Raw genomic sequence first — 53,514 nt, 5'->3', positions numbered from 1 at the left:
CCGCGAAGGCCGGGCTCAACCGCTGCATCCTCGACGCGGGTTGGGCGCAGTTCCTCGGGATCCTGGCGAACAAGGCTGAGAGTGCCGGTCGCCTCGTGGTCCCGGTGGACGCGCGCAATACCTCCCGCACGTGCCCCGAATGCGGGCATGTCGCAAAGGAGAACCGCGTCACCCAGGAACGGTTCCAGTGCATGGCGTGCGGGTTCGCGGCGAACGCGGACCACGTCGGCGCGACGAACGTCCTCAACAGGGCCGGGCTGGTCCTCTGCGCGGCGGCTTAGCCACCGACGCAGGAAGCCCGCGCGTCTACGCGTAGGTGGAGTCACCCAAACACTCTGCCGCCGAGGGGGTGCCGGTGGCCTGAGGGCGGGGTTACTCTCCGGTCACCACCAGACGTGTCGCCGGAGGAAGGGTGGGCGCAGCGCATGGCGTACGACGCCGATGTGATCGTGATCGGGGCGGGCCTCGCCGGGCTCGTGGCCACCGCCGAACTGGCCGAGGCCGGGCGCCGGGTGATCCTTCTCGACCAGGAGCCCGAGCAGTCGCTGGGCGGCCAGGCGCACTGGTCCTTCGGCGGGCTCTTCTTCGTCAACTCGCCCGAGCAGCGCAGGCTGCGCATCCGGGACAGCCGTGAACTCGCCTGGCAGGACTGGCAGGGCGCCGCGGGCTTCGACCGGGACGAGGACCACTGGCCGCGCCGCTGGGCCGAGGCGTACGTCGACTTCGCCGCGGGCGAGAAGCGGTCCTGGCTGCGCGCGCAGGGGCTGAAGATCTTCCCCGTCGTCAACTGGGCCGAGCGCGGCGGCTACGACGCGCAGGGCCACGGCAACTCGGTGCCCCGCTTCCACGTCACCTGGGGCACCGGGCCCGGCATCGTCGAGCCCTTCGAGCGGCGGGTGCGGGCCGGGGTCGCGCGGGGCCGCGTCGAGCTGCGCTTCCGGCACCGCGTCACGGGCCTGGACCGTACGGGCGGCGCTCTCGACACCGTCACCGGCGAGGTCCTGGTCCCCAGCGACGTGGCGCGCGGCGAGTCGAGCAGCCGCGAGGTCCAGGGCTCCTTCGAGCTGCGCGCCCAAGCCGTGATCGTGACCTCGGGCGGCATCGGCGGCAACCACGACCTCGTACGCGCCCACTGGCCCGAACGGATGGGCGCCGCGCCGGAGAAGCTGCTCTCCGGGGTCCCCGCGCACGTCGACGGGCTGATGCTCGGCGTCGCGGAGCGCGCGGGCGGGCGGCTGATCAACCGCGACCGCATGTGGCACTACACCGAGGGCATCGAGAACTGGAACCCCGTCTGGCCCCTGCACGGCATCCGCATCCTCCCCGGCCCCTCCTCGCTCTGGCTGGACGCGACCGGAAAACGGCTGCCCGTACCCCTCTTCCCGGGGTTCGACACTCTGGGCACCCTGGAGCACATCATGCGAACGGGGTACGGCTACACCTGGTTCGTCCTCAGCCGGAAGATCATCGAGAAGGAGTTCGCGCTCTCCGGCTCCGAGCAGAACCCCGACCTGACCGGCCGTAACGTACGGGACGTGCTGGCACGGGGGCGGGGCGGCGCCCCGGGACCCGTACAGGCGTTCCTGGACCACGGAGTCGACTTCCTCGTCGAGCGCGACCTCGGCACGCTCGCCCGGCGGATGAACGAGCTGACCGGGGACAAGCTCATCGACCCCGACGCGCTGCGCCGCGAGGTGCTGGCCAGGGACCGCGAGATCCGCAACCCCTTCACCAAGGACCTCCAGGTCACGGCCATGCGCGGGGCGCGCGCCTTCCTCGGCGACCGCCTCATCCGCGTCGCCTCCCCGCACCGCCTGCTGGACCCGGCCGCGGGGCCGCTGATCGCGGTGCGGCTGAACATCCTCACCCGCAAGTCCCTCGGCGGGCTGGAGACCGACCTGTCCTCGCGCGTGCTGGCCGAGGGTGGCGATCCGGTGCCGGGTCTGTACGCGGCAGGGGAGGCCGCCGGGTTCGGCGGCGGGGGCGTGCACGGATACCGCTCGCTGGAGGGCACGTTCCTCGGCGGCTGCCTCTTCTCGGGGCGCGCGGCGGGGCGGGCCGCGGCCCAGGCGGTGGGCTGAGCGGGCCACGACGGGGCGGGCCATGGGCGACACTTCCGGCACGGGCGTGACCGTCGCGCACTTCTGGGCCGACCCCTCCTGCCCGTACACCTGGATCACCTCGCGCTGGCTGCGCGAGGTGACGCGCGTACGCCCGGTGCGGATCGTCTGGCACGTCATGAGCCTCACCCTCCTCAACGAGGGCGAGGAGGTGGACCCCGAGGGCGATCCGGAGGGGTATCTGCGGATGCCGGTACGGGTGTGCGCCGCCGTGCGCGAGCGGCACGGTAGCGAGGCGCTGGGCGCGTTCCTCGCCGCGTACGGCACCCGCGTCCACGAGGGCGGCGACTGGGACTGGGACGGCGTCCTCCCGGCCGCGCTCGCCGAGGCGGGGCTGCCGCGCGCACTGGCGGACGCCGCCTGGACGGAGACGTACGACGCCGCTCTCCGCGCCTCGCACGAGGCGGCCGTCGCGCTCGTCGGTACGGACGTCGGCACTCCGGTTCTCGGGACGGAGCGGCCCGGCGGCACCGGCATGACGGGGGTCTTCGGGCCGTGTGTCTCGCCCGTGCCGCGCGGGGAGGCTGCGGGCAGGCTCTGGGACGGGACGCTGCTGCTGGCGGGCGTACCGGAGTTCCACGAGCTGCGCCGGGCACCGGTGCCGCCGGAGTGACCTACGAGACGTGAGGAGCGCCCGATGGACGGCACGGAGAAGCCCCCCGGCGTGATGCCCCTGACCTTCGTCGTCGGCACGGGCCGCTCCGGGTCCACGGCGCTCTCGCGCGTGCTGCGGCTGCACCCGGATCTCCTCAGCCTCAACGAGCTGCTGGCGAGCACGATGCTCGCGGACACCCTCGGCGAACAGCCGGTGTCCGGGGCCGAGTTCTGGCAGTGGCTCACCCGGCCGACGCCCTTCTTCGACCGGATGATCCGCAGCGGCACCCCGCTGCCGGAGTTCCTCTACAACCGGCTGACCGGAGTCCGCTACTCCGCGGAGACGACCGGCATCCCCGCCCTCTGCCTCATGGTCCTCCCGCATCTGACGGACGACCCCGACGGGCTGCTCGACGCGCTGGAGCCCGAGGTCACGCGCTGGCCCGTCCGGCCGGGACCGCGGCACTGGGAGGCGCTGTTCACCACGCTGGGCGCGGGCGACCGTGCCGCCGTCGAGCGCTCCGGGTACTCGCTGAACCGGATCCCCGAGCTCCGCCGCGCCTTTCCGTACGCGCGCTTCGTGCATCTGTACCGCGACGGGCCCGACTGCGCCGTCTCCATGAGCCGCCACCCCGGATACCGGCTGATCACGCAGCTCCGCGAGCTGGCCGAGGTGTGCGGCGTCGACGACCTGACCCAGCTGACCGAGGAGCGGCTCGCGAAGGCGCCCCCGCACCTCACCGGGCTGCTCGCCGACCGCTTCGACCCCGCGCTGGTCCGCGACCGGGAGCTGTCCGTCACGCGGTTCGGCGCGCTGTGGTCCGAGCTGATCGCCGAGGGCGTGGGCCACCTCGACGCGGTCCCGGCGGACGCGCGTACGACGCTGGTGTACGAGGAGCTGCTCGCCGAGCCCCGGCGCGAACTCGCCCGGCTGGCCGCGTTCCTGGGCGTCGAGGCGCCGGGGGAGTGGCTGGAGGCCGGGGCCGGGACGCTGGACTCCTCGCGCGTCGGCACGGCCCTGCGCCTCCCGCCGGCCGAGCTGGCGGAGCTGCGCGCCGTCTGCGCCCCCGGCGAGCAGGCCCTGCGCAGAGCAACTGGAGACTAGCGTTCCTCGGACGCCGCCCGCTCCAGCTGGAACGCCTCGTTGCCCAGTCCGATACGGGCGTACTCCCGCGGGCGGCGGGCGCGCAGGTACAGGCCCACCGCCACCCCGGTCACGGCCGCCACGGCGACGACGCCCGGCAGCATCCAGGCCAGCGGCGAGCCGGGGTCGGCGCCGAGCAGCACGTCGAAGTCCTTGACCGCGTAGACGAAGACGACGGCCAGCGCCACCGTCGCCAGGCCCGAGCACACCAGCCGCCACGCCTGGGCGCGGGCGGCGCCGCGCCGTACGAAGAAGGCGATGACGGCGACCGAGGTGGCGGCCATCAGCAGGATCACGCCGAGCGCGCCCAGGTTGCCCATCCAGGTGAACAGGTGCAGCACCGGGGCCGTGGGGTCGCCCGCCTTCCCGTCGTCGCTGAGGAGGAAGGCGGCCACCACCACGACCGAGACGGCCGTCTGCACCAGCGAGCCGTACGCGGGCGCGCCGGTGCTGGCCGAGGCGCGGCCGACCTTACGGGGCAACAGGCCCTCGCGGCCCATGGCGAAGGCGTAGCGGGAGACCACGTTGTGGAAGGCGAGCATGCAGCCGAACGCGCCGGTGACGAAGAGGATGTGCAGCACGTCCGTGAACGCGGTCCCGAGCCGGGGCTCGGCGAGCGCGAAGATCAGCGCCGAGCTCTCCTCGCGCGCCTTCTCCACCACGTGGTCGGGGCCCGCGGCCACGCCGATCAGCCAGGCGGTCAGCGCGTAGAAGACGGCGATGATGCCGACGGCCAGGAACATCACGCGCCGCACCACGGTCTGCGGCTTGTCGGTCTCCTCCGCGTACACGGGCGCCTGTTCGAAGCCCAGGAACGCCGCCACGGTGAAGCAGAGCGCCGTGCCCAGCCCCGCTCCGGAGACCGAGCCGGGGTCGAACGCCTCCAGCGAGAGGCCCTGGCCGCCGGGGTCGGCGCCGTAGGCCACATCGATGATCAGGACGAACAGCACCTCCAGGATCAGCACCAGCCCGACGACCTTCACGTTCAGGTCGATCTTCAGCGCGCCGAGCGCGGCGGTCACCGCGAGCGCGGCCAGGGCTGGGATCCACCAGGCCACCGTGACGTCGAAGAACTTGTCCAGCAGCCCGGCGACCTCGAAGCCGAAGATCCCGTAGACACCGACCTGGAGCGCGCTGTACGCGACCAGCGCGACGTACGCGGCGGCCGAACCGGCGAGGCCGCCGAGGCCGCGCGAGATGTAGGCGTAGAAGGCGCCCGCGTTGTGCACATGGCGGCTCATCTCGGCGTAGCCGATGCCGAACAGCGCCATGATCGCGCCGAGGATGACGAAGAGCAGCGGCAGCCCCGTGATCCCCATGACGGCGTACGTCGTGGACATCACGCCCGCGACGGTCATCAGGGGAGCGGTGGCCGCGAGGACCGACATCAGCAGCCCCGCGGTGCCCAGGCGGCCCGCGCGCAGCGCCCGCTCCTGGCCCTTGTAGGTGCTGATCTCCTGCGTGCCGGTGGTGCCTTGGCCGACCGTGGACATGACGGGGGACGTCCTCTCCTGTGCTGACGGCGGGGCGGGGATGGCGCGGGCTCAGACGGCGCCGAGGGAGGCCCGGTGCGCGGCGCGGAACGCCTTGCGGGGATCGCGGCCCGTGTACGACCAGGGCTCCGGGGTGACGTAGGGGCCGATCCGCTGGAAGAGCGCGGCGGCCTCGGCCATGCGCCCCTCGTGGAACTTGGCGTGGGCGAGGAAGTTGAGGTCGTGCAGCCGCCGGGGCCCGTGGTCCTCGGCGCCCCACTCCAGCCACCAGTCGAACGCGGCCCGCACATGGCGCCGGGCCTGCCGGTTCCTCCAGTGGCCGGAACCGGTGGGGTCGGGGGCCGCCTCGCGCGCGGCGGCGAGGACCCGGTGCCGCTCGGCGTGGGCGACGACGGGGAGGAGGGCGAGCGGGGAGTCGGCCGGGGCGCTCTCGGCGGCCTCGACGGCGAACTCGTAGACGTCCGTGTCCCTTTCGGAAGCGGAGCCGGATTCGGCGAGGACCGCCGCCATCAGATGGTGCGCGTGGTGGTGCTCGGGGTGCCGGGCCCGTAATTCCTCGAAGGCGTAGCGGCAGTCGTCGGGGGAGCCTGGCGGGGACGTCGCGCGGAAGAGGAGGAGCAGCGCCAGCCAGGGCGTCGGGTCGGTGGGAGCGGCCTGCACGGCCGCGGCGATCGCGTCACGGGCCGCCTCGGGAGACCGCTTGCCGCGCGCCGCCCGTAAGGCCGTGGCGCAGGCGAGGAGGACGGCCGCGTCGGCGCTGTCCGGCTCCGTCAACCGCCACTCGCGGGCCCACGACTCCGCCGCCGGGGCCGCCGCCAGCACCGTGCACCGGTGGCCGCGCCGGTCCCGGTCCCCGCCGGTGGCGAGGAGCAGCCCGCGCGCCTCGGTCCAGTGGCCCTGCGCGAGGGCGTCGCGGGCCGTGCGTAAGGCCTCGTCGTCCAGCGCCGGGTCGATCCTGCGGCCCGTACCGAACCGGCGGAACGTGGAAGGAGGAGGGGGTGGAGGGGGTGGAGGTGTCATGGTCAGCGATCACCCAACCGGACCGGCAGGAACGCGTCAAGGGCGCTCAGGACCGCTTTTCGGCCCCATGGGGAACGCGCCCCGGACGGGGGGATGAGCTCCGTCCGGGGCGCGCCGCGAGGGAAGGTTCAGGCTGTGCCGGTGTGGGCTTCAGCCGGTCAGAAGGTCAGCTTCCAGCTGTTGATGTAGCCCTTGTCGGACGAGTAGACGTCCGTGACGCGCAGCTTCCAGGTGCCGGCCGCCTTCTCGGAGGACGCGTTGACCGTGTAGGTCGCCTTGACGTTGTCCGCCGAGTCGTAGGCGCTGGAGTTCTTCACCCGGTACGCCGTGCCGTCCGGTGCGACCAGGTCGATGCGCAGGTCGCCGCGGTAGGTGTGGACGATGTCGACGGTGGCCTTGAGGGTGCTCGGCGCGTTGCCGTCACGCGTGACGGCGATCGGCGACTCCACGGTGCCCGGGTCCGGGATCTGGTAGTCGTCCGTGTTCTCGTTCTCGCCGCCGGGCTCGCCCGGCCCCGGGCGGGAGCCGACGTTGACGGCGGCCCAGGCGTGGGCGACCGCCTCGTACTGCGCGCTGGTCTGGCCGAAGAGGTCGGCAGCGGCCTCCAGGGTGGCGCGGCGCGCGTCCGCGTAGTCGGTGTTGGAGCGCATCTTCTCGGCCAGGGCCTTGAACCAGATCTTCTCGGCGTTCTTGAGGCCGATGCCGGTGACCGGCTTGTTGTCGTACGTGGGCGAGTCGTACTGCACGCCGTTGATGACCTTGGCGCCGCTGCCCTCGCTCAGCAGGTAGAAGAAGTGGTTGGCGACGCCGGACGAGTAGTGCACGTCGACGTTGCCGATGCCCGCGTACCAGTTGTCCTTGGACGCGCCGTCCTTGCTGGGCTTGTCCATGTAGCGCAGCGGGGTGCCGTCGCCGTTGATGTCGATCTTCTCGCCGACCATGTAGTCGCCGACGTCGCTGGAGTTGTTGGCGTTGAACTCGACGGCCGCGGCGAAGATGTCCGAGGTCCCCTCGTTCAGGCCGCCGGACTCACCGCTGTAGACCAGCTTGGCGGTGTTGGAGGTGACGCCGTGGGTCATCTCGTGCGCGGCGACGTCGATCGAGGTGAGCGGCTTGCTGTTGCCCGTGCCGTCGCCGTAGGTCATGCAGAAGCAGGAGTCCTGCCAGAAGGCGTTCACGTAGTTGTTGCCGTAGTGGACGCGGGAGTACGCGCCGACGCCGTCGCCCCTGATGCCGGAGCGGCCGTGCACGTTCTTGTAGTAGTCCCAGGTGAGGGCCGCGCCGTAGTGCGCGTCGACGCCCGCGGTCTGGGCGTTGGACGGCGTGCCGTCGCCCCAGGTGTCGTCCGCGTCGGTGAAGAGCGTGCCGGTGCCGGACGTACCGCGGTTGAGGTTGTACGTCTTGTGGTTGCCGCGCGTGCCGTCGGTGAGCGAGTACTGGCTGCCGGAGCCCGTGGTACCTAGGTTCACCTTGCCGCTGTACTGGCTGTTGCCGGTGCCGTTGTGCACGCCCTGGTACGAGAAGAGCTTCTTGCCCGTCTTCGCGTCCGTGATGGTGTGCAGCTCGTTGGGCGTGCCGTCCTTCTGCTTGCCGCCCGCGACGGTCTCCCAGGCGAGGACGGGGGCGCTCTTGCCCGCGGCCCAGATCACCTTGCGGGCGTCCTTGGCGGCCTTCTTGACGGTGGGCGCCGCCTTGGCGGCCTTGGTCGTGGCGACCTCGATCGCGCCCTTGATGCCCCGGTCGACGCCCTCGATCTTCCCGCCCTTGGTCTCGTGGACGATCAGGTCGCCGCCGAGGATCGGCAGACCGTCGTACGTCCGCTCGTAGCGGGTGTGCACGGAGCCGTCGGCGTTCTTGACGACGTCACGCGGCTTGAGCTGTTCCTTGGAGCCGAGGTCGAGCGACTTCGCGGTCGCCGCGCGGGTGGTCGCGGCGTCCTGGAGCAGGTCGGCCCGCTGCGTGGGGGAGAGCTTGACGGGCAGCTCCCCGGAGTCGGGCTTGGCGGCGTCGGGCTGGGCGTTGTCGGGACTTGCGTTGGCGGTGCCGCTCTGCATGCCGACGCCCACCAGGGCGGCGACGGCGACGAGCGCACCGCCGACGGTGGCTCGTCTTCGAGGGTTGGAACGCATACGCACGCTGAACTCCTTCTGCGAGACAGGGCAGAACAGGTGGAGCTGGGTACGCGTGGGGGGACGGTGCGACGAACTGCCTCTGGCGCGGCGGGAGTGGGCCGTGGGGGTGCGGCGCCTCGGCGAGCTGAAGAATGGCACCGGCGGTTCCCCGTGTCATTAACCTGACAAGAACTTGGCCGGATTGCGTCCGTTTACACCGGCCCCGCGTTCGTTTAACGGACGGGCCCGGAGCGGCCAGGGCTGGCCCGAACGGCCCTCGCTCCTGGGCTCACGCGATGTCACGTTGCGGAGGGGAAATGGACACGGGGGGACGTAGGGGGGCGGGCATGGGCACGGGCAGGGCGCGGCGGCGAAGGGGAGGCCGACGAGGGGGAGGGCGGCGACGGCTGTGGCGGTGGCGGCGGAACCCGCTGCGCCGCCGGACGGACATCGCCGAGGCATGGGCGGTGCTCGCGGCCGTCGTCCTCATGGTGTGCGGCGGTACGGTCACGGGCCTGCTGGTCCACGACACGAGCGGGCGCCTCTTCGACGAGCGCCGGGCGAGCGCGACCGCCGTACGCGCGGTCCTGCTCCGCGATCCGCCGCCCGCGGCCCTGACGAGCGGCGGCAGCACCGAGAACACCGTGCCCGGCAAGGTCCGCTGGACGTCGGACGACGGCAGGCGGCACACCGACCGGGCCCGCGTACCGGCGGGGAAGCAGGCGGGGGACCGCGTCACCGTATGGACCGACGCGCGCGGCCGGATCGTCCGCGAACCGCCGAGCCGGGCCGAGTCGGTGACGGGCGCGGCGATGCTCGCCGCCGTGGCGGTGACCGTGTGGTGCCTCCTCGTTCTGACGGGCCTCGCGCTGGTCCGCGTCCGTTGGAACCGGAGGCGGCTGGCCGCCTGGGATCGCGAGTGGGCCGAAACGGGCCCCCGCTGGACGAGTGGCAGCGGCCAGACGTAGCCCCCCCCCGCCGGAGCATGGTTGCCCCCTGCTCTGGTTCCTGGGCAGGGGCTGCCCCGTGCTGTGCGTTGCAGGCTGCGGCTGCTTCGTGGCTGGTCGCGCAGTTCCCCGCGCCCCTGAGGCCTCAGGGGCGCGGGGAACTGCGCGAGCAACCACCCACAACCCGCAGCCTGCAATGAAGAGCACGGGGCAGCCCCTTCCCAGCCCTGAGATGACCGGTGCGGGCGAGGTGGGGCTATTCCTCCCCGGGGAGGGGGACGCGCCACAGGAGGCGGGTGCCGTGCGTCCCGCCGTCCTTGGCGAGGTTCGGCGCCGGCTCCACCAGGAGGGAGCCGCCGAGGAGTTCGGCGCGCGAGCGCATGTTGGCCAGGCCGCCCGTCTGGGGGCTGTCGCCGATGCCGATCCCGTCGTCCGCGACCTCCAGCTCGATGTCGTCGTCCACGGTGAGCGAGACCTCGACCTGGTGCGCGTGCGCGTGTCGTACCACGTTGCTGAGGGCCTCGCCGAGCACCGCGGTCACCTGCTCGGCGGCGCGCTGCGTGACGTTGGTGTCGACCGGCCCCTCCATCCGCAGCGCGGGCATGAAGCCGAGCGTGTCGGCCGAGTCGCTGACCGTCTTGGCCATGGTGCGGCGCAGGCTCGTTCCCGAGTCGCCGCGCCCCTCGCCCGAGGAGCGAAGCGCGAAGATGGTCGAGCGGATGATCCGGATCGTCTCGTCGAGGTCGTCCACCGCGCGCTCCACCCGCTCGGCCGCCTCCGGGCGGTCGATGAGACGGCCCGCGCTCTGCAGCGTCATCCCCGTCGCGAACAGCCGCTGGATCGCCAGGTCGTGCAGGTCGCGCGCGATACGGTCGCGGTCGTGCAGCAGCGCGAGCTGCTCGGACTCCGAGCGGTGCTGGGCCAGTTCGAGCGCGAGCGCCGCCTGGGCGGCGAAGTCCGAGATCAGCTCGACCTCGGTCTGGGTGAAGGGGCGCCGCCCCACCTGGCGGCTGAGCCGCAGCGCGCCCGGCGCCTGCTTCTGGGCCAGCAGCGGCACGGCCACGGTCGGGCCGTGGGTGCTCTGCAGGCCGGGGAAGGCGTGGGTGCGGGGGTCGCTCCTTATGTCGGAGGTGACGGCCGCCTCGCCGGTCTTCGCCGCGAGCCCCGGCAGCGTGTTCTCGAACGGAACGGCCAGGCCCGCGAGTTCCTTGGACAGCTCACCCACCGCCACGTCCACGCGCAGCGACTCCGCGCCGGGGTCGGGGAGCAGCACGCACGCCGAGTCGGCTTGCGCGACCTCCAGCGCGCGCCAGGCGATGAGCCGCAGGACCTCGCCGGAGGAGGCCCCGCTCAGCAGCGTACGAGTGATCATGCCGAGGGCTTCCAGCCACTGCTCGCGGCGCCTGCTGTCCGCGTACAGCCGCGCGTTGTCCACCGCGACACCGGCCGCGACGGCGAGGGTGGTGACGACCGCCTCGTCGTCCGCGTCGAAGTGCGCGCCGCCGCGCTTCTCCGTCAGATAGAGATTCCCGAACACCTCGTCGCGCACCCGGACGGGCACCCCGAGGAACGAGCGCATCGGCGGATGGTGCTCGGGGAAGCCCTGGCTCGCCGGGTGCTTGGTGAGGTCGGCGAGGCGCAGCGGCTCGGGGTTGCGGATCATCTCGCCGAGCACGCCGTGCCCCTCGGGGAGCGGGCCGATACGGGCCGCGGTCTCCTCGTCGATGCCCTCCGGGAGGAAGTCGCTGAGCCGGCCGCCCTCGCCGATGATGCCGAGCGCCCCGTACTCCGCGTTGGTCAGCGCCAGCGCCGCCTGCACGATGCGGCGCAGCACCTGCGCCAGATCCAGCTCCCGGCCGAGATTGAGCACGGCTTCGAGGAGACTGTGCATCCGGTCCTGCGTCGTCCGCACCGCGTCCAGCCGGTTCTGCAACTCCTCCAGCAGCTCGTCGAGCCGGAAATGAGGCAGTGCGCCCCCGTATATCCCTTGCTGGTTCTGGTCCGCAGAGTCCGTCATGCGACCTCCGTACGGCGGCACGGGCGTGGGCCCCGATTCCGCGCTCCCCGGGACCGCAGTGTACTTCGCAACCACCCCGCCGCCGCAGGGACTTCGCCGGAAATGGCACTGCTCCGGCTCGCCCCTCCGGGCCGGGCGCGCGGGGGCGTTCCCCGGAGCGGGACGCGGCGCATCCGGACACCCGCGCTCCGCCGAGGGTACCGAACGGCCCTTACGCGAAAGGGCTTCCATGGCGCACCCTGTGACCGCCGATCAGAGGAGGGCTTCAGTGCCGGATACCGACATCCGCGACGCTCACCGTGACCGCGATCCCGACCCCGATCCGGAAGTTCCCATTCGTGTCTTCCTGCTCGACGACCACGAAGTCGTCCGCAGAGGACTGCGGGACCTCCTGGAGGCGGAGCCCGACATGACGGTCGTCGGTGACGCCGCCGACGCGCGCCAGGCGCTGGCCCGCGCTCCAGCGCTGCGGCCCCAGGTCGCGGTGCTGGACGTGCGGCTCGGCGGTTCCGACCAGAACGGGGACCAGGCAGGGATCGAGGTGTGCCGCGAGCTGAAGGCACGGATGCCGGAGCTGGTCTGTCTGATGCTGACCTCCTTCGACGACGACGAGGCGCTCTTCGACGCGATCCTCGCGGGTGCGGCGGGCTATGTGCTCAAGCAGATCAAGGGCGCCGAGCTGCTGACCGCGATCCGTACGGTCGCCAGCGGCACCTCGCTGCTGGACCCGCAGGCCACAGCGCGCGTGATGTCCCGCATCCGTGCCCGCGAGCGGCAGTCGGCCCCGCCCGAGCTGGCCCGGCTCTCGCCGCGCGAGCGCGAGGTGCTGGAGCTGATCGGCGAGGGGCTGACCAACCGGCAGATAGGCGAGCGGCTCTTCCTGGCCGAGAAGACCGTGAAGAACCGCATCTCGTCGATCCTCTCCAAGCTCGGCGTGGGCCGCCGCGTCCAGGCGGCCGTGATCGCCGAACGGCTCCGGGAGGCGGAGGACTGAGACGGAGGCGGAGGACTGAGTCCGGGAAGCGTCTAGCAAGCGCTGTCTGGACGGGCCCTCCGCGGGTACGCTGCCACGCGTCCTCACCCAACGGCCAGGGAGAACGCATGCGGCGCGTCGCGCAGGTGATCAGGGTCCGCCCCGAGAAGCTCGACGAGTACCGGGAGTTGCACCGCGAGGTGCCCGAGCCGGTGCTCGCGCGGCTCCGCGCCAGCCGTATCGCCAACTACTCGATCCATCTCCTCGGCGACAGGCTCTTCAGCTACTTCGAGTACCACGGTGACGACCTGGACGCCGACCTCGCCGCCATCGCGGACGACCCGGCGACCCAGGAGTGGTGGAAGCTCACCGACCCCTGCCAGGAGCCCGTGCCCGAGGCGGCCGAGGGCGAGTGGTGGACGCCGCTGGAGCGGGTCTTCCTGATGGAGTGACCTCCGCCGGGCCTGAGAGCCGGGCTGGCCGGGCCGGGCCTACGAAGGGTCGTCGGGCCGCGGCGCGCCGCGCAGCCGCTCCATCTCGCGCCGGTCCCGCTTCGTGGGGCGCCCGGCGCCCCGGTCGCGCACCGGCACCACGAGGGCCTCCTCGCGCGGGGGCGGCGGCGGGCTGTTGTCCACGTAGCACTCGACGGCCACCGGGGCGCCCACCCGCTTCTTGATCAGGCGGCGGACGACGACGATCCGCTCGCGCCCCGCGTGCCGCAGCCGCACCTCGTCCCCGGCCTTCACGGGGTGCGCGGCCTTCACCCGGTCCCCGTTGACCCGCACGTGCCCGGCGCGGGCCGCCGTCGCGGCCTGCGAACGGGTCTTGGTCAGCCGCACGGACCAGATCCAGCTGTCCACCCGGACGCTGCCCGCGCCCTGCTCCGCGGGTGCCTCGTCTGCCGTCATGCCCCGACTTTACAGCGCGTCCGTGAGGCCCGAGGCGTGGAAGACCGCGCGGGCCGTCTCCTCCTCCACGCGCAGCGCGAGCCGCTCCAGCGCGCGGGAGCCCTGGACCAGGGTGCCGTGGCGGAGCGAGGCGCGGGCGCCCTCTTCGAGCAGCAGCCAGACGGCGGGCGCCGCCGTCAGGACCTGGACGTCCAGCTCCAGCCGGGTGCCCTCCTCGTCCCGCAGGACCACGGGGCGTACCGTCCCGCCCCGCAGCTCCGGCCAGTGCAGCGCCACCAGCCGGTCCGTACGCACCCGCCGCTCGCCCAGCACCCCGCGCGAGGCGAGCCAGCCCGCGCCCGCCGTGACCCGGGGCGGCACCAGCACCACGAACAGCAGCGCCGCGAGCGCCGCCCACAGGGCCCCGCGCTGCCAGGTGAGACGCCCGTAGAGGGAGTCCACCGCGACCAGCGTGCTCAGCAGGAGGGCCGTGCCCGCCGACACCCAGCGCACCTCGGCCGCCCAGCGCCCGTCCCGCGCCGGGCACGCGGGGGCGGCCGGTCCGTTGTGTCCCATACGCCGGACCTTACGGGCGAGCCGCGCACCCCGGCCCGGCGCTGACGGAGCGTTGACGGGATTCATCCAGGGGCGTCAAGACCGCGCGAAGACCCGCCCGGAAGACGCCAAGAACGCGCCAGCGAACGGTGCCCGGGGCCGCGCGCCGAGTCACGCTGAGCGCGTTCCACACACGGTGCCGCGCCACCGATCCGCGCCACCGTTCCGCATCACCCGCGCACCCGAGGAGACCGGTCGTATGTCAGCCCCAGCCCCGTCCGTCACCGAGCCGCCGGACCCAGTCACCGTCACCGGCGGCGCCACGGACGGCACGGGTGCGCGGCACAAGCTCACCGCGCTCACCGGGCTCGCCGCGCTCTCGCTCGATGCCATGGCGTCCGTCGCCTACGGGCCCGAGGCCGTCGTGCTCGTTCTCGCCGCCGCGGGTGCGCACGGGCTCGGCTTCACGCTGCCCGTCACTCTCGCCATCGCCCTGCTGCTGGCCGTGCTCGTCGCCTCGTACCGTCAGGTCATCGCGGCCTTCCCGGACGGCGGCGGCAGTTACGCGGTCGCCAAGGCGTACCTCGGCCGCCGTACGAGCCTGGTCGCCGCCGCCTCGCTCGTCCTCGACTACGTCCTCAACGTCGCCGTCGCCGTCACCGCCGGGGTCGCCGCGCTCACCTCCGCCTTCCCCGGGCTGTACGGGGAACGGGTCTGGCTCTGTCTCGGCGTGCTCGCGCTGCTCACCGGGGTCAATCTGCGCGGCGTCCTCGACTCGGCCCGCGTCTTCCTGCTGCCCGCGGTCGTGTTCGTGGCCTCGGTCCTGACCGTTATCGGCGTCGGTCTCTTCCGCGACGGGCCCGCGAGCACCGAGGCCGCCGACGGGCACGCCTCGGCGCTCTCCGGGGACGCCACGGCCGTCGGCGCGCTGCTGCTGCTCCGCGCCTTCGCCGCGGGCTGCTCGGCGCTCACCGGCGTCGAGGCCCTCGCCAACGCCGTGCCCGCCTTCCGGGCCCCCGCGGTCCGCCGCGCCCAGCGCGCCGAGGTCGCGCTGGGCGCGGTGCTCGGCGTCATGCTGATCGGGCTGTCGGTGCTGATCTCCCGGTTCGGGCTGCAGCCCGTGGAGGGCGTCACCGTCCTCGCGCAGCTCGCCGACGCCTCGCTCGGCCACGGGACCGGCTTCTACGTCGTGCAGTTCGCGACCATGGCGCTGCTCGCCCTCTCCGCGAACACCTCGTTCGGCGGGCTGCCCGTGCTGCTCAAGCTGCTCGCCCGCGACAACCATCTGCCGCACGTCTTCGGCCTCAAGGCCGACCGCCAGGTGCACCGGCACGGGGTGCTCGCGCTCGCCGCCGTGTCCGCGCTGCTCCTCGTCGCCTCCGGCGGCGACACCAACACCCTCGTGCCGCTCTTTGCCATCGGCGTCTTCATCGGCTTCACCCTCGCGCAGACCGGCATGGTGCTGCACTGGCGCCGCGAGCGTGGGCGCGGATGGCGTGGCAAGGCGGCGCTCAACGCCTTCGGTGCGCTGCTCACGGGCGTGAGCGCGGTCGTCGTCACCGCCACCAAGTTCCAGGAGGGCGCCTGGCTGATCGTCGCCGCGCTGCCGCTGCTCGTCGCCGTCTTCGCCGCGGTGCGGCGGGCGTACGCCAGGATCGGCGCGCAGCTGGAGCTGGGCCGCGTCCCCGAACCCCCGCGCCGCTCCCGGTCCCTGGTCGTCGTCCCCGTCTCCTCGCTCTCGCGGCTCACGAGCGAGGCCCTGACCGCCGCGCGCTCCCTCGGCGACGAGGTCCGCGCGGTGACCGTCTGCCACACCGACCCCGAGGACCGCGCCCACACCGAGGCCCTGCTGCGCGACTGGGCCCTGTGGGACCCCGGCGTCCCGCTCACCCTCGTCCACTCCGAGCACCGCGCCCTGGGCCGCCCCCTCGCCGGGTACGTCGCCGCGCTCGCCGCGCGTACGCCCGGGACCCGGGTCACCGTCCTCGTCCCGGAGGTCGAGCCCGCGCACATGTGGCAGCGCCTCCTCCACAACCAGCGCGGCGCCGTCGTCTCCCACGCCCTGCGCCGCGACACGGACGCGGTGGTCTGCCGCCTCCGCTTCCGCCTGACGCGCTGACGCCCTCCCGACGGGCATAGGGCGCCCGTTCCGTGGCACCTGTAGCGCCATGGGCCGGGCGAGGGCGGTGGCGCGGGGAGCGTCCGACGAAGCGCGAGGGACCGTCCGTGCCGCGCGCGCCGCCCTGGCGGGGCCGGGGCGCGAGCGCGATCTGTTCCTCCAGTCGCTCAAGGCCGCGCTCGCCGCCCTCGTCGCCTGGGCGGGCGCGCGCCTCGTGCTCGACAGCACGCTCGCGCTCATGGCGCCCTGGGTCGCGGTCGTCCTCGTCCAGTCGACCGTCTACCGCTCCCTCGCCTACGCGGCGCAGCAGACCCTGGCGATCCTCGTCGGCACGCTGCTGGCCACGCTGGTGATGCGGACGCTGGACGACCAGCTGGCGGCCATGGCCGTGGTCCTGCCCCTGACGCTGCTCCTCGGCAACTGGCCGCGGCTCGGCGCGCAGGGCATCTACGGTGCGACGTCCGCCCTCTTCACCCTCGCCTCGCCCGAGGTCACGCTGGTCAGTGCGGGCGAGCGTGCGGGTGCCGCGCTCGCGGGGGCCGTGGTCGGGGTCGGCGTCAACGCGTTCGTACGGCCGCCCGAGTACCTGCGCAGCACCCGCGAGGCCGTGCGCGGCGTGGTGTGCGAGGCCGAGGAGATCCTCACGGCCATCGCCGACGGCGTGGACGAGACCTGGCACCACGACCGGGCCCACCGCTGGTACGCGCGGTCCCGGCGCCTCCCCGCCCTGGTCCGCGGCGTGCGCTCGGCCCTCGAATGGAGCCAGGAGAGCCGCCGCTTCCACCCTGTACGGGCGCACCGGGACCGGATCGGGCGGCTGGAGGTCGTCTCGGCGGAGGTGCTGGTCACGCTCGACAAGCTGGCCGACCACCTCATCGACCTCGGGCGCGTGGTCGTGCAGACCCAGGAGGAGCGGCGCGACCGGGCGATCCCCGACTCCGGGGTCACAGGACCGTACGCCGAGCTGCTGCGCCAGGTCGCCGCCGGGCTCGGCGCCTACCGCCGTACCGTCGTCGAGGGCGACCCGGACGACGTGGACGCGGCACGCCGCGAACTCTCCGAGGCCGTGCACGCGTCCGAGGCCACCTACCGGCGGCTGCGCACCGAGCTGCCCCAGCGCATGACGGACGACCCGGAGGCCACCGCGCTCTTCGGCTCCTGGCTGCTGATCGCCCACCGCCTCACCACGCAGCTGCGCGAGCGGACGCTGCCCCCGGACGAGGGCGCGGAGGGGCGCTACGAGCGGGGGCGGGGGTCGGCGCGGCCGCGTTCGTAGCGTTCCTTGCGGGCGTAGCCGGTGAGGCCGCCGTCGGCGTCGAGGGTGAGTTCGTAGGAGCCCAGCAGGCTCATCGTGTCGGGCACCCTGCGCAGCTCGACGACCTCGACCTGGAGCGTCCAGCCGCCGCCCTCGCGCGGTGCGAACGAGATGACCGACTCGGGCTCCATCCCGGTGAGTTCGGCGAAGGTTGCGCAGCCCGTGCGGAGCAGCTCCGCCGTGTCCGCGCGTGACGTCTTCCCGCCCCCGCCCCCGCCCTTGGACCTGCCCCCGTTGCTCTGCCGCTCGCCGCTCATCCGTGTCCCTCCTCCGCGCTCGTACGGACCTGGCGGGTGCCCCGCTCCGTACGGAGTGAACCCGGGCGCGCGGGGTACCGCGGGAGGCAGCCGAACAGTGAGGAGGAACAGCGCCGATGACTTACGGAGAATTCCTGGTCCGCGTGCGGGAGCGGGCCTCCTGCACCGACCGGGAGGAGTCAGAGCGGATCACCGGGGCCGTCGCCGTGCTGCTCGGTACCCGGCTCCAGGCGAACTCCGCGCGCCATCTCGCCGCCCAGCTCCCCGGCGAGCTGACCGCGCCGCTCACCCGTGCCGGGGGCGGGGCGGAGACCTGGACGGAGGCCGAGTTCCTGGAACGGGTACGGGAGGCCACCGGAGCGGAGAGCGCGGAAGCCGCCAGGCAGCAGGCCGAGGCGGTCTGCTGCACGGTGCGGGACACCGTGACCGGCGGTGAACTGAACAAGCTCATCAGCCAGCTGCCCAGCGGCTACGCGCCGCTCTTCGGCCACCCCGAGCTGGCCTGAGCGGTACCTGAGAGGGCGAGGGGCACGGCCTGGGCCGTGCCCCTCACGCCATCTTCCGTATCTTCCGTTCAGTCCTCGCCGCGGAAGATGTGCGCCTCCGGATCGTTCTCGTCCGCCGGACGGTACGGCATGTAGTTCATCGGGCCGTCCGGGAGGCGCGGAGACGGCCTCCGCGTCGTGACGACGAGCACCCGGCCTCCGGGTGCCGTGGCCGTGCCCCGCGCGCGCTCACGGGGAGCGGTCCCGCGAGGAACGGTCGTCGTCGTATCGCTGTCCTGCACTTGGACTCACCTTCTCAACTCGCTGCCCCACGCCCGCCGTTGTGCGGACGTGGCGGCACTCTGCCGCGGTAGAAGTCGAAGAACCCCCGCTGCTACCTGCCTATCCGAAGGACATAAAGCGAGTCGAAACCGGCGTCCTCAGCAGTCCTTCAGCGCCGGGTGACCGTCCTCCCCGGAGCCAAACGCGCGCAGCACCGACAGCAGCTCGTGCGCGCGGTCGTGCGTACGGGCCGGGGTGAGACCGGCGCTCCGCTCCCGCGCCAGCCGCCGCCCCCCGGCCTCCAGGCACCAGGACCACCAGCGCTCGCACTCCGCGAACCCCACCCGGTCCGCCGCCACCACGGCGGGCCAGTCGCAGGCCCGCGCCTGCGCCGTCACTGCCGCGCCGCCCGCCACGGGGTCGACGGCGAGCACCGGCACCCCGGCGCGGAGCGCGAGGACCAGGCCGTGCGGCCGGTCCGTCACGACCGTGTCCAGCCGTCCCAGCAGCGACTGCACCTGGCCGGGGTGCGCGCACAGCCGCCAGTCGCCGCTGTCCAGGTGCGTGTCGAGCGGGAGCCGGGCGCAGTCCTGGGCGCCGAGCCAGCGCGTGAGGGCGTGGACGGCCTCGCGGCCGTGGCCGTGGCCGTGGCCGTGCTGTCCGTGCCGCCCCTGCCCGAGGATCAGCCCCACCACCGGGACCGGCGCCGTGCCGGGGGCCAGCGCCGCGAGGTCGAGCGGGGGCGCGGTGCCGGGTGCCTCGCGCGGCAGCACGGAGTGGAAGCGCGCCGCGGCGGGCGTACCGGCGTCCGGCACCGAGGTCCCCACCGCGATCCGCACGCACCCGGCGAACTGCCGGTGCAGCACCTCGACCTCGGGCCCCTGCAGCGGTCCGCACAGGAAGACGACATGGCTGTACGCCTCCGGGGCGGCGTCCGTCAGCCGCAGCGCGCCCGGCCGGAAGACGGGGCTCCACGCGGTGTCGTACGGCACCCCCGCGCGGTGCAGTACTTCCTGCACGCGGCGCAGGGCGAGCACGTCACCGGTCGTGACCTCGCCGTGCAGAAAGCTGAACCACCCACTGAGCAGAACCCTGTGCATGACTCTCTGCTACCCGGAATCCGGCTGTCCGCCGCGTCCGCGGTCGCGGCGGTGCCGTTTCGCCCTCCCCGCCCGGGTTACCCGGCGAGCTCCCCGCGGACCTTAGGAGCGGCCATGGCGTACAAGCCGGACGTGCTGGAGCTGCTGACCGGTGACCACCGCGAGGTGGAGCGGATCTTCGCCGCGTTCGAGGCGACCCGCGACCCGGGGCGGCGGCGGGAGCTGGTGGACCTGTTGGTGACCGAGCTGACGCGGCACTCCGCCGTCGAGGAGGAGCACCTCCACCCCGTGGTCCGCCGGGTGCTCCCCGACGGCGACCGGATCGCCGCACGCGCGCGGGCGGCGCACGCCGAGGCCGCGCTGACGATGCGCGCGCTGACGGCGCGCGCGCTCGACGGCGCCGATCCCGCCGACGCCTCGTTCGCGCGCGACGTCGGCACGCTGCTGCGCCAGGCCCAGGAGCACGCGGCCCAGCAGGAGCACGAGGTCTTCCCCCTGCTCCGCGCGGCCCTGACCGCCGGGGAACGCGTGGCGCTGGGCGCCGAGGCGGACCGCGCGGGGCGAACTGCCCCCGTGCGTACGCCGTTTGCGGGGACCCGAACGGGATACCCGGGACCTTCAGCGTGAAGGGTACGAAACCGAACTCTTCCGCATCATCCACAACGAAGGAGGGCCGTGCCCCATGACTGTCGCTCCGACAGCACAGCAAGGCGGCGGCACCGGCAATCTGTACGACGTGCTGGAGCTCGTCCTCGACCGGGGGCTGGTCATCGACGCCTTCGTCCGCGTCTCCCTGGTCGGCATCGAGATCCTGAAGATCGACGTCCGGGTCGTCGTGGCCAGCGTCGACACCTATCTCCGGTTCGCCGAGGCCGCCAACCGGCTCGACCTGGAGTCCGGCCGCAACAGGAGCCCGGGACTGCCCGAGATGGTGGGCGAACTCACCGAGTCCGGCGCGCGCGGCAAGACGAAGGGCGCGCTCAGCGGCGCCGCCCAGACCGTCTCCGACGCGTACCGCCAGGCCCGTGAGGAGGGCCAGCGCGAGGAGGAGACCTCCGGCCGTTCCCGGGGGAAGAAGGGAGCGGAATAGTGAGCACGTACGTCTACGGCATCACACGCGCCTCCGGCACCGAGCTCCCCGAGCAGCTGACCGGCGTGGGACAGCGCCGGGTCAGGGCCGTGGAGGAGTCCGGCCTCGCGGCGATCGTCAGCGACGCGCCCGAGGAGCTGACCCCCAAGCGCAAGGAACTCCTCGCCCACCAGGACGTGCTGGGCCACGCGGGCGCCGGGCGGACCGTGCTGCCCATGCGGTTCGGCAGCGTCTCCGACGACGACGGCGCCGTCTCCCAGGTCCTCGCCGAGCGCGCCGACCACTTCAGGGAGCGGCTCGACGCGCTGGAGAACACCGTCGAGTACAACGTCAAGGCCACCCATGACGAGGAGGCCGTGCTGCACCGCGTGCTGGCCGACGACCCGGCGCTGCGCGCCGCGAGCGAGGCCAACCGCGCCTCGGGCGGCGGCACCTACGACGAGCGGCTGCGCTTCGGCGAGCAGGTGGCCAACGCCGTCAAGGAGCGCGAGGCCGAGGACGCGCGCCTGCTGCACGAGACCCTCCAGCCGCTCGCCGACGACGTCAGCCCCGGGCCCGAGAGCACGGGATGGCTCGCCAACTACTCGTTCCTCGTGGACCGGGAGACGGTCGCGCGGTTCGTCAACACGCTCGACGAGTTCCAGAAGGCGCAGCCCCACCTGGAACTGCGCGTGAGCGGCCCGCTGCCGCCGTACAGCTTCGTCGGCTGACGGACCGGCAGCCATGGGACTGCTGAAGGAGCTGCTGCTGCTTCCCGCCGCGCCCGTACGCGGCACGGCGTGGGTGCTGCGGCAGGTGCAGGCGGAGGCCGAGCGCCAGTACCGCGACCCTGCCACCGTGCAGCGCGAACTCTCCCGCATCACCGAGCTGTTCGAGGCGGGCGAGATGGACGAAGAGGAATTCGACCGGCGCGAGGACGAGCTCCTCGCGCGCCTGAAGGACTGGGGACCACTGACGTGAACAACAGGCTCGTACTGGGACTGGCCGTGGGCGGCGGATACGTCCTCGGCCGTACGAAGAAGGCCAAGCTCGCCTTCGCGGTCGGGACCATGGTCGCCGGCCGGAAGATGAAGCTGAACCCGCGCGAGATCGGGCGGCTGGCCACCGATCTGCTGGAGAAGAACCCGCAGTTCAAGGAGTTGGGCGAGCAGCTGCGCGAGGACCTGCGCGGCGTCGGGGGCGCCGCAGCGGGCGCCCTGGTCGACCGCCAGATCAACAACCTCGCGGACCGCGTGCACACCCGCACCCTGGACGTGCGCGACCGCGTCACGCAGGCGGGCGAGCTGGCGTCGTCGACGGCCAAGGAGGGCGCCGACACGGCGAAGGACACGGCGAAGAGCACGAAGGACACGGCGAAGAGCTCGGCGGGCTCGGCGAAGAGCACCGCGAAGAGCGCCACGAACGGCGCGGCGAAGAGCACGACGAAGAGCACGACGAAGAGCACGACGAAGAGCTCGGCCGGGAACTCCGCGCGGAAGGCGGCCGGTACGGCCAAGAAGACGCCTGCCAAGGCGGGCGCGGCGAAGAAGGGCGGGCGCGGCGATGGCTGAGAACCGGAACGGAGCCGCGACGGACCGGCTCAGGTCCGAGTTCCAGGGCCTGATGACCGCGGAGGCCGAACGGCTGCTCGTGGGCCTCGGCCGCAAGCTGGGCTCGACCACCTCGAAGCTCAACGACGTGGCCGAGGGCCGCAGTCCGGGCTTCGCCAAGCTGGCGCTGGACAGCGGCCGTAAGGCCGTCGAGGGCAAGGGCCCCGTCCGCGGCGCCCTGGAGATCGGCGCCTCCCGCCTCAAGGACAAGGCGGTCGGCCTGGTCAAGGGCATGGCCGGGAAGGCGGGCAAGGGCGCGGGCGGCGGCAAGAAGCCGACGGTCATCATGGAGCAGGTCGACGTGGGCGTGCCCCTGCGCGAGGCGTACGAGCAGTGGACGCGCTACGAGGAGTTCAGCACCTTCGCGCGCGGCGTCCAGGACGTGGCCGTCGCGGACGAGACCACCTCCGACTGGAAGCTCAAGATCTTCTGGTCCACCCGGAGCTGGAAGGCCCGTATCACCGACGAGGCCGAGGAGGAGCGCATCGCGTGGACCTCCGAGGGCGCCAAGGGCACGACGAAGGGCGCCGTCACCTTCCACGCGCTCGGCGAGAACCTGACGCGGGTGCTGCTCGTCATCGAGTACTACCCCAAGGGCCTGTTCGAGAAGACGGGCAACATCTGGCGCGCCCAGGGCCGCCGGGCCCGCCTCGACCTCAAGCACTACGCCCGCCACGTCACGCTGCGCGGCGCGACGGAGGAGGAGCAGGAGCAGGACGAGCAGGACGAGCAGGAGCCCGAGGAGTCCGAGGAGGAGCCGGAGGAGACGTCGGCCGCCTCCGAGGACCAGGACGAGGAAGAGGACGAAGAGGCTGAAGAGGGCGAGGGCGAGGGCGAGGACGAGGAAGAAGAGGAGGAGCCCGAGGAGAGCCGCGCATGACGACCCCGAGCCGACTGCCCGAGCCGTACGAGCGCAACGGCTCCAACCTCGCGGACATCCTGGAGCGGGTGCTCGACAAGGGCGTGGTCATCGCGGGCGACATCCGCATCAACCTGCTCGACATCGAACTCCTCACCATCAAGCTCCGCCTCATCGTGGCCTCCGTCGACAAGGCGAAGGAGATGGGCATCGACTGGTGGGAGGAGGACCCCGCGCTCAGCTCCAGCGCCAGCCGCCGCGAGCTCTCCAAGGAGAACGAGCGGCTGCGGCACCGCGTCGAGGAACTGGAGGAGGCGAGCCCCCGTGAGCGGTGAACTCCGCTACGTCTACGCCGTCACCCGCCCGTTCGACGAGCCGCTCCCCGCCGCGCTGCGGGGAGTGGACGGCACCGTGCCGCACACGCTGCTGCACGACGGGCTGCTGGCGGTCCTCAGCCTGGTGCCCGAGGCCGACTTCGCCGAGGAACCGCTGCGCGCGCACCTGGAGGACCTGGACTGGCTCTCCGGCACCGCGCGCGCCCACCAGGACGTCGTCGACGCGCTGACCCGGCTCACCTGCCCGCTGCCGCTCCGCCTCGGCACCGTCTACCGCGACGACGAGGGCGTACGCCGCATGCTCGCCGACGGCCAGGAGCGGTTCCAGCGCACGCTGGACCGGCTGGAGGGGCGCGTGGAGTGGGGCGTGAAGGTGTACGTGGAACGCCCGGCGGAGCCGGAACCCGAGCCGTCGGCGGCGCCGGTGAGCGGGCGCGACTACCTGCGCCGCCGCAGGAACGAGGTCACCGCGCGCGAGAGCGCGCTGGAGGACGCCGAGCGGCTCGCGGACGCCCTGCACGCCGCACTCGCCCGCGAGGCCGAGGACGTACGGCTGCACCGGGCGCAGAACCCGAAGCTCTCCGGCGCCCCCGGGCGGAATCTGCTCAACGCCGCCTATCTCGTGCCCGGCGCGCGCAGCGAGGCGTTCCTGGAGCTGCTGGACCGGCTCGCGGCGCCCGAGCCGGACGTCCGCGTCGAGGTCACCGGGCCGTGGGCCCCGTACTCGTTCGCGGCGGAGAGCCCGGACGTCCCCGTGGACGCCCCCGCGGACGCTCCTGAAGACGGAGAGGCGCCGTCGTCCGACGTGCCGGAGCGCGCATGACCGCGCTCAGGCAGCGCGAGATCGCGCTGGTGGACCTGCTGGACAGGCTGATCGGCAGCGGAGTCGTCGTCACCGGCAGCCTCACGCTGAGCATCGCCGACGTCGATCTGGTCCGCGTCGATCTGCGCGCGCTCATCAGCTCCGTCAACGAGCGCGTCCCGTCGCCCTGGGAGGAGTGACCGCCGTGACCCGCCGCGTGAAGTTCGACCCCGACACCCTCGAACGCGACCTGGCGTCCCTGATCCTGACCGTCGTCGAGCTGCTGCGGCAGCTCATGGAGCGCCAGGCGCTGCGCCGCGTGGACACCGGCGAGCTGACGGAGGAGCAGGAGGAGCGCATCGGCATGACGCTGATGCTCCTGGAGGACCGGATGACGCTGCTCCGCACCCGCTTCGGCCTCGCCCCGGAGGACCTCAACCTGGACCTCGGGCCCCTCGGCCCTCTCCTGCCTCCCTCACACTCCTGAGCCCCGCCGTCGTACGCTGTCCGGGATCGCCCGGAGCAGGACTCGACGCGCGGAGAGGGACAGCGAAGTTCATGAGGGAGCTGGAGCCCGGCGAGCCCCGGATCATCGGGGAGTACCGACTGCTCGGATGCCTGGGCGAAGGCGGGATGGGCCGGGTCTACCTGGCCCGTTCGAGCCGGGGACGCACAGTCGCGGTGAAGGTCGTGCAGCCGGAGCTGGCGCGCGTGCCGGAGTTCCGGGAGCGGTTCCGCCGCGAGGTCGGCCTGGCGCAGCGGCTCACGGGGCAGTGGGCGGCGTCGGTCCTCGACTCCGACACCGAGTCCCCGGCCCCCTGGGCGGCGACCGAGTACGTGCCGGGGCCCTCGCTGCACTCGGTGGTCACCTCGGGCTTCGGCACGCTGCCCGCGGAGTCGCTGCGCGGGCTCGCCCACGGGCTGGGGCTCGCCCTGCACGAGGTGCACGGCATCGGGCTGGTGCACCGGGACGTGAAGCCCGGCAACGTGCTGGTGACGGTCGACGGCCCCCGCCTCATCGACTTCGGCATCGCCCGCGCCGTGGAGGCCACGTCCGGCGGTGACCTGACCCGTACCGGCACGGTCGTCGGATCGCCGGGGTTCATGTCGCCGGAGCAGGTCAGGGCCGAGCGGGTGGGGCCGGTCAGCGACATCTTCTCGCTCGGCTGCGTCCTCGCCTTCGCCGCGAGCGGTTCGTCGCCGTTCGGCAGCAGCGACATCGGCCAGGCCGGGCTGCTGTTCCGGGTGGTCGAGCACGAGCCCGACCTCTCGGCCGTACCGGGGGAGTGGCGTCCCCTGGTCGCCGCCTGCCTGGAGAAGGCGCCCGAACGGCGCCCCACGGTCGCCCAGATCGTCGAGTGGACGGCCCCGCGCCAGGGGCCCCACGGAGCGCCCGACGCGGGCCCGTGGCTGCCCGCGCCGGTACTGGCCGACCTCGGACGGCACGCCGCGCGCATGCTCGACAGCGAGTCCCCGGCGGGGGCCACGCTGCTGCCCGGCGCTCCGGCGGCCGCGGTGCCGCACGCGGTGCCGCACGCGGTGTCGGACGCCGCACCGACGACACCGCCCGTCGCACCGACCGCGCCGCCGTCGGCATCCCCGTCAGCGGCGCCCACCGCGCCACCCACCGGCGCGACCCCACCGCCCGCGTCGCCCCCGTCGCCCCCGCCGCGCGCGCAGGCCTCGGGGGGCAGGAGTGCCGCGTCGCTGCGGCAGCAGGCGTCGGCCGGACGGCCGGTCATCAGGGTCGCGAGCTGGAGGGACTCGACCAAGCGGTTCGCCGAACTCGCGCAGCTCGGCGAGCAACTCGGCTACGTCTACGACGCGTTCACCGTCGACTACTCCTCAGGCCCGACGCTCATCCTGCGCCACGCCTCCGGCCAGGAGTCGTCCAGGACGGTGGTCACCCCGTTCGAGCAGCTGCGGTCGCGGGTGACCGTCGACGGGATGGGCACGTATCTGCGGAGCCTGATCCTTGTCGCGCTCGGGACCTCGCAGTTGGCGGTGATGGCGTCGAAGGGGGTGTCGGTGGGCTCCTTGTTCGTCCTGGCGCTGACCCTGGGCATCGGCTACGTGGTGATGCGCGGCAACGAGCGCAAGCACCGTGCCCGGCTGGTCTCGTACGGCTACCGCCTCCTGCCCGACGCGTCGGGACGGCAGCGCTATCTGCCGCCCGCGCACGCCGGACCGGGCCCCGGTCCCGGCCCCGGCGGACGGGGCTGACCAGGCGCCGACCCGACGCCCGTCCGCCGGGGTTTCCCCGCCCGGTGCGCGGAAACCCCGGCAGGGTGCACTGACCGCGAGCCACGGCCACTGCCGTGGGGACGGAGGGTGAGCCCATGGACGCGCAAGCGATGAGCGCCGTGCTGGACCAGGCCGTGATGCGTCATCTGCTGGTCGGCGCCGTGCCGTTGGCGCTGGGCCTGGCCGTCGTCGTCGCGCTGGTCGGCGCGGTGTGGCTGGGCATCAGGATCCGGCGGCGCGAACCCACGCCGCCGACGCCCGGATCCCAGCCGCGGCTGCCCGACTCGGGACCGGTCGGCGACGTCGAGGAGCGCCGGGTGCCGGACGAGATGCCCCGCGACGGGCGGCGTCGGCTGCCGCACCAGGGAGTGCGCGACTACGGTTCCGCAACGGACGGTTCGTAGCACCGGGACCGCACCGTTGGACACCCGGGCGGATTGGCTCCTCCGACCACGGTGCGCCAGGCTGTGCGAACGCTGGGAAATCGCACTCGCGAAGAGCCTGGGAAGTCCTCGTATGTCCCGCTTGCTGGAGTCGGGCCCGCCCGGCTCCGGGGAGAGCGCTGTCGTCGGAGCGTCGGCCGAACACCGCCCACACGCAGGGAGTTTCGGGCCCGGCAGCGCTACGGCGCCGCGGTGAGGGCGACTTGTGCTCTGCGCGGACTTGATGAGTGAGCTGCCTCTTCCGGAAAACATGTGCAACGTGTGGAATATGCGCAGAGTAGCTCCGTGGACCAGCTCTGGTTCATCACACACATCAGGCTCACGGATCGAAGGAAGCTGATGGAGCACGGGGACAGGGCACAACCAGGTGAGACAACCACCGATCTCGGAGAAGCGGTCCGGACCGCGCGGGACAGGGCGCGGCTGAGCCAGCGCGTCCTCGCCGCGCGGTCCGGCGTCAGCCTGCGGACGCTCCGGGAGATCGAGCGCGGCCGCGTGCGGGTGCCGCGCGCGCGGTCCATGGAGCGGCTGGCGGCCACGCTCCAGGCGCCGGGACTCCTGGACCACGGCGCGCCGCGCACCGGCGGAACGCCTGGCTCCGGCGGGGCCGACGACCGCTTCCTGCTGCGGGTCCTCGGCCCGCTCGGCGCGGTCCGCGCGGGCATCCCGCTCAACGCGGGCACGCCGATGCAGCAGAACCTGCTCGGCCTTCTGGCGCTGCACGCCAACCAGAGCGTGACGCACGCCGAGATCGTCGAGACGCTCTGGGGCGAGCATCCGCCGGGCTCGTTCAATCAGCTCATCCATACGTACGTGTCCCGGCTGCGTGCCCTGCTGGCCAAGCACCAGGACACGCCGACCGGCTCCCCCCGTATCGAGCGCCGCCACCAGGGCTACGAACTGCGCGTCGAGACGGCGCAGTTGGACCTCCTCCAGTTCGCGGAGCTGGCCGCCGAGGCGGAGGCCGTGCGTGCCGCGGGCGACCCCGAGCACGAGGCGCGGCTCCTCGCGGACGCGCTCGGCATGTGGTCGGGGCCGGTGCTGGGCGGCTGCTCGGCGCGGCTGCGCGAGCATCCGCGCGCGATAGCCCTCGCCCAGCGGCAGGTCACGGCCGCGCTCCGGTTCGCCCAGCTCGCCGAGATCTCCGGCGACCACGAGCGCGCCGTCGACCAGCTCCGCCCGCTCGTACGCCGCCATCCGCTGCACGAGGGGTTGCACGCGCGCCTGATGCTGGCTCTGGCGGAGGGCGGGCGCCGTGTGGAAGCGCTGGACCTCTTCGGCCGGATCGACCGGACCTTGCGCGGCCAGTTCGGCATCGAGCCCGGCCCGGAGTTGCGCGCCGCGCAACTCGCCGTACTCCGGGGCAGCGCCTGAGTCGTGGTGCCGGGCAGGGGCTGCTCCTGCCGGCGCGTCGCGGACCGCGGGCGCGTCGTGGCCGGTCGCGCAGTTCCCCGCGCCCCTGATGGGGCACCCGGAAGCGCCCCTGAAGCGCCTCGAAGCTCGCCCCGAAGGGGCGGCTTCAGGGGCGCGGGGAACTGCGCGACCAGCCACCGCGCAGCCGCAGCCCGCTATGCATCGGGCAGGGGCAGTCCCTATCCGGCCAGCGGGAGAGGCGCAGGCGTCCACGCCGGGTGGTCCACGTAGCCCCGGGCGCCGCCCTCGTAATGGAGGGCGGGGTCGCCCGCCGCCAGATCGTGGCCGAGGGCGAGGCGGGTCACGAGGTCCGGGTTGGCGATGAAGTGGCGGGCGTACGAGACCGCGTCGGCGGTTCCGGCGCGGACGAGCGCGTTGCCGCTCTCCCGGCCGAAGCCGTGATTGGCGATCAGCGGACCGTCGTACAGCCGCCGGTAGCGCGCGAACGCGGCCTCGTCCGGGCCGGACAGCGGCGCCGGACCGCGCAGGTGCAGATACGCCAGGGGGCGCCCGGAGAGCGCGGTCACCACCTCGTCGTAGCGGGACAGCGCGGCCTCGTCCGGCATCCACGGATAGGCCTCCCCCGCACGGGGGTCGTCGTGCCGGGACCAGTACGGCGAGAGCCGTACGCCGACGCGCCGCGTGCCGTCGTCCCACGCGCCGCACACCGCGTCGACGACGTCCAGCAGGGGACGGCCCCCGTCGGGACCGTAGGCGTCCGTACGGGAGTTGAGGCGGGCGTTGAGGAAGCGGGCCAGCGGGTAGACGCCGTTGGCCGCGATCTCCACCCCGTCGAACCCGGCGCGGCGCGCCCGCGCGGCGGCCGTGGCGTACTCCTTCACGAACCCGGCGATCTCCGCGCCGGTCATCTCCCCGGGCGACGCGGACCCGGCGTGCCAGAGCTGGGCGACGATACGGCCGCCGAGCGCCCGTACGAGACCGGTGACCCGGCGCCAGGCCACCGTCTGCTCCTCCGTGAAGAGGCCCGGCACATGAGGGAAGGCGACGGCGCGCTCACTGACCCAGACCCCCTCGGAGACGATCAGCCCGGCGGTCGCGCGCTGGGCGTAGTAGGCGGCGTGCAGCTCGGTCGGCAGCAGGCCGGGATTGGTCGCGCGGGCTCTGGTCAGCGGGGCCATGACCACGCGGTTGGGCAGGCGCAGCGCGCCCAGGTCGAAGGGCTGGAGCAGTGGCTGATCCGGCATCGTTCCGTCTCCGTCGTGTGCGGGGCTGTCACGACGGAGACGGAACGCGCGGGGGAAAGGTGACCGGGAACGTGCCGGGACCGCCGGCGGGCCAGCCGTTCCCCGCCGCCCGCTCCGGCGTGGCGGTCATTTGCCGATCCCCAGCGTCATCCCGGTGATGATGCGCCGCGACAGCCACGCGTACATGATCAGCATCGGCGCCACGATCAGGCAGAGCCCCGCGAACATCCCGCCCCAGTCGGCGCCCTTGTACTGCTGCTCGCCGATGAAGCGGGCCAGGACGAGGGGCAGCGTGAAGTTGTCGTTGCTCTGCATCAGCGCGAGCGCGAAGAGCGTCTCGTTCCAGTTGTTGATGAGCTGGAGGATGAACGCGGTGATGAGCCCGGAGCGGGCGAGGGGCAGCACGATCTGCCAGAACGTACGGGACGGCGAGGCACCGTCGAGCGCCGCCGCCTCCTCCAGTTCGCCGGGGAGCGAGCGGAAGAAGCCGGTGAGGAGGAAGACGGTGAACGGCATCGCGATCCCGACGTAGACCAGGAAGAGCCCCGGCAGCGTGTCCACCATGCCGACCTCGCTCAGCATGAAGAACACGGGGATCAGCAGCACCTGGCCCGGCACTCCGAGGCCGAGGATGAAGAGCATCGTCAGCGGCCCCGCCATCCGGTTCAGCCGGCGGCTGAGCGCGTACGCGGCGGGCGCGGCCAGCGCGACGGACACGAGCGCCGCCGAGCCGCTGACCAGCACGCTGTTGAACGCGGCACGGCCGAAGCCGGAGTCGAAGGCCGTGGTGTAGTTCTCCAGCCGGAACGGGTCGGGCAGCCCCCAGGGGTCCGCGAAGATCTCCCGCGAGCCGCGCAGCGAGGTCAGCACCATCCACAGCAGCAGGAGCAGGCTCAGCGCGACGAAGAGCCAGATCAGCCCGATGCCGACGGCGCGCACGGGGTTCGGGCGCGCCCGGGCGCGCACCGGGGTCGTGGTTGCCACAGCTCAGCCTCCTCAGTACTCGACGGGGTCGCGGCGCATCAGCCGGCGCAGCAGGGCGGTGAAGACGGCCACCAGTACGAGGCTGGTGATGCCCGCCGCGCAGACCACCCCGAACTGTGGGATGTCCGTGCCGGTGAACGCGTTGCGGTAGATGTAGAGCGCGCTGGTCCAGGTCTCGATCGGCGGCCCGTTGGTGGTGAAGGTGCCGCCGAAGACGAGGACCAGCTCGAAGACCTTCACCGAGCTGATCGTCCACAGCACCGCGCAGACGGAGACCACGTCCCAGCTCAGCGGCAGCGTGATGTGCCAGAACTTGCGGAAGGACCCGGCGCCCGCCAGCTCCGCGTCCTCGTAGAGGTAGGCGGGGATGTTGTCGACGGCGGCCATGATGATGGCGACGTAGAAGCCGGTGGACGAGCACACCATCGTCGCCATGATCAGCAGGAAGACGTTGTCGCTGCCCAGCCACTTGGGCGGGTCGTCCACGCCGATCCAGGAGAGCGCGGTGTTGACCATCCCGCCCGGGTTGAAGAGGAAGCCCGCGAGGACGCCGAAGACCATGGCGTTCACGATGTGCGGGAAGAAGATCACCGCGCGGACGAACCGGCGGCCCGCCATCTCGCGCAGCACCATCGTCAGCGCGAAGGCCAGCACGAAGACGGCGAGCCCGACGAAGACCAGGATCTTGAAGGTGTTCAGCATCGACGTACGGAAGAACGGGTCGTCGATCAGCGCCCGGTAGCTGCCCAGGCCGTTCCACTCCATGGGGGAGTAGCCGTCCCACTTGTGGAAGCTGGTCCAGATGCCGAAGCCCAGCGGGCCGATGTAGAAGAGCGCGAGGAACGCCAGGGCCGGGCCCACGAACGGCCAGAACAGCCGCCGCCGCTTGATCGCGAGCGGCGTGTCCCGGGGCTGCGTGACCGCCGGGGGGCCGGTCTCCCGGCGCCCCGCCGTCAGGACGGCCATCAGCGGTGGGCCTTGGCGTAGGCCGTGTGCAGCTTCTTGATCTTCGCGACGAACTGGTCGGGGCTCGCCTTGCCGAAGAACAGCTCCTTGTAGGCGGGGTAGAAGACCTTGTCCGTCCAGTCGGTCACCGAGCCCGGCATCTGCTCGCGCGAGGGCGTCGACTCCATCTGCTCCTTGACGTCCTTGAGGATCGCGGGCGCCTCGATGTCGGGGCGCGGCGTGATGTTGCCCGCCTTGGAGGCGATGCCGGACAGCCGCTTCTTCGCGAGGAAGTAGGAGATGAACTTCTCGGCGGCGGCGGAGTTCTTGGCCTGCTTGGGCACCGCGAAGCCGAAGAGGCGTACGTCCGTGGCGTTCCGCTTACCGCCCTTGTCGGCGACGGCGGAGGGGAAGGGCGCGGCCTTCGGGTCGAAGCCCTTCCTCGCGAACTTCCCGGTCTCGGTCGGCAGCCAGGAGCCGTTGAGGTTGAACGCGGCCTTCCCCTCGGACCAGCGGTTCTGCTGCTCGGGGTACTTGCTGGCGTCGTAGCCCTTGAGCAGATAGCCCTTGTCGACCAGCTCACGGACCTTCTCGGCGGCCTCCTTGACGGCGGGGTCGTCCCAGCCCTTGCCGCTGTCGTCGGTGATGGCCTTCTTCATCACGCCGTCGCCGCCGATCCGGTCGGCGAGGTAGTCGAGCCACCAGCCGATGTAGACGGGCTGGTCGCCGTCGGCGGATATGCAGGCGCGGTCCTTCTTCTTGAGCTCCGCGCAGACGTCGAGGAGTTCGTCCCAGGTCTTCGGCGGCGCCTTCATGTCCTTGTCCGCGCCGTCGTACCAGAGGTTCACGGCGGTGACCTCGTACGGCACCAGCCACTTCCTGCCACCGTCCGGCTGCTTGCGGAGGTAGTCCATGTAGCTCATCTTGAGCTTCGAGGAGAGTTTGCCCTTCTCGCCGGTCGCGGGCCTGTCGAAGACCCCGGAGAGATCCTTGGCCCGGCCCGACCGTACGAGCGTGGGGTACAGCTTGTCGTCGGACTGGTCGACCAGGTCGGGGACCTTGCCGGTGGTGAGCGTCGGGGCGAGCTTCTCCATGACCGTGCGGCCCTGCCACTGGACGTCCACCTTGACGCCGGTGTCCTTGGTGAAGTCCTTGATCGCGGACTTGAGCACGGCCGCCTGGGGCTCGTTCTCGGTCCACATCGACCAGTACGTCAGGTTCTTGGACCCGGACCCGCCGTCGGAGCCGCAGCCGGTGAGCGAGGTGAGGACGGCGGCAGCAGCTGCGGCTGCCGCGACAGTGCGAAGTCCGGTGTGCTGCATGCGGTTTCCTTCCCGGGGACGTGCGGTCACGGACATTGATCTCGCCGTTCCGGCCCCTGGTCAAGGCACCTGAGCAGAAGTCCAGGAGCACGCGGAGCGAGTCCAAGTACGGGGACCGGATATCCGTTCGCGACGTCCCGCCGCGTTGCGTACTGTCGTACACATCATTCGGACAAAGAGCGAAAGGGCACGTCACATGGGAGAGGCCAGCGGGTCCGCCGTGGACGCGGAGCACGACAACCGCGAGCGGGACGGCCCGCCGCGTGCGACCGCGAAGGAGTGGGTGGGCCTCACCGTCCTCACGCTCCCCGTGCTGCTGATCTCCGTCGATCTGACCGTGCTCGGCTTCGCCGTGCCCGCGCTGAGCGAGGACCTCGCGCCGTCCAGCACCCAGCTGCTGTGGCTGGTGGACATCTACTCGTTCGTGCTCGCCGGACTGCTCGTCACCATGGGCACGCTCGGCGACCGGATCGGCCGCCGCAAGCTGCTGATGGTGGGCTGCGCGGGCTTCGGCGTCGCCTCGCTCCTCGCCGCCTACGCGCCGAGCGCCGCCGCGCTGATCGCGGCCCGCGTCCTGCTCGGCGTCGCGGGCGCGACGCTGATGCCCTCGACGCTCTCGCTGCTGCGCAACATGTTCCAGGACGACAAGCAGCGGCTGGTCGCGATCGCCGCCTGGGGCTCCGCCTTCAGCGCCGGATCCGCGCTCGGCCCGGTCCTCGGCGGCGTGCTGCTGGAGCACTTCTGGTGGGGCTCGGTCTTCCTGATCAACCTGCCGCTGGTCGCCGTGGCCCTGCTCGCGCTGCCGCTGCTGGTGCCCGAGACCCGCGACCCCGCGCCGGGGAAGTTCGACCTGCCGAGCGCCGGGCTGACGCTGCTCGCGGTCATCCCGTTCGTCTACGGGATCAAATCCTTCGCCCACGGGGACGAGCTGAAGGCCGTCCCGTTCGTGCTGGCGGGGCTCGCGTTCGGCGCCGTGTTCGTACGGCGGCAGCGGCGGCTCACGGACCCGCTGATCGACGTCTCGCTCTTCGCCATCCGCCGCTTCTCGGCCGCCATCGGCACCAACATCCTGGTCGTCTTCGTGATGGCCGGAGCCCTCTTCTTCCTCCCGCAGTACCTGCAGCTCTCCGAGGGCCTCACGCCGCTGCGCGGCGGGCTCCTGCTGCTGCCGGGCGCCGTCGCCGCCGTCGCCGCCGGGTTCTTCGCCGCCGCCGCGGCCCAGCGGGTCGGCGTCCAGCGGCTGATCTGCGGCGGTCTCGCGGTCATCGCGGTGGGGTACGGGTCCCTGACGCTGCTGCCGCTGGGGAACGGGGCCGCGGTGGTCACCGCCGCCTTCGTCCTCACCAGCCTGGGCGCCTCCACGGCGATGACGCTGACGAACAGCATCGTGCTCGAAACCGTCCCGCCCGAGCGCGCCGGAGCCGCCTCCGCCGTCTCCGAGACCGCGATCGAGCTCGGCGGCGCGATGGGCATCGCGGTCCTCGGCAGCCTGCTCTCCTCCGTCTACCGCGTGAGCCTCGACCCGGTGCACGGCGTCCCCGACGGGGCGATGGACAGCGCCCGCGAGACGCTCGGCAACGCGCTGCACACGGCGGGCGGCCTCGGCGGTGCCCCGGGCGCGGCGCTCGCGGACGCGGCACGCGACGCGTTCGGCAGGGGCGTCCAGATCACGGGCGCCGCGGGCGCGGTGCTGCTGGTGCTGGCCGCCGTCCAGGCCTGGGTCCTGCTCCGTCCCGCACGGGGCGCCTCCGAGTAACTTCTACAGTCATGTAGATTTAAGGGTCCGGGCAACCGAGACCCAGGAGGGGACTGTGGGAGTTTCACTCGCAAAAGGCGGCAACGTATCGCTCAGCAAGGAGGCGCCGGGGCTGACCGCTGTCCTGGTCGGCCTCGGCTGGGACGTCCGCACGACGACCGGCGCGGACTACGACCTGGACGCCAGCGCGCTGCTGTGCAACGCGTCCGGCAAGGTCGTCTCCGACCAGCACTTCGTCTTCTACAACAACCTGAAGAGCCCGGACGGCTCCGTCGAGCACACCGGCGACAACCTCACCGGTGAGGGCGAGGGCGACGACGAGTCGGTCAAGGTCGACCTCGCCGCCGTCCCCGCCGACATCGAGCGGATCGTCTTCCCGGTCTCCATCCACGACGCCGAGAGCCGGAACCAGAACTTCGGCCAGGTCAGCAACGCGTTCATCCGCGTCGTCAACCAGGCGGGCGGCGCCGAGCTGGCCCGCTACGACCTCTCCGAGGACGCCGCCACCGAGACCGCCATGGTCTTCGGCGAGCTGTACCGGCACGGCGGCGAGTGGAAGTTCCGCGCCGTCGGCCAGGGCTACGCCTCCGGACTGGCGGGCATCGCCCAGGACTTCGGCGTCAACGTCTGACCCGGGGGACGCGTGAGCCTCAGCCCTCTCCGTCTCCAGGACCGCGACAGACCGGACTTCGAACGGGTGCTCCAGCAGGCGATGGGCTCGGAGCGCGTCCGCACGGCCCTCGCGCGGCGCGGCGGCGCCCAGCCGTCTCTGCTGCGCGCGCGGGCGCGCGAGTCCGCGGACCGGATCGCCGCCGCGGCGGCCGAGGAGTACGCCGCGTACACGCGTGCCCGCTCGGCGGCCCGGCGGCCCTCCCCGGCCCCGCGCCGGGGCCGCCGCCGTAGCGCGCTGCCCGTCCTCGGCGTCCTGGTGCCCTCGGTCACCGCCTGCGCCGCCGTCATCCTGCTGCTCCTGGGCGGCGTCCTCGACGCGACGGGCTCCCGCGCGGGCCTCGCCGCTTCATTGGGCACGGCCGGTTGGGTGTGCGCGGCGGTCGCGGGCGTGGCCGTGACCGCCGGGGTCCTGGCCATGTTCATCACGGCGGCGCGTAACCGTGCGGTGCACCGGCCGGGCGTCGACCGGGCCCGCGAAGCGTGGCGCTCGGCCCTCTTGGAGCGTGGCATGCTCCCCTTCCTCACCGCCGAACTCAACGCTTCGGAACCCGCCGAGTAGCGCCCCGAAGGGGCGCGGGGAACTGCGCGACCGGCCACGACGCGGCCGCACGCTGCGACGTACGCCCGGGGGCAGCCCGGTTGCAGCCCCCGCCAGGGGGCGAGGCGACCGCGCCGGTCACACCCCAGGGGCGCGGGGAACTGCGCGACCGGCCACAGCGCGGCCGCACTCCGCGACGCACCAGTCGGGGCAGCCTCTACCCGGCGCTGATTCCGGGCTGCCCCCGGGGCACGTCGCAGTCCGCGCGTAGCGCGTCGGCTGGGCGCGCAGTTCCCCGCGCCCCTGAGCGGCACTCCCGTGCGCGGCGTGGCGCCACGCGTGCCCCTGAGCGGGATGGGTGTGCGCGGCGTGGCGCCACGCGCGGCGGTGCGTGACGCGCGGCAAGGATGTGGGCCTAGATCAGGGGGCGGACCTCTTCTGCTGTGAAGCGGATGAAGGCGTCCGGGTCTTCGTCGTCGGCGGTGGACTGGAGGACGACCGTGTCCGCGCCGGCGGCCACGTAGCGGCGGACCTCCGCCGCAACCGCCTCGGCGTCCCCGGCGACGCCCAGCGCAGCCGTCGGCGGGAGGCCCTCCCGTTCGAGCTCGGCGGCGAGCCGCCGCTCCGCGTCGGGGCCCGTCACCGCGAGGACGTAGACCGTCACCCCGTGCGGCTCCGTGCGGCCCGCGAGGGCCCGGCCCTCGTCGATCAGGGCGCGAGCGGCCCGTACGCCCTCCACCGTCGTGCTGGCGTCGAGCACCGTGCCGTCCGCCGCCTCGCCGCTCAGCCGCAGCGAACGCGGGCCGCGCGCGCCGGAGAGCACCGCGGGCGGCGCCGGAACCGTGGCGGGCGGCCAGTCCAGCGCGACGCCGTCGAGCTTCACGTACCGCCCGTCCACGGTCACGCGCTCGCCGCGCAGCAGCGCCCGCATCGCGACGAGGTGTTCGCGCAGCAGCGTCATGGGCGACTCGGCGCGCGCGCCGACCTGGCCCATCCAGTCCTGGACGCCGTGCCCGACGCCGAGCTTCACGCGCCCGGGGAAGAGCCGGTGCAGGGTGGCGGCCTCCATCGTGGTCAGCGCGGCGTTGCGCAGCGGGACGGGGAGGAGGCCGACGCCGACGCGGAGCCGTTCGGACCAGGCGAGCGCGGCGGAGGCGCTGGCGATGCCGCTCTCCAGGAAGCAGTCCTCCCAGAGCCACAGCTCTTCGAGGCCCACCTCCTCCGCGGTACGGACGACGCTGCGCAGTTTCTCCGGGGGCGACTGTGGCCGGAACACGGCACCAAGAGCGGTCATCCGCACATTCCAGCCCACGGACGGACGTGCGGCAAAGCCGTTTTCACCCGTCACCCCGGAGTTCGGCGAGGCGCGCGAGGTCGTCCGCGGCCGCCTCCCGTTCCGCTTCGGTGAGGGACACGGCCGCCGCGCGTTCCAGCGAGGCTGTCGCGGTGGTGTCGTCACCGAGCCGCCCGGCGACGTCGGCGCGGAGCGTGAGGAGCCGCAGCAGCTGGACCGGCGTGGGGCGGTCGTCCTCCCTCGCGAGCGCCCGGTCGAGGATCTTCGCCGCCGCCGACGGGTCGTCCTTGGAGTCCGCGAAGTTGACGGCGTGGTGCAGGGCCCGTGCGTTGGGCTCCTCGGGCGCTGGCCGGTGGCGGAGGTCGTCGCTGATCGGCTGGCCCACGCGGACGCAGTTGCCGCCGGGGTCGGTCATCAGGAACTGCCGTACGCCGTACGACATGTCCTTGAGCGGCCCGAGGCGGGGCAGCCCGCGGGTGGGGACGCGTCCGTACGCGGCCTTGAGCCCGGCGCGGAAGGCGGCGTGCAGCGCGTCGACCTCGTCCGTGAGCACGTAGCACGTGCTGTACGACTCCGTCGGTTCGTACCGCTTCATGCCGAAGAACTGGAGCTGGACGCCGCCGCGTTCGACCACCGCGAACGGGTTGGGGCTCTTCTGCTGGAAGGTCACCTCGAACCCGAGCGCCGTGTAGAAGTCGAGCACGGGCGGCAGGGTCCGGCACGGGAGGATCGGGATGGTTGTCTCGGCCATGCCGCCGAGTCTAGTCAAGCTTGATTAGTGGGGAACCCCTCACTTCAGCCACTGCTCGTAGGCGAGCGTCGCGACCAGGCCGAGGACCGAGACGAGGAGCACGCCGCGGACGAAGCCGCTGCCCTTCTTCAGGGCCGTACGGGCGCCGAGCATGCCGCCCGCGAGGTTGAACGCCGCGAGCGGGAGGGTCAGTTGCCACAGGACGGTGCCCTGCCAGGTGAAGGTGGCGAGCGCGCCCACGTTGGTGCAGACGTTGACGATCTTCGCGGTGGCCGAGGCCGTCACCAGGTCGAGATGGAGCACCGCCGTCAGCGCGAGGACGAGGAAGGTGCCGGTGCCGGGCCCGATCAGCCCGTCGTAGAAGCCGATGCCGACGCCCGCGAGCCCGATCGCGGCGAGCACGCGGCGCGGTCCCACGGGCCCGGCGGCGGGCGCGGTGCCGAAGTCGGGGCGGAGGATCACGAACGCGGCGACGCCGATCAGCACCAGCAGCACGACCGGTTTGAGGACCTCCGTGCTCAGCCCGGCGGCGAGGAAGGCCCCGCCCGAGGACCCGGCGAGCGCGGCGAGGCCGATCCGTACGGCGAGCCGTACGTCGACGGGGGTCTTGCGGACGTACGTCGCGGCGGCGCCCGTCGTGCCGACGATCGCGATGGCCTTGTTGGTGCCGAGCGCGTACGCGGCGGGGGTGCTGCCTGGCAGTCCGAGCATCAGGGCGGGAAGCAGGATGAGGCCCCCGCCGCCCACCACGGCGTCCACCCAGCCCGCCGCCCCCGCGGCGAGGCAGAGCACAAGGACCGTGGTCAGGGATATGTCAGGCATGATCGCGACCTTATGGACGCCTGACCAGGCACGTCCAACGAGTTCGGTCCGGCTCCGGTTCGGTGCGCGGCCGCGCGGTACCCCGTCCTGGCGGCGCCGATGGGCGGAGGCGGGGATTCGGAAATACGGGTGGGGGTATATGGTGCTGAGGAGAGGGGATACCCCCGTGGGTATCCATCCGGTTCGGGGGACGAGTGAGGAGGAGAGGCATGTACGTCGTGGAGACCCTGGCCACCGAGTCCCTGGGGAACCGCTCATACCTGGTCGCGGGCCCCGAGCGGGCCGTGGCCGTCGACCCGCCGCGGGACGTCGACCGGGTGCTGGAGGCCGCCGCGCGACGCGGCGTGCGGATAGCCAAGGTCGTCGAGACTCATGTGCACAACGACTACGTGAGCGGTGGCCTGGAGCTGGCCCGGATCACCGGCGCCGAGTACGTCGTCCCGGCCGGGGCCCGTGTCGCGTTCGCGCGCACGCCGGTCGAGGACGGTGACGTGCTCGACGTCGACGAGGGCCTGACCCTGCGCGCCGTCGCCACCCCCGGCCACACCCCGCACCACACGGCGTACGTCCTGCACGACGGCGGGACCCCCGTCGCGGCCTTCACCGGTGGCTCCCTGCTGCTCGGCACCGTCGGCCGCCCCGACCTGGTCGAGCCCCGACTGACCGAGGACCTCGCGCGGGCCCAGCACGCCTCGGCCCACCGCCTGGCCGAGCTGCCGGACGCCGTCCAGGTCCTGCCCACGCACGGCTTCGGCAGCTTCTGCGCCTCCACGCAGAACGGGGGCGACGACGGGGGCGCGACCATCGGCGCCGAGCGCGGCCGCAACCTGGCGCTCACCAAGGACGTCGACGCCTTCGTCGCCGAGCTGCTCGCGAGCCTCGACGACGTGCCCGCGTACTACGCGCACATGGGCCCGGTGAACGGCGCGGGCCCCGCGCCGATCGACCTCACCCCGCCCCGTACGGCGGACGCCGCCGAGCTGGCCGACCGGCTCGCGGCGGGGGAGTGGGTCGTCGACCTGCGCAGCCGTACGGCCTTCGCGGCGGGCCACCTCGCGGGCGCCCTGAACTTCGACGGCGGGCTCGCCACGTATCTCGCCTGGCTCATCCCCTGGGGCAAGCCCGTCACGCTGCTCGCGGAGACGGCCGAGGAGATCGCTACGGCCCAGCGCGAGCTGGCCCGCGTCGGCATCGACCGCCCGGCGGCCGCCGCCACGGGCCCCTGGCAGAGCTGGCTGCGGCAGGGCGACGCGCCCCGCTCGTTCCCGCGCGCGGACTTCGCCGCGCTGGCCCGCGCCCTGGAGGAGGGTGCCGCACCGGTCGTCCTCGACGTACGGCGCGACATCGAGCGCGGCGAGGGCTGGGTGCGCGGCTCCACGCACATCCCGCTGCACCAGCTTCCGCAGCGGCTCGCGGAGGTGCCCGAGGGCACGGTGTGGGTGCACTGCGCGGGCGGCATGCGCGCCGCCATGGCCGCCTCCGTGCTGGACGCGGCGGGGCGCGACGTCGTCGCGGTCGACGACTCGTTCGACGCGGCGCGCGCGGCGGGCCTCGTGACGGTGCCGGGGGCATGACGGCGCTGCCCCTGGTCCTCGCCCTCGTGGCGGGCGCCCTCGTCGGGCTCGCACTCGGCGGACTCGGCGCGGGCGGCGGCATCCTCGCCGTGCCCGTACTGATCCATGTGCTGGGCTTCAGTCCGCAGAGCGCGGCGACGGCGGCCCTGTTCGTCGTCGCGCTCAGCTCGCTGGGCGGCCTCCTCGCGCACACCCGCGCGGGGACGGTCCGCTGGCGCGCGGGGCTCCTCTTCGCCGTCGCCGGAATGCCGCCCGCGCTGGCGGCCGGGCTGCTCTCCGCGCACCTGCCCGGCGCGCTGCTCTCGGCGGCCTTCGCCCTCGTCGCGGCGCTCGCGGCGCTGCGGATGCTGCGCGTACGGGAGCCGGAGCCCGCCGCCGACCGTGCGGACCGTACGGGCGCGGGACGCCGCTGGCCACGGGTCGTCGGCGCGGGCGCGGGGCTCGGCGGACTCACGGGGCTGCTCGGCGTGGGCGGCGGCTTCCTCGCCGTACCGGCGCTCGTGGGCCTGCTCGCCTTTCCGATGGCCGAGGCGGCGGGCACCAGCCTGCTGGTCGTCGCCGCGAACGCGCTCTCGGGGCTGGCCGGACGCGCGGGCGGCGCCTCTGGCCTCGACTGGGCGGTCCTCGCCCCCTTCGCGGGCGCCGCCGTGCTGGGTGCCTGGGACGGCAAACGCCTCGCCGCCCGCCTCCCGGCCTCCGTACTCCGCCGCACCTTCGCCTGGCTCCTCCTGGCGGTGGCGGCGGCCATGCTGGCCGAGGTGACATGGACCTTGGCCGCCCCCTGACCAGGAGCCTCAGCGACAGTGCCCCGTCGCGACACGTCGGGGCTTGCCCCTTTGCCCTCTAGGGGTGCGTGGCGCTCCGGGCCCAAGACGTCGGGGCCTGCCCCTTCTCCCTAGGGGCGCGGGGCTGTGTTTGTTTTGCGGCTCCGCCGCGTGGGCGCGACCGGTCACGACACGTAGGGGCTTGCCCCTTCTCCCTAAGGGGCGCGGGGAACTGCGCGACAAGCCACGACGCGGGCGCGGCCCGCGAAGCACAGCCCGGGGCTCCCCGGGCGCGGCCCCGTTGCGCGGGGCACCCGGCGTGGGGGGCTGCGCTTGCCAACCCTGCGCCTTGCGCAGACTTCCCAAGCTCAGCAGAGGGAGGAGTAAGAGTGCCCCGGAGGGGAGGGTTAGGCCAAGGAGAGGAAGAGCTTTTCTAGGCGGGACCGCATTTGTTCGCGGGACATGGCCGTATCGCCCTCCCCCTCGGCCTCAGTCATGCAGTGCTCAAGCCCCGTGGCGATGATGGCGAAGCCCGCGCGGTCGAGGGCGCGGGAGGCCGCGGCGAGCTGGGTGACGACCTCGTCGCAGGACCTGCCCTCCTCGATCATCTTGATCACGCCCGCGATCTGGCCCTGAGCCCGCCGCAGGCGGTTGAGCACCGCCTTCATCTCCTCGGCGGCCAACGTGAGATCCATCGCCCTCACCCCGTTCTCGTTCCGACAGTCGATTCTATACCCTGGGGGGTATCGTACCTCTCCGCACCGGAAGGACCAGCGCCATGAGCGAAGACTCCACGCTCACCCTCGACGAGCTGCGCGCGCGGCACGCCGAGCTGACCCTGATCGACGTCCGCACGCCCGGTGAGTACGCCGGAGGCCATGTGCCGGGCGCCCACAACATCCCGCTGGACCGGCTCGACGAGGCCGAGGACGTGCTGCGGCTCGCCGCCGTGCGCGGCCCGCTCGCCGTCGTCTGCGCCTCCGGCAACCGGTCGCTGACCGCCTCCCGCACCCTCCGTGAGGCCGGGATCGCCGCCGCCTCCGTCGAGGGCGGCACGAAGGGCTGGGCCGAGGCCGGGCACCCGCTCGACCGCCCGGCGCTGCCCGGCGGCGCGCGCCCGCGCTGGCCGATGGAGCGTCAGGTGCGGCTCGCCGCCGGTTCGCTGGTGCTGCTCGGGCTCGGCGCGGGGCTCGCGTTCCCGCGCGCCCGGCTGCTGTCGGCGGGCATCGGCGCCGGGCTGGTCTACTCCGCGGTCTCCGACAGCTGCGGCCTGGCGGCCGTGCTCGCCAAGCTTCCGTACAACCGCGGGGCCGCCTGCGAGCTGAGCCCGGTCCTCGACCGGCTCGCCGCACGGGACGCCTGACGGCACCCCGTTCCGTACGGGCGGTGCACGGGCGGCGCACGACACGCCGGACCCCGGAAACATCCCGCTTCCGGGCGGCCCGCTGCGTCGATCGGCGCACGGCGCACGGCGTGCCGGACCGCCGCACGGCCTCTTCGGGGGCCGCGCGGCGGACCATCGCCCCATGAGCCAGCCCGACCAGTCCGATCAGCCCGACCAGCCCGACCAGCCCGTACGCAAGCGGTTCGCCGCGGCCCCGGCCGCCGCCGCGCTGCTCAGCCTCGCGCTCCTCGCCGTTCCAGCGCCCGCCTCCGCCGCGCCCTGCGAGCCGGGCCCGGCCGAGGCCAGGAAGCGGGTCTCGGCCCGCGTGGACGCGCTGTACCGGGACGCGGCTCGGGCCACCAAGCGGTTCGAGGCGGCCCGTAAGCGCTCCGGGAAGCAGCGTGGCGCGGTGACCCGCAGCCGCCGCGCCGTCAGCAGGGGCGAACGACGGCTGGACGTCCTGCGCTTCCGGATCGGCGGCATCGCCCGCAGCCAGTACCGGCACGGCGCCTGGTCGCCCGGGGCCCGGATGGTGATGACCCGTACGCCCGAGGCCCTGCTCGAACGGCTGCGCGCCCAGCGCCAGGCCGACCACGCCGTCAACCGGCTCCTCGGCTCGACCCGTACGACCCAGCGCCAGCTCGTACGGAAGCGGGCCCGCGCCCGTGCCGTCCTGAAACAGCTGGAGGCCACCACCCGGCGCGAGGCCAAGGCCAAGAACGCCATCGAGCGGCGCCTCGTGCTGGCCCGTCGCGCCCAGGGCCCCACCCCCGCCAACCGCTCGGCCCGCGCCTGCTCGGGCAAGGGACGCGAGGGCGGCGCCGGGAAGCGGGGCGGCGACAGTGTCCAGGGCGGCACCCGCGCCGCGGGCGTGGGCGGCGCCCGCTGGACGACCCCCGTCAAGCCGTCCGCCTACACGCTCTCCGCCGGATACCGCTCCTCCGGCGCCCGCTGGTCGAAGGGGCACACGGGGCAGGATTTCGCCGTGGAGACCGGCACGCCCGTACGGGCCGTCGGCGCGGGCACCGTGGCCGTCACGAGCTGCGGCGACGGCTTCGGGAACCAGGTCGTGATCCGGCACCGCGACGGCTACTACTCGCAGTACGCGCACCTGTCCGCGATCCAGACCGAGCGGGGCCGCCAGGTGCGCGCCGGGGAGCGCATCGGCCTCTCCGGCAGCACCGGCAACTCCACAGGCCCGCATCTGCACTTCGAGGCGCGGGTCACCCCGGGGATGGGTTCGGACGTCGCGCCCGTTCCCTGGCTGCGCGAACGCGGCGTGGTGCTCTGAGCCCGGCCTGCGCCACGACGACCACGATCAGGAACGCGCCGCTGACCACCTGCTGGTAGGCGGAGTCGAGCGAGCCGATCTGGTTGATGACGTTCTGGATCACCTTCAGCAGCAGCACGCCCACCAGCGAGCCGCTGACGAAGCCCATGCCGCCGGTCAGCAGCGTGCCGCCGATGACCACCGCCGAGATCGCCTCCAGCTCCATGCCCTGGCCCAGGATCGTCACGCCCGAGGTCAGCCACGCCGCGTTCAGCGCCCCGGCGAGCCCGGCGAGCAGCCCCGACAGGACGTAGACGGAGACCTTCGTACGGGCCACGGAGGCGCCCATCAGCGAGGCGGCGTCCTCGTTCCCGCCCACCGCGTAGACGTGCTGCCCGAAGCGCGTACGGCGCAGCAGCACACCCCCGAGCGCGAAGAGCACCACCGTGATCCATACGGGCACGCCCACGCCCAGCAGCGAGCCCCGCCCCAGATCGGCCAGGAACGCGTCCTTGGGGACGAGGAAGGTGTCGGCGCCCTCGTCCGTGATGTTGAGCATGAGGCCGCGCGCTCCGAGCATCGAGGCGAGCGTGACGATGAAGGGCGCCAGCCGGGCACGGGCGATCAGCAGGCCGTTGACCAGCCCGATCGCGCCGCACACCAGCAGCGGCAGCAGCAGCGCGACCAGCGTCCCGTGCCGCGAGCCCCACGCGGCCAGCACCCCGCCGAGCGCGAAGACCGAGCCGACCGAGAGGTCGATGCCGCCCGAGACGATCACGAAGGTCATCCCCAGCGCGACGATCGCGAGGAACGCCGAGGAGACCGCCATGTTCTCCAGATTGCCGCCGGTCGCGAACGAGTCGAACGAGAACGAGGCCACCAGCGACAGCACCACCAGCGCCACCAGCGCGCCGTGCCGCCGCGCGAGCGCCGCGAACCGCCCGGCACCGCCGCCGGGACCACCGCCCGCGCCCGGGGTGCCGGACTTCTCCGGCGCGGAACTCTCCGTACGTCCAGGCGCGTTCGTCACCGTCACCGCTTCCCCCTCTCGCGTGCCGCCCAGACCGCCAGCACGATGACGACGGCCTGCGCCATCTGCGTCCACGAGGGCGGCAGGTCGTGCTTGATGAGCGTGGCCGTCAGCAGCTGGATGAGCACCGCGCCCGCGACCGTGCCGCCGATCCGCACCCGGCCGCCGCTCAGCGGCGTGCCGCCGACGACCACGGCGGTGATCGCGGACAGCTCCATCAGGTTCCCCAGCGAGGTGGGGTCGCTGGCCTGGAGGCGGGCCGTGGCCAGGAACCCGGCGAGCGCGGCGAGCACGCCCGAGCAGATGTAGACGAGGATCAGCACCCGCCGGACCGGAAGTCCCGCGAGCTTCGCGGCCGGACGGCTGTCGCCGATCGCGAGGAGCTGCCTGCCGAACGTCGTGCGCCGCACCACGAACGCCGTCGCCAGCACCAGCGCGAGCGCGATCAGCGCCGGGTACGGGACGCCCAGCAGATCGCCGGAGCCCAGCGTCCGCATCCCGTCGTCGCGCACGTCCTCCAGCTGCGGGACCAGCACCAGCGCCAGGCCCCGCAGGCCGACCATCAGCGCGAGCGTCGCGACGATCGGCTGGATGCCGATGTACGCGATCAGCGAGCCGTTGACGAGCCCGGCAACCGCGCCGCCGATCACCGCCGCGAGGAGGGCGAGCCACGGGCCGTAGCCCAGATAGAGCGCCACCAGCGAGGTGGACAGGGCCATCACCGAGCCGACCGAGAGATCGATGCCCTCGGAGCCGATCGCGAGGGCCATGCCGAGCGCGACGATCAGGATCGGCGCGACCTGCACGGCCTGTGTGCGGAAGTTCTCCGCGGAGAGGAAGTGGTCGGTGAACGCGATGTTGAAGACCAGCAGCACGCCGACGCCCGCGTAGACCCCGTACGCCTGGAGCCAGCGCGTGACGGCGGCCCGGTCGACGCCCGTACGCCCGCGAGGGGCCGCGACCTCAGTCATCGGCGTCCCCCACGGCCGTACGGGCCGTGCCCGCCTCCGCGATGGTCTCCAGCAGCCGGTCCTCCGTCACCTGGTCTCCCGTCAGCTCGCCGACGACGGCGCCGTCCCGGAGCACGACGACCCGGTCCGAACCCTCGATCAGCTCCTCCAGGTCGGAGGAGATCAGCACCACGCCGAGCCCGTCCTCCGCCAGCTCGTCCACCAGCCGCTGCACCTCGGCCTTGGCGCCGACGTCGATGCCGCGCGTCGGCTCGTCCAGCAGCAGCACTTTCGGCTCGGCGGCCAGCCAGCGGGCGAGCAGCACCTTCTGCTGGTTGCCGCCGGAGAGTTCGCCCGCCTTCTGGTGCGGCGAGGACGCCTTGATGCGCAGCCGCTCCATGAACGTCCCCACGACGGAGTCGATCCGCGCCTCCGAGACCAGCCCGGCCCGTGAGAGGCGGGGGAGGACCGCCAGCGCGATGTTCTCCCGCACCGACAGCCCCGGCACGATGCCCTCGCTCTTGCGGTCCTCGGGCAGCAGCGAGACCCCGGCCCGGATCGCGGCGGGCGGCGAGCCCGTGCGCAGCGGCACCCCGGCGACCGTGACCCGTCCGGCGCCCAGCGGCAGCGCGCCCGCCACGGCCTTCACCGTCTCCGTGCGCCCCGAGCCCAGCAGTCCGCCCAGCCCGACGACCTCGCCGGGCCGTACCTCGAACGAGACGTCGTGCAACTGGCGCGGCACGGTGAGCCCTTCGGCCCGCAGCACCGGCTCCCGGGAGGCGGCCTCGTGCTCGCCGCCGAACTTCGTGGTGCCCTCGGCGCGCACCTCGCCCATCTCGCGGCCCAGCATCAGTGAGACGAGCCGGAGCCGCTCCAGGCCCGCGAGCGGGCCCGTGTGCACGAGGCGGCCGTCGCGCAGCACGGTCACCGTGTCGCACACCGCGTACAGCTCGTCCAGCCGGTGGCTCACGTAGACCACCGCCACGCCCCGCTCCCGCAGCGAGCGGATGACGCCGAAGAGCGTCTCGACCTCGCGTGGTTCGAGGGACGAGGTCGGCTCGTCCATGATCACCACATCCGCCTCGAAGGAGACGGCGCGTGCGAGCGCGACCATCTGCTGCGCGCCGACGCCGAGTTCGCCCAGCGGGCGCCGGGGATCGGCGCGGACGCCGTACGCGCGCAGCGCCTCCGCCGTCTCCCGGTGCATCCGGGCGAAGTCGATCAGCCCGATCCGGTTGCGGGGCTCGCGGCCCAGGAAGAGGTTCCGGGCCACGCTCATCAGCGGAACGAGGTTGACCTCCTGGTGGATCGTGGAGATCCCGGCGCGCAGCGCGGCGAGCGGCGTGGGGAACCGCACGGGCGCGCCCCGGTGCAGCAGTTCGCCCGCGTCCGGCGCGTACACCCCGGTGAGGACCTTGATCAGGGTGGACTTCCCCGCGCCGTTCTCGCCGATGAGCGCGTGGACCTGGCCCGGCGCGAGGGCGAAGTCGACGCCGTCGAGGGCGAGGACCCCGGGGAAGCGCTTGGTGAGCGACCGTACGGCCAGCGCGGCGACGGATACCTCGGTGGCGGCCCCCATCAGTACGCCTTGCTGAGGTCCCGCTCGGCGTTGGCCGCCGTGTACGCGCTGTCCTTGATGACGATGTCCTGGCCGACCTTCTTGCCCTTGCCGAAGTCCTCCAGGGCCTGGAAGGCGAGGGGCCCGAAGCGCGGGTTGGACTCCACGACGCCGTAGATCCACTTGTCGACGATGCCCTGCACGGCGTTCTTCGTGCCGTCCACGGTGACGATCTTGACGTCGCCGGGCTTCTTGCCCGCGCCCTTGAGGGCGTTGACGGCGCCGAGGCCCATCTCGTCGTTCTCCGCGTAGATCCCGTCGATGTCGGGCTTCGACTGGATGAGCTGCTCGGTGACCTGCTGGCCCTTCTCGCGCGCGAACTCGCCGGTCTGCTTGAAGACGACCTTGAGGCCCGGGGCCTTCTTCCCGATCTGCTCGGTGAAGCCCTTGGTGCGCTCGGTCGTGACGTTGTTGCCCGGCGCGCCGAGCAGGATGGCGACCTTGCCCTTGCCGCCCGTCGCCTTGATCATCTGGTCGGCGGCGCGGCGGCCCTGCTCGACGAAGTCGGAGCCGATGAAGCTCACGTAGTCCTCGCAGGGCTCGGCGTTGATCTGCCGGTCGACGGTGACGATGGGGATCTTCTTCGCCGCGGCCCGCTTGAGCACGGGCTCCCAGCCGTCGGAGTTGAGCGGCGCGATCACCAGCAGGTCGGCGCCCTTGGAGATCAGGTCCTGGACGTCGCTGATCTGCTTGGAGAACTGCGACTGCGCGTTGGCCGTCAGCAGCTTCACCCCGCGCTTCTTGGCCTCGGCCTTGATGGAGGCGGTCTCCGCGATGCGGAACGGGTTCGCCTCCTTCTCCGACTGCGAGAAGCCGACGGTCGCCTTCGCGAGGTCGGTCTCCTTGCCGCCGTACGCCTTGAGCGTGCAGGTCTTGGCGCCCTCGGTGGGCTCGGCGGCGACCTGCTCGCCGCCGCCGTCCGACGACGTGCCCTTGCCGTCCGAGGCGTCCTTGTCGTCCTCGGACTTGGCACAGCCGAGGGAGAGCGAGAGAGTGGCGACGAGTGTGGTGACAGCGAGAGTTCTGAGAGATCTGTGCGCATTCATGGGCTACCCCAGGTGTGCCGGCGTCTCCTCTGGCGTCTTAGCGTCCGCTGGGGGTTTTTACATCGTTGGAATACCGCGTGTAAATACCCCTGCACAGAAGGGGAGTTGAGGCGGCCCTCCGGCGTCACGCGCCCCGCGTGCTCTCCCGTTCCACGAGCGTGAACCCGGGCTGGAGCTCGCGCGGGGTGCGCTCCTCGTCCCGCCGCCCCCCGGCGATCGCGCTGACCAGGGACTCGACCGCGAGCCTGGCGATGGCGCGCTTGTCCGGCGAGACGGTCGTGAGCGTCACCGCGCCGTACCGGCCCTCCGTCAGGTCGTCGAAGCCGACGACCGCGATGTCCTCCGGCACGCGCAGCCCCCGTTCCGACATCACGCGCATCGCGCCGATCGCGATCAGGTCGTTGTACGCGAAGACCGCGTCGGGCCGGGCCCCCGCGTCCAGCAGGGCCGCCATCGCCGCCGCGCCGTCCGCCCTGTCCCAGCCCTCCGCCGGCGCCACCAGCTTCTCGTCCGCCGGGACGCCGGAGGCCGCGAGCTCCGCCTGCCAGCCCAGCAGCCGCAGATGCGCGGGCTGGCTGGGCCGGTCGCCCCGCGCGCCGAGGAACGCGATACGGCGACGGCCCCGGTCGAGCAGATGGCGCACGGCGGTGCGCGCCGCCGCGATGTTGTCGATCGCGATGTGGTCGTACGGCAGGTCGTAGCGGCGCTCGCCGATCAGGACCAGCGGCGCGTCGTCCGTACGGGACGCGAGGTCCTCGGGCTCCAGCTCCAGCGGGTTGAGGATCAGCCCGTCGATGACGCGGGCCCGGAACCCCTGGGTGACCAGGAGTTCGCGCTCGCGGCGGCCCTGGGTGTGGTCGAGCAGCACTGTGTAGTCGTGCTCGGCGGCGGCGTCGATGACGTCTCCGGCCAGCTCCGCGAAGTACGGGTTGCCCAGCTCGGGGACGGCCAGGGCGAGGATGCCGGTGCGGCCCTTGCGCAGGTGGCGCGCCGTCAGATTGGGGCGGTAGCCCAGGTCGTCGATGGCCCGCTGCACCTTCGCGCGGGTCGAAGGCGTGACGTGCGGGTAGTTGTTGACGACGTTGGACACGGTCTTGATCGAGACCCCGGCACGCTCCGCGACGTCCTTGAGACTCACCCTCACCTGCGCTCCTTAGCTTCTCTTTGCCCTCTGCTGTCACGCACCTGGACAGGGCCCGGAGGCCGTGCTGTCATGCCAACTGCCCTTGTTTCCAACGTTATACAAGATGGATCTCCCTCAAGGGCAGAGTCGTATCCGCCTCTTGCACGCCCCCTCCTGGAGGTTCCGTGAGACGCGTATCCACCTGGCCCGCGGCGGCGCTCACCGCCGCCTTCGCCCTTCTCGCCCTGCTCGCCACCGCGCTCGGCGCGGGACCGCTCACGTCCTCCGCCTCGGCGGCCGAGCGCCCCGAGGGCCCGCCCGCCGCGCACGGCCTCAAGGGCGAGTACTGGACCCAGTCGGCCCCCGGCGCCTTCGACTTCGGCACCCTCAAGGCCACCGCGTTCGACCCCTCGCTCGACTTCAACGACCTGGAGCCCCGCCTCAAGGAGCGCACCGGCCAGTCCGACGACGCCAGCGTCCGCTGGACCGGGAAGCTGACCCCGGAGAAGTCCGGCGCCCACACCTTCCACCTCACCGGCGACAACGGCTTCCGGCTCTGGATCGACGGCAAGCCCGTCATCGACCACTGGGTCGACGACTGGGACAAGGAGCAGAACTCCGAGCCCGTCAGCCTGGAGGCCGGACGGGCCTACGACATCAAGGTCGAGTACTTCGAGCACGAGGGCGGCTCCAACCTCCATCTGCGCTGGACCCCGCCGGGCGGCGAGAAGACCGCCGTCCCGCAGTCGGCGTTCACGCTCCCCGACGGCTTCGACTACGACGGCGCCACCGCCGTCCACGTCGCGAAGTCGGGCCGCACCCTCGAACTCGGCTTCGGCCAGCGCCTCGCTGCCCCCGACCCCGCCCGCTTCCGCGACCACTTCCGCGCCGTCATCGGCGGCGCCCAGTGGCCGCTCGGCGACGTGCGCCGCGACCCGCGCGACCCGGCCCGGCTGCTCGTCGCCCTCAAGGAGCCCGTCGTCGGCCAGGGCGGCACGGCCGACGTGCGGTACGACGGCGAGGGCGGGCTGACCGGCGAGGACGGCAAGGCCGTCGGCGACTTCTGGACCTCGGGCGACAACCGCTCCACGTACCAGCTCAGCACCCCCTGGGCCAAGGACGTCGACCCCGCCGGCCCGCGCCCCGAGTACCCGCGCCCGCAGCTCAAGCGCGGGCAGTGGAAGAACCTCAACGGGACCTGGCAGTTCGCCGGGGCGAAGGAGGGCGAGCAGCCTCCGGTCGGCGCGGGCAAGCGGCTGAAGGAGAAGATCCTCGTCCCGTACCCGGTCGAGTCGAAGCTCTCCGGGATCGAACGGCACGAGGAACGCATGTGGTACAAGCGGACGTTCAGCGTCCCGAAGGACTGGCGGGTCGGCTCCGGTAAGCGGCTGCGGCTCAACTTCGACGCCGTCGATTGGCAGGCCACCGTCTACGTCAACGGCAAACAGGTCGCCGAGCACAAGGGCGGCTACGACCGCTTCACCGCCGACGTCACCGACGCGCTCAAGCCCGGCCGCGACCAGGAGATCGTCGTCGGCGTCCACGACCCCACCGACAGCCCCGACGGGCCCAACCCGCCCGTCGGCAAGCAGCGCCTGGACCCCGAGGGCATCTGGTACACCCCGTCCTCCGGCATCTGGCAGACCGTCTGGATGGAGCCCGTCGCCGCCGAGCACACCACCGACGTGAAGACCACGCCCGACATCGGGGGCGAGAAGGTCGCCGTCAGCGCGCGCGGCGTCGGCGACGGCGTCCCCGTCACGGCCGTCGCGTACGAGGGCAAGAAGGAGGTCGGCCGCGCGACGGGCTCCGGCAGCGCCCCGTTCGACGTGCCCGTGCCGAAGCCGCGCCTGTGGTCGCCGGACGCCCCGTACCTCTACACGCTCAAGGTCACGGTGGGGAAGGCCGGTGAGGGCGCGCGGGCCGACACCGTCGAGAGCTACTTCGGCATGCGCGAGATCGCCGTCAAGACCGTCGACGGCAAGCAGCGCATGGTCCTCAACGGCAAGCCCGTCTTCTCCATGGCCACGCTCGACCAGGGCTTCTGGCCCGACGGCCTGCACACCGCGCCGACGGACGAGGCCCTAGCCTACGACCTGCGGGCGCACAAGAAGCTCGGCTTCAACTCCGTACGCAAGCACATCAAGGTCGAACCGGACCGGTGGTTCTACCACGCCGACCGGCTCGGTCTGCTCGTCTGGCAGGACATGCCGTCGATGCGCTCCGACCGCAAGCCCGAGGCGGCGGCCCGCGCGCAGTACGAGCACGAGATGAAGCGGATGATCCAGCAGCACGACAGCCATCCCTCGGTGATCATGTGGGTCACCTTCAACGAGGGCTGGGGCCAGTACGACCAGGCCCGCATCGCCGACTACGCGAAGGGCCTCGACCCCTCGCGCCTCGTCAACAACATGAGCGGCCACAACTGTTGCGGCGCCGTCGACGGCAAGAACGGCGACATCTCCGACGCGCACGGCTACCCCGGCGCGCAGCTCCCCGCTGCCGACGGCAGACGGGCGCTGGTCAGCGGCGAGTACGGCGGCCTCGGCCTCGCCGTGCCCGGCCACGCCTGGCCGGTGCGGCACACGTACGTCGGCGTCGAGAAGGAGAAGTACACCGACGAGTACCTCGCCAAGCTCAAGGACGTCGAGAAGTTCGCCGCCTGCGAGGGCAGCAGCGGCGCCGTCTACACCCAGATCTCCGATCTGGAGGGCGAGCTGAACGGGTTGATGACGTACGACAGAAAGGTGCTCAAGCCCGACGCCGACCGGCTGAAGAACGCCCACGAGGCCCTGATCAAGGGTGCGTCCGACGGAACGCTGCCCTGCGGGACCTGACCGCACGGAGCCGCCGCCCGCACGGGGCCGGGCGGCGGCACCTGTGGTACCAAAGGTGCGGTATCGAACGGGGGAGTGGTTCCGGTGGCTGTGGGTTATCTGGTGACCGTGGTGCTGGCCGCGCTGATCGCGGTGTTCTGCCTGGTGTCCATCCGCGGACCGGGACCGCTCTTCTTCTTCAGCTACCGGCTCGGCCTGGTCTTCAACGAGATGCCGTTCCTCGTCCTCTACGCGCTGGCGGTGTCCACGGCGCTCGCCTTCGCGGAGGGCGACATCGCCACGCCCGCCGACTGGGCGGCCGTCGGCCTGGCCCTGGTCACGGCCGCCGCGTTCGTGGTGATCGCCCGGCGCGGGGCGCGGACGGCGTCCGTCGTGGTCGCCGCCCTGGACGAGGCGCTCGGCGCCGGTACGGGCACGCGCCGCCGCCCGCCGCTGGCCCGCATCCTGCTCAGGCCCTTCCTCCGCCGCCGCGCCGACGTCCGGCGCGTGGCCGACCTCAGCTACGGGGAAGCGGGCCGCCGCAACCTTCTCGACGTCTACCACCACCGCGCGCGCCCCGAGGGCGGCCCCGTGCTGATCCACCTCCACGGCGGCCACTACGACCAGGGCCGGAAGAACACCCAGTCGCTGCCCCTCCTGCACCGCCTCGCGAGCAAGGGCTGGGTCTGCGTCAGCGCCAACTACCGCCTGCGGCCCGCCTCCTCGCACCCCGACCATCTGATCGACGCGAAGAAGGTCATCGCCTGGGCACGCGCCCACGCCCACGAGTACGGCGCGGACCCCGCGGCGCCCGTGTTCGTGTCGGGCAGCTCCGCGGGCGGTCACATGGCGGCGCTCGCCGCCCTCACCCCCGGCGACCCCGCCTACCAGCCCGGGTTCGAGGACGCCGACACCAGCGTGACCGCCGCCATCGCGCTCAACGGCTACCTCGGGCCGTACTTCGACGGGGACCCGGCGACCTCGCCCGTGAACCTCGTACGGGCGGACGCGCCGCCGTTCCTCGTCGCGCACGGCGACCTGGACGAACTGGTGGAGACCGAGAACCCCAGGGCCCTGGTCAGCGCCCTGCGCTCGGTCTCCACCTCACCGGTCGTCTACGCCGAACTCCCGGGCGGGCACCATGCCTTCGACCTCTTCCACTCGTTCCGCTTCGAGGCACTCATCGACGGCATCGAGGACTTCGCCACGTGGGTGAGAGCCCGCCGTGAACTGCCGGGCCCCGCCTAGGCCTGTCCGCCGTATAAGGGTTGCCCTCTCCTCAGGGCTGGGCAGGGGCTGCCCCGCCTGTCCTTCGCAGGCTGCGGGTTGTGGGTGGTCGCTCGCGCAGTTCCCCGCGCCCCCGAGGCCGCAGGGGCGCGGGGGACAGCGCGCCCAGCCCCCCCTCCGCCCCCGCCGGCCACCCCCCCCACGCGGGCGCCCCCGTGCCGGCCCCGGT

The 53,514-nt window shown here is 72.9% G+C and carries 54 protein-coding genes; 32 read left to right on the top strand and 22 right to left on the bottom strand.

Going from position 1 to position 53,514, the window contains the following annotated elements:
• The 4 genes from ACGF3A_RS25650 to ACGF3A_RS25635 form a co-directional block, all read left to right on the top strand.
• Positions 1-281, top strand: a 281-nt coding sequence (locus ACGF3A_RS25650) for a zinc ribbon domain-containing protein (RefSeq protein ID WP_393732628.1), incomplete at its 5' end; no start/stop codon positions are given.
• A gap of 144 nt (positions 282-425) precedes the next feature.
• Entirely contained in the window at positions 426-2,081 is a 1,656-nt protein-coding gene (locus ACGF3A_RS25645) for an FAD-binding dehydrogenase (RefSeq protein WP_393732627.1), read from the top strand.
• Between the two features lie 22 nt (positions 2,082-2,103).
• Positions 2,104-2,733 carry a disulfide bond formation protein DsbA gene (locus ACGF3A_RS25640; protein ID WP_393732626.1) on the top strand — a complete coding sequence of 210 codons (630 nt, stop codon included), beginning with the start codon at positions 2,104-2,106 and terminating at the stop codon, positions 2,731-2,733.
• Positions 2,734-2,757: 24 nt separating this feature from the next.
• Positions 2,758-3,819 carry a sulfotransferase family protein gene (locus tag ACGF3A_RS25635; RefSeq protein WP_393732625.1) on the top strand — a complete coding sequence of 354 codons (1,062 nt, stop codon included), beginning with the start codon at positions 2,758-2,760 and terminating at the stop codon, positions 3,817-3,819.
• On the opposite strand, the gene ACGF3A_RS25630 is transcribed toward ACGF3A_RS25635, so the two are convergent.
• From ACGF3A_RS25630 to ACGF3A_RS25620, 3 genes are all read right to left on the bottom strand, one after another.
• Positions 3,816-5,351 carry an APC family permease gene (locus ACGF3A_RS25630; RefSeq protein ID WP_393732624.1) on the bottom strand — a complete coding sequence of 512 codons (1,536 nt, stop codon included), beginning with the start codon at positions 5,349-5,351 and terminating at the stop codon, positions 3,816-3,818. The genes ACGF3A_RS25635 and ACGF3A_RS25630 overlap by 4 nt on opposite strands.
• Before the next feature lie 51 nt (positions 5,352-5,402).
• Positions 5,403-6,371, bottom strand: coding sequence for a hypothetical protein (locus ACGF3A_RS25625; protein ID WP_393732623.1), 969 nt, complete (start codon positions 6,369-6,371; stop codon positions 5,403-5,405).
• Between the two features lie 158 nt (positions 6,372-6,529).
• The gene (locus ACGF3A_RS25620) at positions 6,530-8,500 is read right to left on the bottom strand and encodes a M4 family metallopeptidase (RefSeq protein WP_393732662.1); all 1,971 of its coding nucleotides are present in this window, start codon (positions 8,498-8,500) and stop codon (positions 6,530-6,532) included.
• A gap of 329 nt (positions 8,501-8,829) precedes the next feature.
• Here ACGF3A_RS25620 and ACGF3A_RS25615 point away from each other — a divergent pair, with 329 nt between their 5' ends.
• On the top strand, positions 8,830-9,450 hold the full coding sequence (locus ACGF3A_RS25615; protein WP_393732622.1) for a hypothetical protein: 621 nt from the start codon (positions 8,830-8,832) through the stop codon (positions 9,448-9,450).
• A 235-nt stretch (positions 9,451-9,685) separates the two neighbouring features.
• Here the strand turns inward: ACGF3A_RS25615 and ACGF3A_RS25610 are convergent, their stop codons facing one another.
• Positions 9,686-11,446 carry a GAF domain-containing protein gene (locus ACGF3A_RS25610; protein WP_393732621.1) on the bottom strand — a complete coding sequence of 587 codons (1,761 nt, stop codon included), beginning with the start codon at positions 11,444-11,446 and terminating at the stop codon, positions 9,686-9,688.
• A 283-nt stretch (positions 11,447-11,729) separates the two neighbouring features.
• On the opposite strand from ACGF3A_RS25610, the gene ACGF3A_RS25605 reads away from it, so the two are divergent.
• Both ACGF3A_RS25605 and ACGF3A_RS25600 read left to right on the top strand, forming a co-directional pair.
• Positions 11,730-12,440: a response regulator gene (locus ACGF3A_RS25605; protein ID WP_393732661.1), complete on the top strand. Its 711-nt coding sequence runs from the start codon at positions 11,730-11,732 to the stop codon at positions 12,438-12,440.
• A 107-nt stretch (positions 12,441-12,547) separates the two neighbouring features.
• Positions 12,548-12,871, top strand: coding sequence for an L-rhamnose mutarotase (locus ACGF3A_RS25600; protein WP_393732620.1), 324 nt, complete (start codon positions 12,548-12,550; stop codon positions 12,869-12,871).
• Positions 12,872-12,910: 39 nt separating this feature from the next.
• On the opposite strand, the gene ACGF3A_RS25595 is transcribed toward ACGF3A_RS25600, so the two are convergent.
• Positions 12,911-13,327: an RNA-binding S4 domain-containing protein gene (locus tag ACGF3A_RS25595; protein ID WP_393732619.1), complete on the bottom strand. Its 417-nt coding sequence runs from the start codon at positions 13,325-13,327 to the stop codon at positions 12,911-12,913.
• Positions 13,328-13,336: 9 nt separating this feature from the next.
• Entirely contained in the window at positions 13,337-13,882 is a 546-nt protein-coding gene (locus tag ACGF3A_RS25590) for a hypothetical protein (RefSeq protein WP_393732618.1), read from the bottom strand.
• Between the two features lie 238 nt (positions 13,883-14,120).
• Here ACGF3A_RS25590 and ACGF3A_RS25585 point away from each other — a divergent pair, with 238 nt between their 5' ends.
• Together ACGF3A_RS25585 and ACGF3A_RS25580 are read left to right on the top strand one after the other, a co-directional pair.
• On the top strand, positions 14,121-15,980 hold the full coding sequence (locus tag ACGF3A_RS25585; RefSeq protein ID WP_393732617.1) for an APC family permease: 1,860 nt from the start codon (positions 14,121-14,123) through the stop codon (positions 15,978-15,980).
• Positions 15,981-16,029: 49 nt separating this feature from the next.
• Positions 16,030-17,256 carry an aromatic acid exporter family protein gene (locus ACGF3A_RS25580; protein ID WP_393732616.1) on the top strand — a complete coding sequence of 409 codons (1,227 nt, stop codon included), beginning with the start codon at positions 16,030-16,032 and terminating at the stop codon, positions 17,254-17,256.
• Here ACGF3A_RS25580 and ACGF3A_RS25575 read toward each other — a convergent pair.
• The gene (locus ACGF3A_RS25575; protein WP_393732615.1) at positions 17,217-17,552 is read right to left on the bottom strand and encodes a gas vesicle protein; all 336 of its coding nucleotides are present in this window, start codon (positions 17,550-17,552) and stop codon (positions 17,217-17,219) included. The two genes, ACGF3A_RS25580 and ACGF3A_RS25575, sit on opposite strands and share 40 nt — an antisense overlap.
• Before the next feature lie 116 nt (positions 17,553-17,668).
• Here ACGF3A_RS25575 and ACGF3A_RS25570 point away from each other — a divergent pair, with 116 nt between their 5' ends.
• On the top strand, positions 17,669-18,058 hold the full coding sequence (locus ACGF3A_RS25570) for a DUF2267 domain-containing protein (protein ID WP_393732614.1): 390 nt from the start codon (positions 17,669-17,671) through the stop codon (positions 18,056-18,058).
• A gap of 68 nt (positions 18,059-18,126) precedes the next feature.
• Here the strand turns inward: ACGF3A_RS25570 and ACGF3A_RS25565 are convergent, their stop codons facing one another.
• Together ACGF3A_RS25565 and ACGF3A_RS25560 are read right to left on the bottom strand one after the other, a co-directional pair.
• Positions 18,127-18,339 carry a hypothetical protein gene (locus ACGF3A_RS25565; protein ID WP_393732613.1) on the bottom strand — a complete coding sequence of 71 codons (213 nt, stop codon included), beginning with the start codon at positions 18,337-18,339 and terminating at the stop codon, positions 18,127-18,129.
• A 138-nt stretch (positions 18,340-18,477) separates the two neighbouring features.
• Positions 18,478-19,419 (bottom strand): polysaccharide pyruvyl transferase family protein, encoded by a 942-nt coding sequence (locus tag ACGF3A_RS25560; RefSeq protein ID WP_393732612.1) that lies wholly within the window; start codon positions 19,417-19,419, stop codon positions 18,478-18,480.
• 114 nt (positions 19,420-19,533) lie between these two features.
• Here ACGF3A_RS25560 and ACGF3A_RS25555 point away from each other — a divergent pair, with 114 nt between their 5' ends.
• From ACGF3A_RS25555 to ACGF3A_RS25495, 13 genes are all read left to right on the top strand, one after another.
• Positions 19,534-20,046 (top strand): hemerythrin domain-containing protein, encoded by a 513-nt coding sequence (locus tag ACGF3A_RS25555; protein WP_393732611.1) that lies wholly within the window; start codon positions 19,534-19,536, stop codon positions 20,044-20,046.
• Positions 20,047-20,101: 55 nt separating this feature from the next.
• A complete protein-coding gene (locus tag ACGF3A_RS25550) occupies positions 20,102-20,509 on the top strand; it encodes a gas vesicle structural protein GvpA (RefSeq protein WP_393732610.1) in 408 nt (135 codons plus the stop codon).
• Positions 20,509-21,219 (top strand): GvpL/GvpF family gas vesicle protein, encoded by a 711-nt coding sequence (locus tag ACGF3A_RS25545; protein WP_393732609.1) that lies wholly within the window; start codon positions 20,509-20,511, stop codon positions 21,217-21,219. The genes ACGF3A_RS25550 and ACGF3A_RS25545 overlap by 1 nt, the downstream gene beginning before the upstream one ends.
• A 13-nt stretch (positions 21,220-21,232) precedes the next feature.
• On the top strand, positions 21,233-21,469 hold the full coding sequence (locus tag ACGF3A_RS25540; RefSeq protein WP_393732608.1) for a gas vesicle protein GvpG: 237 nt from the start codon (positions 21,233-21,235) through the stop codon (positions 21,467-21,469).
• A complete protein-coding gene (locus tag ACGF3A_RS25535; protein WP_393732607.1) occupies positions 21,466-22,059 on the top strand; it encodes a DNA primase in 594 nt (197 codons plus the stop codon). Before ACGF3A_RS25540 ends, ACGF3A_RS25535 begins: the two co-directional genes overlap by 4 nt.
• Complete coding sequence (locus tag ACGF3A_RS25530; RefSeq protein WP_393732606.1) at positions 22,052-22,978, top strand: SRPBCC family protein; 927 nt, start codon at positions 22,052-22,054, stop codon at positions 22,976-22,978. Before ACGF3A_RS25535 ends, ACGF3A_RS25530 begins: the two co-directional genes overlap by 8 nt.
• The gene (locus tag ACGF3A_RS25525) at positions 22,975-23,292 is read left to right on the top strand and encodes a gas vesicle protein (RefSeq protein ID WP_393732605.1); all 318 of its coding nucleotides are present in this window, start codon (positions 22,975-22,977) and stop codon (positions 23,290-23,292) included. The genes ACGF3A_RS25530 and ACGF3A_RS25525 overlap by 4 nt, the downstream gene beginning before the upstream one ends.
• Positions 23,282-24,115, top strand: coding sequence for a GvpL/GvpF family gas vesicle protein (locus ACGF3A_RS25520; protein ID WP_393732604.1), 834 nt, complete (start codon positions 23,282-23,284; stop codon positions 24,113-24,115). The genes ACGF3A_RS25525 and ACGF3A_RS25520 overlap by 11 nt, the downstream gene beginning before the upstream one ends.
• Complete coding sequence (locus tag ACGF3A_RS25515) at positions 24,112-24,294, top strand: gas vesicle protein (RefSeq protein WP_393732603.1); 183 nt, start codon at positions 24,112-24,114, stop codon at positions 24,292-24,294. Before ACGF3A_RS25520 ends, ACGF3A_RS25515 begins: the two co-directional genes overlap by 4 nt.
• Before the next feature lie 5 nt (positions 24,295-24,299).
• A complete protein-coding gene (locus ACGF3A_RS25510; RefSeq protein WP_393732602.1) occupies positions 24,300-24,581 on the top strand; it encodes a gas vesicle protein K in 282 nt (93 codons plus the stop codon).
• Positions 24,582-24,652: 71 nt separating this feature from the next.
• A complete protein-coding gene (locus ACGF3A_RS25505; protein WP_393732601.1) occupies positions 24,653-26,317 on the top strand; it encodes a serine/threonine-protein kinase in 1,665 nt (554 codons plus the stop codon).
• A 116-nt stretch (positions 26,318-26,433) separates the two neighbouring features.
• Positions 26,434-26,742, top strand: a complete 309-nt coding sequence (locus ACGF3A_RS25500) for a DUF6479 family protein (RefSeq protein ID WP_393732600.1) — start codon at positions 26,434-26,436, stop codon at positions 26,740-26,742.
• A 324-nt stretch (positions 26,743-27,066) separates the two neighbouring features.
• Positions 27,067-28,155: a BTAD domain-containing putative transcriptional regulator gene (locus ACGF3A_RS25495; RefSeq protein ID WP_393732599.1), complete on the top strand. Its 1,089-nt coding sequence runs from the start codon at positions 27,067-27,069 to the stop codon at positions 28,153-28,155.
• A 218-nt stretch (positions 28,156-28,373) separates the two neighbouring features.
• Here ACGF3A_RS25495 and ACGF3A_RS25490 read toward each other — a convergent pair whose 3' ends face one another.
• From ACGF3A_RS25490 to ACGF3A_RS25475, 4 genes are all read right to left on the bottom strand, one after another.
• Entirely contained in the window at positions 28,374-29,399 is a 1,026-nt protein-coding gene (locus tag ACGF3A_RS25490) for an alkene reductase (protein ID WP_393732598.1), read from the bottom strand.
• Positions 29,400-29,525: 126 nt separating this feature from the next.
• Positions 29,526-30,383 carry a carbohydrate ABC transporter permease gene (locus ACGF3A_RS25485; RefSeq protein WP_393732597.1) on the bottom strand — a complete coding sequence of 286 codons (858 nt, stop codon included), beginning with the start codon at positions 30,381-30,383 and terminating at the stop codon, positions 29,526-29,528.
• 12 nt (positions 30,384-30,395) lie between these two features.
• The gene (locus tag ACGF3A_RS25480; RefSeq protein ID WP_393732596.1) at positions 30,396-31,349 is read right to left on the bottom strand and encodes a carbohydrate ABC transporter permease; all 954 of its coding nucleotides are present in this window, start codon (positions 31,347-31,349) and stop codon (positions 30,396-30,398) included.
• Positions 31,349-32,650, bottom strand: coding sequence for an extracellular solute-binding protein (locus tag ACGF3A_RS25475; protein WP_393732595.1), 1,302 nt, complete (start codon positions 32,648-32,650; stop codon positions 31,349-31,351). Before ACGF3A_RS25475 ends, ACGF3A_RS25480 begins: the two co-directional genes overlap by 1 nt.
• Before the next feature lie 196 nt (positions 32,651-32,846).
• Here ACGF3A_RS25475 and ACGF3A_RS25470 point away from each other — a divergent pair, with 196 nt between their 5' ends.
• From ACGF3A_RS25470 to ACGF3A_RS25460, 3 genes are read left to right on the top strand one after another with little or no spacing between them, the layout of a single operon-like run.
• Entirely contained in the window at positions 32,847-34,406 is a 1,560-nt protein-coding gene (locus ACGF3A_RS25470; RefSeq protein ID WP_393732594.1) for an MFS transporter, read from the top strand.
• A gap of 55 nt (positions 34,407-34,461) precedes the next feature.
• The gene (locus ACGF3A_RS25465) at positions 34,462-35,037 is read left to right on the top strand and encodes a TerD family protein (protein WP_393732593.1); all 576 of its coding nucleotides are present in this window, start codon (positions 34,462-34,464) and stop codon (positions 35,035-35,037) included.
• A gap of 12 nt (positions 35,038-35,049) precedes the next feature.
• Positions 35,050-35,637 (top strand): hypothetical protein, encoded by a 588-nt coding sequence (locus ACGF3A_RS25460; RefSeq protein WP_393732592.1) that lies wholly within the window; start codon positions 35,050-35,052, stop codon positions 35,635-35,637.
• A gap of 394 nt (positions 35,638-36,031) precedes the next feature.
• Here the strand turns inward: ACGF3A_RS25460 and ACGF3A_RS25455 are convergent, their stop codons facing one another.
• From ACGF3A_RS25455 to ACGF3A_RS25445, 3 genes are read right to left on the bottom strand one after another with little or no spacing between them, the layout of a single operon-like run.
• Complete coding sequence (locus ACGF3A_RS25455; protein WP_393732591.1) at positions 36,032-36,910, bottom strand: LLM class flavin-dependent oxidoreductase; 879 nt, start codon at positions 36,908-36,910, stop codon at positions 36,032-36,034.
• Positions 36,911-36,953: 43 nt separating this feature from the next.
• Positions 36,954-37,661 carry a bleomycin resistance protein gene (locus ACGF3A_RS25450; RefSeq protein ID WP_393732590.1) on the bottom strand — a complete coding sequence of 236 codons (708 nt, stop codon included), beginning with the start codon at positions 37,659-37,661 and terminating at the stop codon, positions 36,954-36,956.
• A 39-nt stretch (positions 37,662-37,700) separates the two neighbouring features.
• Positions 37,701-38,483 carry a sulfite exporter TauE/SafE family protein gene (locus ACGF3A_RS25445; protein ID WP_393732589.1) on the bottom strand — a complete coding sequence of 261 codons (783 nt, stop codon included), beginning with the start codon at positions 38,481-38,483 and terminating at the stop codon, positions 37,701-37,703.
• A 209-nt stretch (positions 38,484-38,692) separates the two neighbouring features.
• Here ACGF3A_RS25445 and ACGF3A_RS25440 point away from each other — a divergent pair, with 209 nt between their 5' ends.
• Both ACGF3A_RS25440 and ACGF3A_RS25435 read left to right on the top strand, forming a co-directional pair.
• Entirely contained in the window at positions 38,693-40,057 is a 1,365-nt protein-coding gene (locus ACGF3A_RS25440) for a rhodanese-like domain-containing protein (protein ID WP_393732588.1), read from the top strand.
• Entirely contained in the window at positions 40,054-40,842 is a 789-nt protein-coding gene (locus tag ACGF3A_RS25435; RefSeq protein WP_393732587.1) for a sulfite exporter TauE/SafE family protein, read from the top strand. The genes ACGF3A_RS25440 and ACGF3A_RS25435 overlap by 4 nt, the downstream gene beginning before the upstream one ends.
• A gap of 386 nt (positions 40,843-41,228) precedes the next feature.
• Here the strand turns inward: ACGF3A_RS25435 and ACGF3A_RS25430 are convergent, their stop codons facing one another.
• The gene (locus ACGF3A_RS25430) at positions 41,229-41,516 is read right to left on the bottom strand and encodes a metal-sensitive transcriptional regulator (protein WP_393732586.1); all 288 of its coding nucleotides are present in this window, start codon (positions 41,514-41,516) and stop codon (positions 41,229-41,231) included.
• An 83-nt stretch (positions 41,517-41,599) separates the two neighbouring features.
• On the opposite strand from ACGF3A_RS25430, the gene ACGF3A_RS25425 reads away from it, so the two are divergent.
• Positions 41,600-42,184, top strand: coding sequence for a rhodanese-like domain-containing protein (locus ACGF3A_RS25425; RefSeq protein ID WP_393732585.1), 585 nt, complete (start codon positions 41,600-41,602; stop codon positions 42,182-42,184).
• 163 nt (positions 42,185-42,347) lie between these two features.
• A complete protein-coding gene (locus ACGF3A_RS25420) occupies positions 42,348-43,496 on the top strand; it encodes a peptidoglycan DD-metalloendopeptidase family protein (RefSeq protein ID WP_393732584.1) in 1,149 nt (382 codons plus the stop codon).
• Here ACGF3A_RS25420 and ACGF3A_RS25415 read toward each other — a convergent pair.
• From ACGF3A_RS25415 to ACGF3A_RS25395, 5 genes are all read right to left on the bottom strand, one after another.
• A complete protein-coding gene (locus tag ACGF3A_RS25415; RefSeq protein WP_393732583.1) occupies positions 43,429-44,505 on the bottom strand; it encodes an ABC transporter permease in 1,077 nt (358 codons plus the stop codon). The genes ACGF3A_RS25420 and ACGF3A_RS25415 overlap by 68 nt on opposite strands.
• Before the next feature lie 2 nt (positions 44,506-44,507).
• Entirely contained in the window at positions 44,508-45,476 is a 969-nt protein-coding gene (locus ACGF3A_RS25410; RefSeq protein ID WP_393732582.1) for an ABC transporter permease, read from the bottom strand.
• Entirely contained in the window at positions 45,469-47,034 is a 1,566-nt protein-coding gene (locus ACGF3A_RS25405; protein ID WP_393732581.1) for a sugar ABC transporter ATP-binding protein, read from the bottom strand. The genes ACGF3A_RS25410 and ACGF3A_RS25405 overlap by 8 nt, the downstream gene beginning before the upstream one ends.
• The gene (locus tag ACGF3A_RS25400; protein ID WP_393732580.1) at positions 47,034-48,119 is read right to left on the bottom strand and encodes an ABC transporter substrate-binding protein; all 1,086 of its coding nucleotides are present in this window, start codon (positions 48,117-48,119) and stop codon (positions 47,034-47,036) included. Before ACGF3A_RS25400 ends, ACGF3A_RS25405 begins: the two co-directional genes overlap by 1 nt.
• A gap of 124 nt (positions 48,120-48,243) precedes the next feature.
• A complete protein-coding gene (locus ACGF3A_RS25395) occupies positions 48,244-49,263 on the bottom strand; it encodes a LacI family DNA-binding transcriptional regulator (RefSeq protein WP_393732579.1) in 1,020 nt (339 codons plus the stop codon).
• Between the two features lie 164 nt (positions 49,264-49,427).
• Between ACGF3A_RS25395 and ACGF3A_RS25390 the strand changes: the two genes are divergently transcribed.
• Both ACGF3A_RS25390 and ACGF3A_RS25385 read left to right on the top strand, forming a co-directional pair.
• Complete coding sequence (locus ACGF3A_RS25390) at positions 49,428-52,079, top strand: PA14 domain-containing protein (protein ID WP_393732578.1); 2,652 nt, start codon at positions 49,428-49,430, stop codon at positions 52,077-52,079.
• Positions 52,080-52,163: 84 nt separating this feature from the next.
• Complete coding sequence (locus ACGF3A_RS25385) at positions 52,164-53,306, top strand: alpha/beta hydrolase (RefSeq protein WP_393732577.1); 1,143 nt, start codon at positions 52,164-52,166, stop codon at positions 53,304-53,306.
• The last annotated feature ends 208 nt before the right edge of the window (positions 53,307-53,514 follow it).

The organism is Streptomyces sp. NPDC048172, assembly GCF_043202595.1.
GTDB lineage: Bacteria > Actinomycetota > Actinomycetes > Streptomycetales > Streptomycetaceae > Streptomyces.
Note: the sequence above shows the minus strand (reverse complement) of the source record. Positions and strands in the feature narration are given on the sequence as shown.

Coding starts and splice junctions, on each gene's coding strand:
- ACGF3A_RS25645 (WP_393732627.1), top strand. CDS start 426: ATGGCGTACGACGCCGATGTGATCGTGATCGGGGCGGGCCTCGCCGGG.
- ACGF3A_RS25640 (WP_393732626.1), top strand. CDS start 2,104: ATGGGCGACACTTCCGGCACGGGCGTGACCGTCGCGCACTTCTGGGCC.
- ACGF3A_RS25635 (WP_393732625.1), top strand. CDS start 2,758: ATGGACGGCACGGAGAAGCCCCCCGGCGTGATGCCCCTGACCTTCGTC.
- ACGF3A_RS25630 (WP_393732624.1), bottom strand. CDS start 5,351: ATGTCCACGGTCGGCCAAGGCACCACCGGCACGCAGGAGATCAGCACC.
- ACGF3A_RS25625 (WP_393732623.1), bottom strand. CDS start 6,371: ATGACACCTCCACCCCCTCCACCCCCTCCTCCTTCCACGTTCCGCCGG.
- ACGF3A_RS25620 (WP_393732662.1), bottom strand. CDS start 8,500: ATGCGTTCCAACCCTCGAAGACGAGCCACCGTCGGCGGTGCGCTCGTC.
- ACGF3A_RS25615 (WP_393732622.1), top strand. CDS start 8,830: ATGGGCACGGGCAGGGCGCGGCGGCGAAGGGGAGGCCGACGAGGGGGA.
- ACGF3A_RS25610 (WP_393732621.1), bottom strand. CDS start 11,446: ATGACGGACTCTGCGGACCAGAACCAGCAAGGGATATACGGGGGCGCA.
- ACGF3A_RS25600 (WP_393732620.1), top strand. CDS start 12,548: ATGCGGCGCGTCGCGCAGGTGATCAGGGTCCGCCCCGAGAAGCTCGAC.
- ACGF3A_RS25595 (WP_393732619.1), bottom strand. CDS start 13,327: ATGACGGCAGACGAGGCACCCGCGGAGCAGGGCGCGGGCAGCGTCCGG.
- ACGF3A_RS25590 (WP_393732618.1), bottom strand. CDS start 13,882: ATGGGACACAACGGACCGGCCGCCCCCGCGTGCCCGGCGCGGGACGGG.
- ACGF3A_RS25585 (WP_393732617.1), top strand. CDS start 14,121: ATGTCAGCCCCAGCCCCGTCCGTCACCGAGCCGCCGGACCCAGTCACC.
- ACGF3A_RS25580 (WP_393732616.1), top strand. CDS start 16,030: ATGGGCCGGGCGAGGGCGGTGGCGCGGGGAGCGTCCGACGAAGCGCGA.
- ACGF3A_RS25575 (WP_393732615.1), bottom strand. CDS start 17,552: ATGAGCGGCGAGCGGCAGAGCAACGGGGGCAGGTCCAAGGGCGGGGGC.
- ACGF3A_RS25570 (WP_393732614.1), top strand. CDS start 17,669: ATGACTTACGGAGAATTCCTGGTCCGCGTGCGGGAGCGGGCCTCCTGC.
- ACGF3A_RS25560 (WP_393732612.1), bottom strand. CDS start 19,419: ATGCACAGGGTTCTGCTCAGTGGGTGGTTCAGCTTTCTGCACGGCGAG.
- ACGF3A_RS25555 (WP_393732611.1), top strand. CDS start 19,534: ATGGCGTACAAGCCGGACGTGCTGGAGCTGCTGACCGGTGACCACCGC.
- ACGF3A_RS25550 (WP_393732610.1), top strand. CDS start 20,102: ATGACTGTCGCTCCGACAGCACAGCAAGGCGGCGGCACCGGCAATCTG.
- ACGF3A_RS25540 (WP_393732608.1), top strand. CDS start 21,233: ATGGGACTGCTGAAGGAGCTGCTGCTGCTTCCCGCCGCGCCCGTACGC.
- ACGF3A_RS25530 (WP_393732606.1), top strand. CDS start 22,052: ATGGCTGAGAACCGGAACGGAGCCGCGACGGACCGGCTCAGGTCCGAG.
- ACGF3A_RS25525 (WP_393732605.1), top strand. CDS start 22,975: ATGACGACCCCGAGCCGACTGCCCGAGCCGTACGAGCGCAACGGCTCC.
- ACGF3A_RS25515 (WP_393732603.1), top strand. CDS start 24,112: ATGACCGCGCTCAGGCAGCGCGAGATCGCGCTGGTGGACCTGCTGGAC.
- ACGF3A_RS25505 (WP_393732601.1), top strand. CDS start 24,653: ATGAGGGAGCTGGAGCCCGGCGAGCCCCGGATCATCGGGGAGTACCGA.
- ACGF3A_RS25500 (WP_393732600.1), top strand. CDS start 26,434: ATGGACGCGCAAGCGATGAGCGCCGTGCTGGACCAGGCCGTGATGCGT.
- ACGF3A_RS25490 (WP_393732598.1), bottom strand. CDS start 29,399: ATGCCGGATCAGCCACTGCTCCAGCCCTTCGACCTGGGCGCGCTGCGC.
- ACGF3A_RS25480 (WP_393732596.1), bottom strand. CDS start 31,349: ATGGCCGTCCTGACGGCGGGGCGCCGGGAGACCGGCCCCCCGGCGGTC.
- ACGF3A_RS25475 (WP_393732595.1), bottom strand. CDS start 32,650: ATGCAGCACACCGGACTTCGCACTGTCGCGGCAGCCGCAGCTGCTGCC.
- ACGF3A_RS25470 (WP_393732594.1), top strand. CDS start 32,847: ATGGGAGAGGCCAGCGGGTCCGCCGTGGACGCGGAGCACGACAACCGC.
- ACGF3A_RS25455 (WP_393732591.1), bottom strand. CDS start 36,910: ATGACCGCTCTTGGTGCCGTGTTCCGGCCACAGTCGCCCCCGGAGAAA.
- ACGF3A_RS25450 (WP_393732590.1), bottom strand. CDS start 37,661: ATGGCCGAGACAACCATCCCGATCCTCCCGTGCCGGACCCTGCCGCCC.
- ACGF3A_RS25445 (WP_393732589.1), bottom strand. CDS start 38,483: ATGCCTGACATATCCCTGACCACGGTCCTTGTGCTCTGCCTCGCCGCG.
- ACGF3A_RS25440 (WP_393732588.1), top strand. CDS start 38,693: ATGTACGTCGTGGAGACCCTGGCCACCGAGTCCCTGGGGAACCGCTCA.
- ACGF3A_RS25435 (WP_393732587.1), top strand. CDS start 40,054: ATGACGGCGCTGCCCCTGGTCCTCGCCCTCGTGGCGGGCGCCCTCGTC.
- ACGF3A_RS25430 (WP_393732586.1), bottom strand. CDS start 41,516: ATGGATCTCACGTTGGCCGCCGAGGAGATGAAGGCGGTGCTCAACCGC.
- ACGF3A_RS25425 (WP_393732585.1), top strand. CDS start 41,600: ATGAGCGAAGACTCCACGCTCACCCTCGACGAGCTGCGCGCGCGGCAC.
- ACGF3A_RS25420 (WP_393732584.1), top strand. CDS start 42,348: ATGAGCCAGCCCGACCAGTCCGATCAGCCCGACCAGCCCGACCAGCCC.
- ACGF3A_RS25410 (WP_393732582.1), bottom strand. CDS start 45,476: ATGACTGAGGTCGCGGCCCCTCGCGGGCGTACGGGCGTCGACCGGGCC.
- ACGF3A_RS25405 (WP_393732581.1), bottom strand. CDS start 47,034: ATGGGGGCCGCCACCGAGGTATCCGTCGCCGCGCTGGCCGTACGGTCG.
- ACGF3A_RS25400 (WP_393732580.1), bottom strand. CDS start 48,119: ATGAATGCGCACAGATCTCTCAGAACTCTCGCTGTCACCACACTCGTC.